This window comes from Allobrachymonas denitrificans DSM 15123, from assembly GCF_900110225.1.
Classification (GTDB): Bacteria; Pseudomonadota; Gammaproteobacteria; order Burkholderiales; family Burkholderiaceae_C; genus Brachymonas; species Brachymonas denitrificans.
This window is the reverse complement of record NZ_FOCW01000010.1, coordinates 1-50303: the sequence shown is the minus strand read 5'-3', so window position 1 is coordinate 50303 and position 50303 is coordinate 1. Positions and strand designations below refer to the sequence as shown.

48 protein-coding genes and 2 pseudogenes are annotated in these 50303 nt (G+C 65.3%); 21 read left to right on the top strand and 29 right to left on the bottom strand.

Going from position 1 to position 50303, the window contains the following annotated elements; all coding sequences use genetic code 11:
- On the bottom strand, positions 1–289 hold a 289-nt coding region (locus BMW28_RS11645; protein WP_143280599.1), incomplete at its 3' end, for a transposase.
- Positions 290–346: 57 nt separating this feature from the next.
- On the opposite strand from BMW28_RS11645, the pseudogene BMW28_RS11640 reads away from it, so the two are divergent.
- The 6 genes and pseudogenes from BMW28_RS11640 to BMW28_RS11615 all read left to right on the top strand — a co-directional run.
- Positions 347–490 (top strand): annotated as a pseudogene (locus BMW28_RS11640) (IS3 family transposase); the annotation flags it as partial.
- Between the two features lie 94 nt (positions 491–584).
- The gene (pncB, locus tag BMW28_RS11635; protein ID WP_091818146.1) at positions 585–1778 is read left to right on the top strand and encodes a nicotinate phosphoribosyltransferase; all 1194 of its coding nucleotides are present in this window, start codon (positions 585–587) and stop codon (positions 1776–1778) included.
- A gap of 63 nt (positions 1779–1841) precedes the next feature.
- Positions 1842–2786 carry a bile acid:sodium symporter family protein gene (locus BMW28_RS11630; protein ID WP_091818145.1) on the top strand — a complete coding sequence of 315 codons (945 nt, stop codon included), beginning with the start codon at positions 1842–1844 and terminating at the stop codon, positions 2784–2786.
- Between the two features lie 179 nt (positions 2787–2965).
- Entirely contained in the window at positions 2966–3511 is a 546-nt protein-coding gene (locus BMW28_RS11625; protein WP_234970134.1) for a hypothetical protein, read from the top strand.
- A gap of 13 nt (positions 3512–3524) precedes the next feature.
- Positions 3525–3794 (top strand): hypothetical protein, encoded by a 270-nt coding sequence (locus BMW28_RS11620; protein ID WP_091818143.1) that lies wholly within the window; start codon positions 3525–3527, stop codon positions 3792–3794.
- A gap of 136 nt (positions 3795–3930) precedes the next feature.
- The gene (locus BMW28_RS11615; RefSeq protein WP_091818141.1) at positions 3931–5820 is read left to right on the top strand and encodes an ABC transporter ATP-binding protein; all 1890 of its coding nucleotides are present in this window, start codon (positions 3931–3933) and stop codon (positions 5818–5820) included.
- A 93-nt stretch (positions 5821–5913) separates the two neighbouring features.
- On the opposite strand, the gene BMW28_RS11610 is transcribed toward BMW28_RS11615, so the two are convergent.
- Positions 5914–6969, bottom strand: a complete 1056-nt coding sequence (locus BMW28_RS11610) for a glycosyltransferase family 4 protein (protein ID WP_091818139.1) — start codon at positions 6967–6969, stop codon at positions 5914–5916.
- A 271-nt stretch (positions 6970–7240) separates the two neighbouring features.
- Between BMW28_RS11610 and BMW28_RS11605 the strand changes: the two genes are divergently transcribed.
- Positions 7241–9214, top strand: a complete 1974-nt coding sequence (locus BMW28_RS11605; RefSeq protein WP_091818137.1) for a pyruvate kinase — start codon at positions 7241–7243, stop codon at positions 9212–9214.
- A 208-nt stretch (positions 9215–9422) separates the two neighbouring features.
- On the opposite strand, the gene BMW28_RS11600 is transcribed toward BMW28_RS11605, so the two are convergent.
- The 4 genes from BMW28_RS11600 to recG all read right to left on the bottom strand — a co-directional run bounded on the left by BMW28_RS11600 (position 9423) and on the right by recG (position 14401).
- Positions 9423–10649, bottom strand: a complete 1227-nt coding sequence (locus BMW28_RS11600) for an MgtC/SapB family protein (RefSeq protein ID WP_091818135.1) — start codon at positions 10647–10649, stop codon at positions 9423–9425.
- 143 nt (positions 10650–10792) lie between these two features.
- Positions 10793–11566: a sulfite exporter TauE/SafE family protein gene (locus BMW28_RS11595; protein WP_091818133.1), complete on the bottom strand. Its 774-nt coding sequence runs from the start codon at positions 11564–11566 to the stop codon at positions 10793–10795.
- Positions 11567–11572: 6 nt separating this feature from the next.
- Positions 11573–12082, bottom strand: a complete 510-nt coding sequence (locus BMW28_RS11590; protein ID WP_091818131.1) for an NUDIX hydrolase — start codon at positions 12080–12082, stop codon at positions 11573–11575.
- A gap of 114 nt (positions 12083–12196) precedes the next feature.
- A complete protein-coding gene (gene recG, locus BMW28_RS11585) occupies positions 12197–14401 on the bottom strand; it encodes an ATP-dependent DNA helicase RecG (RefSeq protein WP_091818129.1) in 2205 nt (734 codons plus the stop codon).
- A gap of 36 nt (positions 14402–14437) precedes the next feature.
- Here recG and queA point away from each other — a divergent pair, with 36 nt between their 5' ends.
- The 4 genes from queA (at position 14438) to BMW28_RS11565 (ending at position 17702) form a co-directional block, all read left to right on the top strand.
- Entirely contained in the window at positions 14438–15499 is a 1062-nt protein-coding gene (gene queA / locus BMW28_RS11580) for a tRNA preQ1(34) S-adenosylmethionine ribosyltransferase-isomerase QueA (protein ID WP_091818127.1), read from the top strand.
- Positions 15500–15698: 199 nt separating this feature from the next.
- Positions 15699–15869 carry a hypothetical protein gene (locus tag BMW28_RS12940; RefSeq protein ID WP_159430756.1) on the top strand — a complete coding sequence of 57 codons (171 nt, stop codon included), beginning with the start codon at positions 15699–15701 and terminating at the stop codon, positions 15867–15869.
- Positions 15870–15972: 103 nt separating this feature from the next.
- Complete coding sequence (gene tgt / locus BMW28_RS11570) at positions 15973–17148, top strand: tRNA guanosine(34) transglycosylase Tgt (protein WP_091818123.1); 1176 nt, start codon at positions 15973–15975, stop codon at positions 17146–17148.
- A gap of 221 nt (positions 17149–17369) precedes the next feature.
- A complete protein-coding gene (locus BMW28_RS11565) occupies positions 17370–17702 on the top strand; it encodes a rhodanese-like domain-containing protein (protein ID WP_234970133.1) in 333 nt (110 codons plus the stop codon).
- 90 nt (positions 17703–17792) lie between these two features.
- On the opposite strand, the gene BMW28_RS11560 is transcribed toward BMW28_RS11565, so the two are convergent.
- From BMW28_RS11560 to cydP, 9 genes are all read right to left on the bottom strand, one after another.
- The gene (locus tag BMW28_RS11560) at positions 17793–18233 is read right to left on the bottom strand and encodes a Fur family transcriptional regulator (protein ID WP_234970132.1); all 441 of its coding nucleotides are present in this window, start codon (positions 18231–18233) and stop codon (positions 17793–17795) included.
- Between the two features lie 72 nt (positions 18234–18305).
- Positions 18306–19226, bottom strand: coding sequence for a cytochrome-c peroxidase (locus tag BMW28_RS11555; protein ID WP_091818149.1), 921 nt, complete (start codon positions 19224–19226; stop codon positions 18306–18308).
- Positions 19227–19553: 327 nt separating this feature from the next.
- On the bottom strand, positions 19554–20687 hold the full coding sequence (locus BMW28_RS11550; RefSeq protein ID WP_091818119.1) for an NAD(P)/FAD-dependent oxidoreductase: 1134 nt from the start codon (positions 20685–20687) through the stop codon (positions 19554–19556).
- A 19-nt stretch (positions 20688–20706) separates the two neighbouring features.
- The gene (locus BMW28_RS11545) at positions 20707–21111 is read right to left on the bottom strand and encodes a DUF302 domain-containing protein (protein WP_091818117.1); all 405 of its coding nucleotides are present in this window, start codon (positions 21109–21111) and stop codon (positions 20707–20709) included.
- Positions 21112–21295: 184 nt separating this feature from the next.
- Positions 21296–21568 (bottom strand): cyd operon YbgE family protein, encoded by a 273-nt coding sequence (locus BMW28_RS11540; protein WP_091818115.1) that lies wholly within the window; start codon positions 21566–21568, stop codon positions 21296–21298.
- Entirely contained in the window at positions 21565–21687 is a 123-nt protein-coding gene (cydX, locus tag BMW28_RS11535) for a cytochrome bd-I oxidase subunit CydX (RefSeq protein WP_091818113.1), read from the bottom strand. Before cydX ends, BMW28_RS11540 begins: the two co-directional genes overlap by 4 nt.
- Positions 21688–21716: 29 nt before the next feature.
- Positions 21717–22859: a cytochrome d ubiquinol oxidase subunit II gene (gene cydB, locus BMW28_RS11530; protein WP_091818111.1), complete on the bottom strand. Its 1143-nt coding sequence runs from the start codon at positions 22857–22859 to the stop codon at positions 21717–21719.
- Between the two features lie 12 nt (positions 22860–22871).
- On the bottom strand, positions 22872–24443 hold the full coding sequence (locus BMW28_RS11525; RefSeq protein WP_091818109.1) for a cytochrome ubiquinol oxidase subunit I: 1572 nt from the start codon (positions 24441–24443) through the stop codon (positions 22872–22874).
- Complete coding sequence (cydP, locus tag BMW28_RS13040; protein ID WP_200785793.1) at positions 24440–24610, bottom strand: cytochrome oxidase putative small subunit CydP; 171 nt, start codon at positions 24608–24610, stop codon at positions 24440–24442. The genes BMW28_RS11525 and cydP overlap by 4 nt, the downstream gene beginning before the upstream one ends.
- Before the next feature lie 151 nt (positions 24611–24761).
- Here cydP and BMW28_RS11515 point away from each other — a divergent pair, with 151 nt between their 5' ends.
- Entirely contained in the window at positions 24762–26135 is a 1374-nt protein-coding gene (locus BMW28_RS11515; RefSeq protein WP_091818105.1) for a sigma-54 interaction domain-containing protein, read from the top strand.
- A gap of 174 nt (positions 26136–26309) precedes the next feature.
- Here BMW28_RS11515 and BMW28_RS11510 read toward each other — a convergent pair whose 3' ends face one another.
- From BMW28_RS11510 to gatC, 8 genes are all read right to left on the bottom strand, one after another.
- A complete protein-coding gene (locus BMW28_RS11510; RefSeq protein WP_091818103.1) occupies positions 26310–26852 on the bottom strand; it encodes a hypothetical protein in 543 nt (180 codons plus the stop codon).
- Between the two features lie 195 nt (positions 26853–27047).
- Positions 27048–27713 (bottom strand): cytochrome b/b6 domain-containing protein, encoded by a 666-nt coding sequence (locus BMW28_RS11505; RefSeq protein ID WP_091818091.1) that lies wholly within the window; start codon positions 27711–27713, stop codon positions 27048–27050.
- Between the two features lie 2 nt (positions 27714–27715).
- Complete coding sequence (locus BMW28_RS11500; protein WP_091818089.1) at positions 27716–29563, bottom strand: tetrathionate reductase family octaheme c-type cytochrome; 1848 nt, start codon at positions 29561–29563, stop codon at positions 27716–27718.
- A gap of 367 nt (positions 29564–29930) precedes the next feature.
- Positions 29931–30905 carry a glutathione synthase gene (gene gshB, locus BMW28_RS11495; protein ID WP_091818086.1) on the bottom strand — a complete coding sequence of 325 codons (975 nt, stop codon included), beginning with the start codon at positions 30903–30905 and terminating at the stop codon, positions 29931–29933.
- Positions 30906–30931: 26 nt separating this feature from the next.
- Positions 30932–32140 (bottom strand): benzoate/H(+) symporter BenE family transporter, encoded by a 1209-nt coding sequence (locus tag BMW28_RS11490; RefSeq protein WP_091818085.1) that lies wholly within the window; start codon positions 32138–32140, stop codon positions 30932–30934.
- Between the two features lie 93 nt (positions 32141–32233).
- Complete coding sequence (gatB, locus tag BMW28_RS11485) at positions 32234–33691, bottom strand: Asp-tRNA(Asn)/Glu-tRNA(Gln) amidotransferase subunit GatB (protein WP_091818084.1); 1458 nt, start codon at positions 33689–33691, stop codon at positions 32234–32236.
- Positions 33692–33695: 4 nt separating this feature from the next.
- Positions 33696–35189, bottom strand: a complete 1494-nt coding sequence (gatA, locus tag BMW28_RS11480) for an Asp-tRNA(Asn)/Glu-tRNA(Gln) amidotransferase subunit GatA (RefSeq protein WP_091818083.1) — start codon at positions 35187–35189, stop codon at positions 33696–33698.
- Between the two features lie 58 nt (positions 35190–35247).
- Positions 35248–35550 carry an Asp-tRNA(Asn)/Glu-tRNA(Gln) amidotransferase subunit GatC gene (gatC, locus tag BMW28_RS11475; RefSeq protein WP_091818148.1) on the bottom strand — a complete coding sequence of 101 codons (303 nt, stop codon included), beginning with the start codon at positions 35548–35550 and terminating at the stop codon, positions 35248–35250.
- Positions 35551–35846: 296 nt separating this feature from the next.
- Here gatC and BMW28_RS11470 point away from each other — a divergent pair, with 296 nt between their 5' ends.
- From BMW28_RS11470 to mrdA, 4 genes are read left to right on the top strand one after another with little or no spacing between them, the layout of a single operon-like run.
- The gene (locus BMW28_RS11470) at positions 35847–36890 is read left to right on the top strand and encodes a rod shape-determining protein (RefSeq protein WP_091818081.1); all 1044 of its coding nucleotides are present in this window, start codon (positions 35847–35849) and stop codon (positions 36888–36890) included.
- Between the two features lie 36 nt (positions 36891–36926).
- Complete coding sequence (gene mreC / locus BMW28_RS11465) at positions 36927–37889, top strand: rod shape-determining protein MreC (RefSeq protein ID WP_091818079.1); 963 nt, start codon at positions 36927–36929, stop codon at positions 37887–37889.
- On the top strand, positions 37886–38404 hold the full coding sequence (gene mreD, locus BMW28_RS11460) for a rod shape-determining protein MreD (protein WP_091818074.1): 519 nt from the start codon (positions 37886–37888) through the stop codon (positions 38402–38404). Before mreC ends, mreD begins: the two co-directional genes overlap by 4 nt.
- A gap of 16 nt (positions 38405–38420) precedes the next feature.
- Positions 38421–40787 (top strand): penicillin-binding protein 2, encoded by a 2367-nt coding sequence (gene mrdA / locus BMW28_RS11455; protein ID WP_091818072.1) that lies wholly within the window; start codon positions 38421–38423, stop codon positions 40785–40787.
- On the opposite strand, the gene BMW28_RS11450 is transcribed toward mrdA, so the two are convergent.
- The 4 genes from BMW28_RS11450 to BMW28_RS11430 form a co-directional block, all read right to left on the bottom strand.
- Positions 40772–41539 (bottom strand): SDR family oxidoreductase, encoded by a 768-nt coding sequence (locus tag BMW28_RS11450; protein WP_091818070.1) that lies wholly within the window; start codon positions 41537–41539, stop codon positions 40772–40774. The two genes, mrdA and BMW28_RS11450, sit on opposite strands and share 16 nt — an antisense overlap.
- 213 nt (positions 41540–41752) lie before the next feature.
- Positions 41753–42454 carry a histidine phosphatase family protein gene (locus BMW28_RS11440; RefSeq protein ID WP_091818067.1) on the bottom strand — a complete coding sequence of 234 codons (702 nt, stop codon included), beginning with the start codon at positions 42452–42454 and terminating at the stop codon, positions 41753–41755.
- Positions 42454–43536 carry a phosphotransferase family protein gene (locus tag BMW28_RS11435; protein WP_091818066.1) on the bottom strand — a complete coding sequence of 361 codons (1083 nt, stop codon included), beginning with the start codon at positions 43534–43536 and terminating at the stop codon, positions 42454–42456. The genes BMW28_RS11440 and BMW28_RS11435 overlap by 1 nt, the downstream gene beginning before the upstream one ends.
- A gap of 34 nt (positions 43537–43570) precedes the next feature.
- Complete coding sequence (locus BMW28_RS11430) at positions 43571–44821, bottom strand: acyl-CoA dehydrogenase family protein (protein ID WP_091818065.1); 1251 nt, start codon at positions 44819–44821, stop codon at positions 43571–43573.
- 100 nt (positions 44822–44921) lie between these two features.
- On the opposite strand from BMW28_RS11430, the gene BMW28_RS11425 reads away from it, so the two are divergent.
- Complete coding sequence (locus BMW28_RS11425; protein ID WP_091818064.1) at positions 44922–45836, top strand: LysR family transcriptional regulator; 915 nt, start codon at positions 44922–44924, stop codon at positions 45834–45836.
- 127 nt (positions 45837–45963) lie between these two features.
- A complete protein-coding gene (locus tag BMW28_RS11420; protein WP_091818061.1) occupies positions 45964–46803 on the top strand; it encodes a transglutaminase-like domain-containing protein in 840 nt (279 codons plus the stop codon).
- A 26-nt stretch (positions 46804–46829) separates the two neighbouring features.
- Here the strand turns inward: BMW28_RS11420 and BMW28_RS11415 are convergent, their stop codons facing one another.
- Positions 46830–47300 carry a MarR family winged helix-turn-helix transcriptional regulator gene (locus BMW28_RS11415; RefSeq protein ID WP_091818059.1) on the bottom strand — a complete coding sequence of 157 codons (471 nt, stop codon included), beginning with the start codon at positions 47298–47300 and terminating at the stop codon, positions 46830–46832.
- 242 nt (positions 47301–47542) lie between these two features.
- Here BMW28_RS11415 and recA point away from each other — a divergent pair, with 242 nt between their 5' ends.
- On the top strand, positions 47543–48595 hold the full coding sequence (recA, locus tag BMW28_RS11410; protein WP_091818057.1) for a recombinase RecA: 1053 nt from the start codon (positions 47543–47545) through the stop codon (positions 48593–48595).
- A gap of 79 nt (positions 48596–48674) precedes the next feature.
- Positions 48675–49265 carry a regulatory protein RecX gene (locus BMW28_RS11405; protein ID WP_091818147.1) on the top strand — a complete coding sequence of 197 codons (591 nt, stop codon included), beginning with the start codon at positions 48675–48677 and terminating at the stop codon, positions 49263–49265.
- A 263-nt stretch (positions 49266–49528) separates the two neighbouring features.
- On the opposite strand, the pseudogene BMW28_RS13180 reads toward BMW28_RS11405, so the two are convergent.
- Positions 49529–49992 (bottom strand): annotated as a pseudogene (locus tag BMW28_RS13180) (GNAT family N-acetyltransferase).
- 26 nt (positions 49993–50018) lie between these two features.
- On the opposite strand from BMW28_RS13180, the gene BMW28_RS11395 reads away from it, so the two are divergent.
- The coding region (locus BMW28_RS11395; RefSeq protein WP_143280598.1) for a transposase at positions 50019–50303 on the top strand (285 nt) is incomplete at its 3' end.

Sequence of the window (50303 nt, the reverse complement as noted above, 5' to 3'; positions counted from 1 at the left end):
CGAAAAACGCACTGGCAGTTTTGAGGATCTCATTGGCACGGCGCAGCTCCTTGACTTCGCGCTCCAGTTCCTTGATGCGTCGCGCATCCGAGGTCGTGGTACCCGCACGCAGGCCAGCGTCGATCTCGGCTCTCTTGACCCAATCGTGCAGGGTTTGCGGCACACAGCCGATCTTCGGCGCAATCGATTCGATAGCTGCCCACAACGAAGGGTACTCGGCTCGATGCTCCTGCACCATGCGCACAGCGCGCTCGCGCACTTCCGGGGAAAACTTGTTGGACTTGTTCATGGCTCCATCTTCTCAAGAGTTGGGGCCTCCTCCAAACCCGGGGCGGTTCAGAACCGTTTTGACAGCGTGCAGGAGTTGGAAGCAGGATTGAAGGAGTACATCACGTACTACAACCACGAGCGTATCCGGCTCAAACTCAAAGGACTGAGCCCTGTGCAATACAGAGTTCAGTCCTTCGGGGGCTTAACCGCCCATTCTTAAACTGTCCAAGTTTTTGGGGTCAGTTCACTGCGGGACGGCTTTTTTGCGTCCGGACGATTCGCGGTATCCTAGAAGTTCAACAGTGAGTGTGCCCATGATCATCCAAAGCCTCCTCGACACCGACCTCTACAAGTTCACCATGATGCAGGCGGTGCTGCACCAGTTTCCTGGCGCGCAGGTCGAGTACAAGTTCAAGTGCCGCACCCCCGGCGTGCAGCTGGTGCCCTACATGGAGGAGATCCGCGAGGAGATCCGCCACCTGTGCTCGCTGCGCTTCACCGGGGATGAACTGGCCTACATGGCCTCGCTGCGCTTCATCAAGAGCGATTTCGTGGATTTTCTCGGGCTGTTCGAGCTGAACGAAAAGGCCGTCACCCTCACGCCGCTGGACAACGGCGAGCTGGACATCCGCATCCGCGGCCCCTGGCTGCACACCATCCTGTTCGAGATCCCGATCCTCTCCATCGTGGCCGAGGTCTACTTCCGCAACACGGCGCCGAATGTGGACTGGGACGAAGGCCGCAAGCGCCTGCACGCCAAGATCGACCTGCTGGACGCTCCCGGCCTCGAAGACATCCGCATTGCCGACTACGGTTCGCGCCGCCGCTTCTCGCGCGACTGGCAGCGCGAGGTGCTGACCATCATGAAGCAGCGCCTCGGCTCAGGCCCCGACAGCCGCATGACCGGCACCAGCAACGTGATGTATGCCAAGGAGCTCGGCCTCAAGCCCATGGGCACCATGGCGCATGAGTATCTGCAGGCCTGCCAGGCGCTCGGCCCGCGTCTGCGCGACACCCAGGTGTTCGCCTTCGAGAAATGGGCGCAGGAATACCGGGGCGACCTCGGCATCGCGCTGTCGGATGTGTACGGCATGAACGCCTTCCTGCGCGATTTCGACATGTATTTCTGCAAGCTGTTCGACGGCGCCCGCCACGACAGCGGCGATCCGTTCAGCTGGGGCGAGCGCATGATCGCGCACTACGCCGCCAACCGCTGCGACCCGCACACCAAGCTGCTGATCTTCAGCGATGGCCTCACCATTCCGCGCTGCATCGAGATCTTCCAGCGCTTCCATGGCCGCATCCAGACCGCCTTTGGCGTCGGCACCAACCTCACCAATGATCTGGGACCTGATCCCCTGTCCATCGTGCTGAAGATGGTCAAGTGCAATGGCCAGCCGGTCGCCAAGATTTCCGACACACCGGGCAAGACCATGGTGGAGGACGAAGGCTATCTGACCTATCTGCGGCAGGTGTTCGAGATTCCTGCGCCGCCCAAGGCCAACTGACGGCGCCTTCTCTCCCTTAAAATTCAGGGAATATTTTCCCTAATTCACAGGCAGGAGAGGTAAGTGGCCGGTTTTCAGAAAGTCAGTCAATTCATCCAGAAGACGTTCGCGCTCTGGGTGTTGCTCGCGGCGGTGGCCGCATTCGTATGGCCGACAGGCTTCAAGTGGATCGGTCCCTGGATCACCTGGCTGCTGGGCATTGTCATGTTCGGCATGGGGATCACGCTGTCCACGGCCGACTTCCGCGAGGTGGCCCGCCATCCCAAGGCCGTGCTGATCGGCGTGGTGGCGCAGTTCGTGGTCATGCCCGGCCTGGCCTATCTGCTGTCCAAGGGACTCAACCTGCCTCCGGAAATCGCCATCGGCGTGATTCTGGTCGGCTGCTGCCCGGGCGGCACGGCCTCCAACGTCATGACCTATCTGGCCCGCGGCAACACAGCGCTGTCGGTCGCCTGCACCACGGCGTCCACCCTGCTGGCTCCGTTGCTCACACCGGCCATCTTCTACCTGCTGGCACGCGAATGGATCGACATCGACGCCGGCAGCATGTTCATCTCGGTGCTGAAAGTGGTGCTGTTCCCGATCGCGCTGGGTCTGGTGGCACAGATGCTGCTGGGTGCACGCGTAAAGGCCGTGGCTGAATTCACGCCGCTGATCTCCGTCTTCGCCATCGTCGCCATCGTCGCTGCGGTGGTGGCAGCCAGCCAGTCCCGCATCGCCGAAACCGGCCTGCTGATCTTCGCCGTCGTCATCCTGCACAACGGCCTCGGCTACCTGATCGGCTACTGGGCGGCCCGCCTGATGGGCCTGAGCCACGCTGACAACAAGGCCATTGCCATCGAGGTCGGCATGCAGAACTCCGGTCTGGGAGCTGCGCTGGCTGCGGTGCACTTCAAGGCCAACCCGGTAGCTGCCGTGCCTAGCGCCATCTTCAGCTTCTGGCACAACATCTCCGGTCCCCTGCTGGCCACCTACTGGGCGCGCAAGGAAAACCGCGCACAGGGCTGATGCCCGGGCGGCGCCTGCCCTGCAGCGCCGCCTATCGGACTGGACCGACACGCCCCGCTGCCTTTGCCCGACAGCCGGCGGGGCGCCTGCGGGGCACACTGACTCCATCGCCCGGGCTCTTTCCCGCCGCGCACATCCGGTGCACCCAGGGAAGCAGCCACAGAACAAGGAGCAGCATCATGCCAGTCCAGGAACCCCTCAAGGAAACCCCCATCGCGCAACCCTCGCAGGATCCCAACCCCCTGCACCAGGAAAGCATGTCTGCGGCTGAATCGCAGAAGGAAGCCGGCAGCGTGGCCATGGGCGGCGGCATGGTCGCCGGTGCCGCCGGCGGTGCCGTGGTTGGCACTGCCATCGGCGGGCCGGTCGGCACCTTTGTCGGTGCCACGGTCGGTGCCGTGCTCGGCGCGCTGGGCGGCTACGCCGCCGTGGAAGCGACCGATCCCGAACACGCCTACTGGAGCGAAAACTACCGCACCCAGCCGGACTACGTGGCCGACTACACCTACGACGACTACGCGCCCGCCTATCGCCTGGGTTACCAGGGCCGCCAGCGCTACGAAGGCCGCGGCTGGGATGACGCGCAGACCGAGCTGGAACGTGACTGGCAGGAGCTCAAGGGCGATTCGCGCCTGACCTGGGAGCAGGCCAAGAGCGCCGGCCGCGCCGCCTGGCATCGCGTGGAACGCGCCCTGCCCGGTGATGCCAACGGCGATGGCCGCTAAGCCGGGAGCTGCCATGCAACGCGAAAACCAATCCGGCGCGCCGGACAGTGTAGACAAGGACGGGCGGGACATCGACCTCTCGCGCGCAGCCCCGGACCAGACCAGGCTCCCGCACGAGCGTGACCAGTCGCCCGATGCCCTGGAGCCCAACAACGATCCGGTTGACCGCGAGAAGGCGGACGACGCCGTGGACGACGCGCGGCAGGGACGCAAGGACACCGGCCTGAAGCCCGTCGTCGATCGCATCACGGAACGCCAGGAACGCGACTCGGACCTGAATTGAGTGCCCACGAACCAAACGCCCTGCCACCATCGCAGGGCGTTTTTGCATGGGCTTGCCGTGTCAACGGACCAACATAGCCGCCCCGCGCAAAGACCCGCGTTCAGCAAACCGGACGCCATTTGGATAGCATTCCTCCATGCCCACTCCTTCCCCATTACGCTGGTTCGAACGCCGCCTTCCCCCCTATCCTCCCGCAGAGCCCGTGCTTCCCCCCACGGGCTTTCTGCCCTTTGTCTGGCGCATGACGGCCGGTGCGCGCGGCTACTTCGTCGGCATGGCCGCGCTGTCTGCGCTCATCGCCTTCTACGAAGTCTTCCTGTTCGCTACGCTGGGCCGCGTGGTGGACCGGCTGGGCGAAATCAGGCCATCCGAACTGATCACCACCCACGGCACCGCCCTCACCTGGCTGGCCGGCATCATGCTGGCCTCCATCGCGCTGGTGGCCCTGCAGACCATCGTCAAGCATCAGGCGCTGGCCATCAATTTCCCGATGCGCATGCGCTGGAACTTCCACCGGCTGATGCTGGGCCAGAGCATGGCCTTCTATGCCGAGGAGTTTGCCGGCCGCATCACCACCAAGATCATGCAGACGGCGCTGGCCGTGCGTGATGCCCTGTTCACCACGACGGACGTGGTGATCGGCATGGGCACCTACATGATCACCATCCTGCTGCTCACCGCCGGCTTCGACGTACGGCTGATGCTGCCCTTCCTGCTCTGGGCGCTCGCCTATGCGCTGGCCTGCTGGTACTTCGTGCCGCGCCTGGGCCAAGTGAGCAAGGCGCAGGCCAATGCCCGCGCCGCCATGACGGGCCGCATCACCGACGCCTACACCAACATCGCCACCGTCAAGCTGTTCTCACACACGCAGCGCGAAGCCGGCTTTGCACGCGCCGCCATGGATGAATTCCGCGCCACCGGCTACGCGCAGATGCGGCTGGTGAGCCAGTTCGAGATTGCCAATCAGGTGCTGATGGTGGCGCTGATCCTCGGCGCTGGCGGCCTGTCGCTGTGGCTGTGGATGCAGGGCCAGGTCGGCATTGGTGCCGTCGCCGCCGTGAGCGCCATGGCGCTGCGCCTGAACGGCATGAGCCACTGGGTGATGTGGGAAATGACCAGCCTGTTCGAGAGCGTGGGCACCATCCAGGATGGCATCAACACCCTGTCGCGTCCCCGCGCCGTAGTGGATGCGCCGGATGCCAGGCGGCTGGAAGTGACGCAGGGCGAGGTGCGCTTCGAGGACGTGCGCTTTGCCTACCGCAGCGATGCCGCGCCGGTGATCGAGCAGCTCAACCTGACCATCCGCCCTGGCGAGAAGGTCGGCCTGATCGGTCGCTCCGGTGCCGGCAAGTCCACATTGGTGAACCTGCTGCTGCGCTTCCAGGACGTGCAGGCCGGCCGCATCCTGATCGATGGCCAGGACGTGCGCAGCGTGACGCAGGACAGCCTGCGCCAGCACATCGGCATGGTCACGCAGGACACCTCGCTGCTGCACCGCGCCATGCGCGACAACATCCTCTACGGCCGCCCGGATGCCAGCGACGCCGAGATGATCGCCGCCGCCGAGCGTGCCGAAGCGCATGACTTCATCCTGCAGCTGAGCGACCGCGAGGGTCGCACCGGCTACGAGGCGCAGGTGGGTGAGCGCGGCGTGAAACTCTCCGGCGGCCAGCGCCAGCGCGTGGCGATTGCCCGCGTCATGCTCAAGGACGCGCCCATCCTGGTGCTGGACGAAGCCACCAGCGCGCTCGACTCCGAAGTGGAAGCCGCCATCCAGCGCAGCCTGCACACGCTGATGGAAGGCAAGACCGTGATCGCCATTGCGCACCGCCTGTCCACCATCGCTGCGCTGGACCGCCTGATCGTGCTCGACAAGGGCCAGATCGTGGAACAGGGCACGCACCAGCAGCTGCTGGCGCGCGGCGGCCTGTATGCCCGCCTGTGGCAGCACCAGAGTGGTGGTTTTCTGGGCGAACAGGACGACGAGATTCCGGAAGAGGAACTGGCGATTCCGGGGACAGCCTGACAGCGCTTCGCCTCTTCGGCAAACCGCTATCGGCCCCCACACGGCGCACAGGCACGGATCAGGTCACGCAGGAGCCTCCCTGTCCCCGGCCCTTCAGGAAGTCGACGCCACCGCCGCAGGCTGCAGCGGCATCGGCGGCGCCACGGCCCGGCGCGGTGCCAGCGCCTGCTCGAACTGGCGCGTCGCCGCCGGCCAGTTGAACTGCTCGGCATGGCGGCGCACGGCATCACGCGGCTTGTCCAGCGCTGCCAGGCAGGCCGCACGCAGGTCGGCGCTCAGCACGCCGCCATCCGATTCCATACCCACCACGTCGATCGGCCCCGGCACCGGATAGGCCGCCACCGGCGTGCCGCAGGCCATGGACTCGACCATCACCAGACCGAAGGTATCCGTCACGCTCGGGAACACCATCACATCCGCGGAACGGTAGATGGTGGCCAGATCCTCGCCACTCAGCACACCGAACCAGCGCGCATCGGGAAAGCGGGCCTTGAGCTTGTCTTCCGCCGGGCCGGTGCCAGCCACCCACTTTTCGCCGGGCAGATCCAGCTCCAGGAACTTGTGCACCTGCTTTTCCACGGCCAGACGGCCCACATACAGGAACACCGGCACACCGGGCTTGCGCGGCAGGCGCTCGCCTTCGGGCTTGAAGGCATCGAGGTTCACCCCGCGCGACCACAGCCGCGCCTGCTTGAAACCGCGCGCCTGCAGGTCTTCCACGATCGCCGGAGTGGGCGCCAGCGTGGCACGGCCGGCGTTGTGGAAGCGGCGCAGCGCCGCGTAGCTGATGCGCGTCGGCAGTTTGAAGCGCGCATGCACGTACTCGGGAAAGCGGCTGTGGTAGGCCGTGGTGAACGGCCAGCCATGGCGCAGCGCCACGCCACGTGCCAGCCAGCCCAGCGGGCCTTCGGTGGCGATGTGCAGGCAATCCGGATCGATGTCCAGAATGCGCTTTTCCACCTTCTGCCGCGTGGTCAGCGCCAGCGAGATTTCCGGGTAGGTCGGGCACGGCATGGAGCGGAAATCCAGCGGAGAGAGGATGGACACTTCATGCCCCATTTCCTGCAGATGGCGCGTGGTCATCTTCAGCGTGCGCACCACGCCGTTCACCTGCGGCTCCCAGGCATCGGTAACGATCAGAATCTTCATGGAGGAGACAGTCCTTTGTTTGCGGCAGACAGCGCCCCTGCGCCGGCATCCATGACGATTCGAATGCATTTGTATGGCTTGCTGATGACGGAATGGTTGCAGGACTGTCATCTGTGGATTTCACGCGCCATCCTGCCGGCGCCTCCATCCCTTGCCTGACCCTGCCACCCGGCATCGAGAAAAGATGACATAAATATGACATACATCTCAGCCAAAATCTGAAGCAAGATGGCCTAATTTCGGCCGATTCACTGCATCAGTCTGGAGCGTCATGTCACCCCCTGTCTCTTCTCCCCGCAACTCCCCCGCACAACGCCGCAAGGACATCGAGACCGCGCGACAGCAGATGCTGGAGCTGCGGGAGGAGCTGGTGTCCATTCCCGATTCGGTGCGGCAGCTGCTCGACGCCGCCCATCCCAACTTCCGTGAAAGTGCGCGCAACCTGGTGCACTACCTGCACATGCGCCAGCAGGACCTGCGCCCGCTGCAGATGCGGCTGTCAGCACTCGGCCTGTCCTCGCTGGGCCGGGCCGAATCGCACGTGCTGGCCACCATCGACGCCGTGCTGGAAGCCCTGCACGAACTCGCCGGCCAGGAGTGGAGCCCCGGCGAGCACCTGCCCACGGTGTACGACTTTGCCCACGGCCAGCATCTGCTCGAGCAGCATGCCAACGATCTGCTCGGCCCGGCCGAACCGGGCCGGCACGTGCGCATCATGGTCACCATGCCGAGCGAAGCCGCCGACGACCCGCGCCTCATCCACGACCTGCTGGCCCAGGGCATGGACTGCATGCGCATCAACTGCGCCCATGACGACGCCATCACCTGGGCACGCATGATCAAGCACCTGCGCCGCGCCGAACGGGCCGTGGGTAGCACCTGCAAGGTGGTGATGGATCTGGGCGGCCCCAAGCTGCGTACCGGCCCGCTGGAGCCCGGCCCCGCCGTGCTGCGCCTGCGCGCCCGCCGCGATCCCCTCGGCCTGCCGAGCCAGCCGGCACGCATCTGGCTGCATGCCGAAGACGCTGCGCCGGCTGCCCCGCCCGAGGAAGCGGATGGCTGCGTGCCGGTGCCGGCCAGCTGGCTCGGCTCGCTACGCGCCGGCGACCGCATCCGTCTGACGGATGCGCGCGGCAAGCGCCGCAGCATGGAAGTGGTGCAAACCGGCAAGACCGGCTGCTGGGCCGAGTCGCAACGCACTCTCTACGTGGCCCCCGGCACCCTGTTGCGCCGCATTCCGGTCACCGGCAGGGACCTGCCGGACGGCCCACCGCACGATGCCGCCGTGGGCGCCCTGCCTGCCACCCCAAGCGCCCTGCTGCTGCGTGCCGGCGACCTGCTGCGCGTCACGCGCGACCAGCAGCCCGGTCAGCCCGCCACCCTCGACGCCGAAGGCAAGGTTGTCGCTCCGGCCAGCATCGGCTGCACCCTGCCCGAAGTGTTCGACGACGTGCGCTCCGGCGAGCCGATCTGGTTCGATGATGGCAAGATCGGCGGCGTGGTCGAGCAGATGGAAGACGATCACGTGCTGGTCCGCATCACCCGGGCCGGACTCGACGGCGAAAAACTGCGCGCCGACAAGGGCATCAACCTGCCCGAGAGCGACCTGCACATCCCTGCCCTCACGGCGCAGGACCTGATCGACCTGGAATTCATTGCCGCAAACGCCGACGTGGTGGAACTCTCGTTTGCCAACAACGCCGATGACGTGGAGCAGCTCGAGGCCGAACTGCGCCGCCTGGGCCGGCCGGATCTGGCCATCGTGCTCAAGATCGAAACCCGCCGCGGCTTCGAGAACCTGCCGCAGATGCTGCTCAGCGCCATGCAGGGCCCCTGCTGCGGCATCATGATCGCGCGCGGCGACCTGGCAGTGGAAAGCGGCTTCGAACGTCTGGCCGAATTGCAGGAAGAAATCCTGTGGATCTGCGAAGCAGCCCACGTACCGGTGATCTGGGCGACGCAGGTGCTGGAAAGCCTGGCCAAGGAAGGCCTGCCCTCACGCGCCGAAGTGACCGACGCCGCCATGGGCCACCGCGCCGAATGCGTGATGCTGAACAAGGGCCCGCACGTGCTGGAAGCCGTGCGCGTGCTGGACGACATCCTGTGCCGCATGCGTTCGCACCAGACCAAGAAGCGCACCCTGCTGCGCGAACTGCGGCTGGCGCATGGCCTCTATGACATCGCACCGTCCGAAGGCAAGCAGGGCAAGCACGGCAAGAAGTCGGGCAAGCACAAGAAGCACTGAGCACTGAGCACTGAGCACTGAGCACTGAGCACCGGGCACCGGGCACCGGACACCGGACACCGGACAGTGTCCGGTGGATACAGAGTGCTTGCGTTGAACCTGGAGGAAGAACCCGGCTGAAGCAGAGCCCCCATGCGCCCTTTTCCCTGTCGGATGCGGGGCCGGCAAAGCCAGCCCCCTGCATTCAGGAGGGCCGCTCAGCCCCGCCTCACCCCGGCACCAGCCACAGCACCAGGGCAGCCACCACCACCATGCCGATCAGCGCAACACTCACGCGCAAGCCATAGCGCGGGCCGCCGCTGACAAAACCCAGCACCGACTTGGCCAGGCCGCTCGAAGCCAGCACGCCAATCACGCCCCATTGCGCATAGGCGGGCGGCATGCTGCCCGAGGTGTTCATCTGCGCAATACTGACGGCCGCGGCCTGCAGCTCGGTCAGCGCGGCCAGCATGGCAGCGGCAATGGCCACAGTGTCGCCAAAGGTGTGACGCAACCAGGCCGCCAGCAAGGAAACACCGCCGATGATGGCCGCAATCAGCACGGCATGCGAGAGCTTGAAAGCCTTGTGCCCGCCTTCGTCTTCCACTTCGGCCTGATCGCTGGCGCTGCGCAGGCCGAAGGCCGCATTCACGCCCAGCACCAGCACGGCAGCCAGCATGGGCCATGCCAGATCAATCAGCAGGCCGGGCGACGCCGCCCAGACCACGATCAGCAGCAGGAACAGGGATGCGAGGTTGGCAAGAATTGCTGCGGAACTGGCCGGCATCAGCAACGCCGGCTCTGCCTTGACGCGGGCACCAAAGCTGGCCGTTGCCGCAGTGGATGAGGCAAAGCCCGAGAAGAAGCCGGCCATCGCCAGCCCCCAGCGCGCCCCCACCATGCGCAGCGCGATATGCCCCAGCATGCCCACACCAAGCACCAGCACCACGATCTTCCAGATGGTGCGCGGCTCGAGCACGCCCCAGGGATCCAGCGCCTCGGCCGGCAGCAGCGGCATCACCACCAGCGCTGCCGCCAGCAACAGCAGGCCGTCCTTCACCTCCTGCTCGGTGATCACGTTGCGGCTCAGATTCTTGAGCTGGCGCTTGGCCTGCAGCAGCACGGCCACAGTCACGCCCAGCGCGGTCGCCAGCACCTGGTTGCTGCTGGCCAGGCCAGCCAGCGCCATGTTCACCAGCAGGGCCACTTCGCCGGTCAGACCCAGGTCGTCAGGATCGTTGCGCATGTAGCCGGCCACCGCCAGGGCGCCAATCATCAGCAGTGCGGCAATATAGGCGCCCATGCCGATATGGATGCTCACGGCACCGACCACCGCCACCAGCGCGTGCGTGCGCAGGCCGGCCATGGGTGCTGCACTGTTACGCTCGCGGATGGCCCCGATCAGCAGGCCAATGCCCAGCGCCGTCATGATGCCCTTGGTACTGTCCCAATCCATCGCGCGCTCCTTCCTTGTTCTTGTGCAAGTCCGAGTGTAGACCCCTGCGCCCTGTTGCAGCCCCCCGGCGCCCTTCGTTCGCCATTCCTGTGCCCTGGTTTCCCAAGCGCAGCCTGCCTGGAGCCCCGCACACGAAGCCCGGTTCAGCGCTCCCGCAGGAAGAACAGCACACTCATCACCACCCCGGTGCCGATCACGATGGCCCGCACCCAGGGCAGCGGCAGGCGGCGCGCCAGGCCGGCGCCGGCAAAACCGCCCACCGTGGCCGCCACCATCATGGGCAAGGCATGCTGCCAGACAATCGCCCCCGCCCAGGCAAACGCCGCCACGGACACCACCGACAGCACCAGCGAATCGAGGTTCTTGAGCGCATTGACCGTGTGCAGCCGCGTCTCACCCACCAGCAGATACATGGCCATCAGCAGGATGCCCAGACCGCCATTGAAATAGCCACCGTAGATGGCCACCAGCAGCAGGGCCGGCAGGCGCCAACGCTGGCCGGCACTGCCATCGGCATGGTGCGTGCCCACCCAGCGGCCGATGCGCGGCCCCGCCGCGAACAGCACGGTGGCAAACAGCAGCAGCCAGGGCACGATGCCGGCAAACACTTTGGCCGGCGTGACCAGCAGCAGCAAGGCCCCGGCCACACCACCGACCGCCGACACCAGCGCGTCGTTGCGCAGGGTACTGCGCGGCAGTTCACCCAGCTCCTGCCGGAATCCCAGCGTGCTGCCCAGATAGCCCGGCGCCACCACGATGGCGCTGGTGGCGTTGGCCGGAATCGGCGGAATGCCGGCCCAGACCAGCGCAGGAAAGGTCAGAAAGCTGCCGCCGCCGGCAATGGCATTAAGCACGCCCGCGCCAAAGGCCGCCAGCAGCAGCACTCCCAGGGTTGTCAGGTCGATACCGCCCAGCATGCCGCGTCAGCGCGTCTCGAACGCAGCGGGGTCGAACACGCTCTCGTGCGCGTAGATCGTATCCAGCGGAAAGCGATGGCCGTCCAGATAGTCTTCCAGCGAACGCAGCACCATGGGGCTGCGGTGGCGCGCGGTGCTGGCACGGATCTCGTCCGGCGTCAGCCACAGCGTGCGCTCGATCGGGGTATCCAGCACCCGTTCCGGATGAAAGTCGCCCAGCGTGCCGCAGAAGGTGAAGCGCAGAAAGGTCAGGTCGCGGTCCCGTCCACGCACCGGATCATGCCCCTGGTAGCGCGACAGGTAGACGCCCACCAGCGAGGTCGGCGTGAAATCGTGGGCCGTTTCTTCCAGCACTTCCCGGATCACGGCCTGCGCCAGCGATTCGCCGCAGTCCAGATGGCCCGCGGCATTGTTCAGCACCAGGCCGCGCGTCTGGCGCTCTTCGACCAGCAGGAATTTGCCATCGCGCTCCAGCACGGCGGCCACAGTAACTCGGGGGGTCCAGCGGGTTTCCATGTTCGGGTCATCAAGATCGGTTGCCGGCAGCAGGCACCCTTGCCCGCTGCTCCGGATTAACCATTCATTATCACTGGGTTTGATGCTGCCGGACCGAAAGGGCCCAGTCCGTGCTCAGGCCTTGAGGAATTCCGCACGTCCGCCCAGCCAGCGCTGCAGGTGCCGCTCGGCCAGACGGGGGTGCTGGCGCAGCATCTGCGGCGCCCAGTGGCGCGCCCAGTCCAGCAGCAAGGCGTCCTGCTCCAGATCGGCAAAGCGCAACAGGGGCGCCCCGCTCTGGCGTGCGCCCAGCAGTTCGCCGGGGCCGCGGATTTCCAGATCGCGCCGCGCAATCTCGAAGCCGTCATTGGTTTCCGCCATGGCACGCAGGCGTTCGCGCGCCGTTTCGCTGACCCGGCCCGATTCGTTGGTGGCATAGAGCAGCACACACACGCTGGCCGCCGCCCCGCGCCCCACGCGCCCGCGCAACTGGTGCAGCTGGCTCAGCCCGAAACGCTCGGCATGTTCGATCACCATCAGGCTGGCGTTGGGCACATCCACCCCCACCTCGATCACGGTGGTGCTGACCAGCACACCGGTTTCGCCGCGCGAAAACGCCTCCATGATGGCCTTCTTCTCCGCCGTGGGCAGGCGCGAATGCAGCAGCCCCACCTGCACATCCGGCAACGCCGCCTGCAGGTCCTCCCAGGTGTGGGTGGCGTTCTGCAGGTCCAGCGCCTCGCTCTCCTCGATCAGCGGGCAGACCCAGTACACCTGACGCCCCTCCGCCAGCTGCTGGCCGATGCGGGCAATCACCTCGTCGCGCCGCTGCTGGCTGATCAGCTTGGTCAGCACCGGCGTGCGGCCCGGCGGCAGCTCGTCGATGGTGCTGACATGCAGATCGGCGTAATAGCTCATTGCCAGCGTGCGCGGGATGGGCGTGGCGCTCATCATCAGCAGGTGCGGTTCGCTGACCTGTCCCGCTTCCACCGCACCCGATGTGCCGGTTTCCGCAACACCCGACAGGTTCTGCCTGCAGATCGTAGCCGTTTCTGCCGCTTCCGGCAGGTCTTGCGCACCGGCATTCCCCTGCATCTTCTGCCGCAAGGCCAGCCGCTGCTGCACGCCAAAGCGGTGCTGCTCGTCGATGATGGCCAGCGCCAGCTTGTGGAACTGCACCTTGTCCTGGATCACCGCGTGCGTGCCCACCACCAGTTGCGCTTCGCCGCTGGCAATGCGCGCCAGCATTTCGCGCCGCTCCTTGGTCTTCTGGCTGCCGGTCAGCCAGGCCACGCCCACATCCAGCGGAGTCAGCCAGTCCAGCAGCTTGCGGAAGTGCTGCTCGGCCAGGATCTCCGTCGGCGCCATCAGCACGCACTGCCAGCCGGCATCGATGCAGATGGCCGCTGCCAGCGCCGCCACCACCGTCTTGCCCGACCCCACATCGCCCTGCAGCAGCCGGTGCATGGGCAGGCCGCGCTGCAGGTCTCGCGCAATTTCCTCGCCCACGCGGCGCTGCGCTTCGGTCAGGCTGAACGGCAAGGCCGCCAGCAGGCGCTCGTGCAAGCCGCCCCGGCGCAGCGGCAAGGCCGGTGCCTGCAAACGTTCCCGCTCCAGATGCGCTTGCGCCTGCGACAGCTGCTGCGCCAGCAGCTCCTCCGCCTTGAGCCGCAACCAGGCGGGATGGCTGCGGTCCTCCAGCGCTGCCACCGACACATCCGGCGTCGGATGATGCAGGTAGCGCAGCGCCTGCGCCAGAGGCCATGGCGGCTGATGCAACTGCCGCTGCAGGTCCTGCAAGGCATCAGCCGGCAGCGTCTCGGCCAGCAGTCCTGCCGCCTGCGCCCGCTCCAGCCCGCCCTGCACGGCGCGGCGCAGATAGGCCTGCGGCAGATTGCCCGAGGACGGATACACCGGCGTCAGCACATCCGGCAACTCGCCTCCCGCAGCCCGGAACGAGGGATGCAGCATGGTGCAGCCCATGAAACCCGGCTTGACCTCGCCACGCAGCAGCACGCGCTGCCCTTCCGACAGGGCCTTCTGCTGGTTCGGATAGAAGTTGAAGAAGCGCGCCGTGCACACATCGGTGCCGTCATCCACCGTGACGATCAACTGCCGCCGCGGCCGGAACGTCACTTCGCACGAAGTCACCACGCCCTCGATCTGCACTACCTCGCCCGGCCGCGCATCGCGCAGCAGCGTGATGCGCGTCTCATCCTCGTAGCGCAGCGGCACATGCAGGGCAAAGTCCATCGGCCCCACCAGGCCCAGCTTGCGCAGGGCTTTTTGCATGGGTGACAGTGGCTTGGCGGCTGATGCAGGCGCGGAGGACTCGGGCATGGGACAATTCTGCCTGTTTTTCCTTGCGTGCCCGCCATGTCCAGCGCCTCCTCCAGCTTCACCCTCAGCGATTTCGATTTCCACCTGCCACCCGAGCTGATCGCCCAGCATCCCGCTGCCGAGCGCACCGGCTCGCGCCTGCTGGACGGCACCGGCAACACCCCGCAAGACCGCCAGTTCCGCGATCTCCCCTCGCTGCTGCGCGCGGGCGACCTGATGGTGTTCAACGACACGCAGGTGGTGAAAGCCCGCCTGTTCGGCCACAAGCCCAGCGGCGGCCGGCTGGAACTGCTGGTGGAACGCGTGCTGCATGAACCCGGCCTGCCGAACACCGTGGCCGCGCACATGAAGGTGAGCAAGAAGCCCCAGCCCGGCACCGTGCTGCAGATGGACGGCGGCTTTACCGCCACCCTGCTCGGCCGCTGGCCCCATGAGGACGGCCCGATCTACCGCCTGCAGTTCAGCGAAGACCCCTACACCCTGATGGCACAGCACGGCCACGTGCCGCTGCCGCCCTACATCACCCACGTCGACAGCGCCGAGGACGAGCGCCGCTACCAGACCGTATTCGCCCGCAGCCCCGGCGCCGTGGCCGCTCCCACCGCCGCCCTGCATTTCGACGAAGCCATGCTGGCCACGCTCGACGCCGCCGGCGTGCAACACGCCAACGTCACCCTGCACGTGGGCGCCGGCACCTTCCAGCCGGTCAAGACCGAGAACATCGCCGAGCACGTGATGCATTTCGAGCGCTACGAGGTACCGCAGGCCACCGCCGACGCCATCGCCGCCTGCCGCGCGCGCGGTGGCCGCGTGCTGGCCGTGGGCACCACCAGCGTGCGCGCACTGGAAAGCTGGGCCACCCGTGGCGAAGCCCGGGGCGACACCGACATCTTCATCACCCCCGGCTACCAGTTCCGCACCGTGGACATGCTGCTCACCAACTTCCACCTGCCCAAGAGCACGCTGATGATGCTGGTCAGCGCCTTTGCCGGCTACGGGCACGTGATGGCGCTCTACCAGCATGCGATTGCCCGGCACTACCGCTTCTTCAGCTACGGCGATGCGATGCTGCTGCAGCGCCAGACCGTGTCGTCCTGAGCGCCTGCGAGCGTCAATCTGACGTAATCCTGACTGATTTACCCAGACAATTGTTGCTCTGCAGCAACTCGGATTCGGGTCATGAAATACGCGCAAGTTGCGGTAATTCATCACAGTTTTACACACTCGCGCGTACATTTCCTACACGGGTGGCAACGCCTTGATGCACAATGGGTGCATTCACAAGAAGGATTCTGCAATGCTCTCTCTGCTTGGCCGCCTCGCCGTGTCGCTGGTATTTCTGATGGGTTTCAGCGTGTTCGCCGCGTGGGCCTGGGACCGTTCCGACAAGGCACAGACCGGCGCTGACGTGCGCACCACGCAGCAGGCCGTCCAGTCGATCGCCAGCGACTCCACGCACCAACAGTAATCCTGCAAGGCTGGCTGTCGCCAGCTCCTTTCTGCCGCCACCCACCCCGGGTGGCGTTGTCGTTTCTGGGCAGCTTCGGGCGCCTGCACCTACAATTCCACGCATGCTGCAATTCGATCTCCTCTCCACCCACGGCCCCGAAGGCAAGGCCCGCCGCGGCCGCATGACACTCAACCACGGCGTGGTCGAGACCCCCATCTTCATGCCCGTCGGCACCTACGGCACGGTCAAGGGCGTCATGCCGCGCAGCCTGCATGACATGGGGGCGCAGATCATCCTGGGCAACACCTTCCACCTGTGGATGCGTCCGGGTCTGGACATCATGGAGAGCTTCGGCGGCCTGCACCAGTTCGAGAACTGGCACAAGCCCATCCTGACCGACAGCGGCGGCTTCCAGGTGTGGAGCCTGGGCGAGATGCGCAAGATCACCGAGGAAGGCGTGAAATTCGCCAGCCCGGTCAACGGCGACAAGCTGTTCCTCACGCCCGAAATCAGCATGCAGATCCAGACCGTGCTCAACTCGGACATCGTGATGCAGCTCGACGAGTGCACGCCCTACGAGACCAAGGGGCACATCACCACCGAGCGTGAAGCCCGCGCCTCCATGGAAATGAGCCTGCGCTGGGCGCAGCGCTGCCGTACCGAATTCCAGCGTCTGGAGAACCCCAACGCCCTGTTCGGCATCGTGCAGGGCGGCATGTACGAGAACCTGCGTCAGGAATCGCTGGAGCAGCTGGTCGAGATGGACTTCCCCGGCTATGCCGTGGGCGGCGTCAGCGTGGGCGAGCCCAAGGAAGACATGCTACGCCTCACGGCCCATACGCCGCACCGCCTGCCCGCGCACAAGCCGCGCTACCTGATGGGCGTGGGCACGCCCGAAGACCTGGTGTACGGCGTGCAGCACGGCGTGGACATGTTCGACTGCGTGATGCCCACGCGCAACGCGCGCAACAGCCACGTTTTCACGCGCTTCGGCGACCTGAAGATCCGCAACGCCCGCCACAAGACCGACCAGCGCCCGCTGGACGAAACCTGCACCTGCTACGCCTGTGCCGGCGCCAGCGGCATTCCCTACGCGGAAGGCGGCCGCGATGGTTTCTCGCGTGCCTACCTGCATCATCTGGACCGCTGCGGCGAGATGCTGGGCCCCATGCTCACCACCATTCACAACCTGCACTACTACCTGAACCTGATGCAGGAAATGCGCGACGCCATGGACGCCAACCGCTTCGATGCGTTTGTGGCGCAGTTCCATGCGGACCGGGCGCGCGGGATTTGACGGACTTGCCCTGGCGCCCGCCGGCTTGCCGGGGATCCGTTGCACTCCCAAGCCAGCACCCGGGAGCCGAACCCTCTGACTGTTGCCATTAGCCTCCTGTTGCAGTTGCGTCGCCACCAGCCGCTTGATTGCTGGACGAATCGCTCTATTTATTTATAAACTATCAGGTTCGCGCGGGCAGCCCGCTTGCGCCTGCCCGACCTTGCAATGAATGGAGTGCCATGAACTGGCTGGAACAACTGCGCGCCGACATGGCGCGCAACAAGATGGCCGATGTGCCCGCTGACAGCGTGATCGTCGATGTGCGCAGCCCCGGTGAATTCCAGATGGGCCATGTGCAGGGCGCCCTGCTGCTGCCGCTGAGCGACCTGATGGGCGGCGCTGCGCTGCCGGTCGAGGACAAGGACACGCCCATCGTCGTCTATTGCGCCAGTGGCGGCCGCTCCAGCATGGCGCAGGCCCTGCTCGCGCAGATGGGCTACAGCCGCGTGACCAATGGCGGCAGTCCGCAGGAAGTGGCGGCGGTGTTCAACAAGCCGCTGGTGGCAGGCTGACGCTGCGCGGCTGCGCGGCTGCGCGGCTGCGCGGCTGCGCGGCTGCGCCTGCAATGGTGATTCGCAGGCTTTGGTGCAGGGACGACACCCTCAGGCCGGTTGCAGGCCTTTTTCCGCCTTGGGGCGCACCCGCACCATGACTTCGACGCCACACACCTCGACATCGTTCAGGGCATCCAGCCCCAGAACCGACAGGCTCATGGAATGCGGCAGGTCGCTGACCTTGCCGCTGTCCTCGTGGAACAGATGATGGTGGGGTTCCGTGTTCGAGTCATACACGGTGGCGGACCCTTCGACCTGCAGCTCCTTGAGCAGGCCATGACGCACGAACAGCTCCAGGGTGTTGTACACGGTGGCACGCGAGATCGGATCGTGTGACTGCCGCATGCGCTCCAGCACGTCCTCGGCCGTCATGTGCACCGGGCGCTCCAGCAGCAGCTGCGCCATCAGGCAACGCTGGCGCGTCGGCTGTATGCCAGCCGACTCAAGCATGTCGCGCCCTGCAGGGCCCATGACGATCCGGTCACTCATCGTGTACTGAACTCCAACAAGATACAGAGGCTGACCTGCCCCGGCGTGCACATCAGCCTCTTCCCGCGATGCTTACTTGGCAAACGGGTCAGGACGCGGCGTGCTGTCGCTCGACACCGGCAGCTGCGGCAGCTCGAACTTCGGCTGGTCGCCAGTCAGGGTCTTCAGGAAGGCGACGATCTGGCCGTTTTCTTCCGGAGTGAACGTCCGTCCCAGCTGCAATTTACCCATTGTATCGACGGCATCGGTCAGCGTCATGGCCGCACCATCGTGGAAGTAGGGATATGTCAGTTCCACGTTGCGCAGCGTAGGCACCTTGAACAGGAAGCGGTCCTGATCGGACTTGGTCACGTCCATGCGGCCCTGTGCCGTGTGTGCGGTCTTGTAGGGTTCGACCACGCCCATCTTCTGGAACGAGGCACCACCCACGTTGGGGCCGTTGTGGCAGGCCACGCAACCGGCGGACTTGAACAGCTCGTAGCCTTTCAGCTCGTCCGTGGTGAGGGCTGCGTCTTCACCCAGCAGCCACTTGTCGAAACGGGAGTTGGGAGTCACCAGCGTTTCCTCGAAGGCCGCCAGGGCGGTCGTCACCTGATCGATATCGATCTTGTCCTTCTTGAAGACCTTGCTGAACTCTGCCTTGTAGCCCGGAATGGTCTCCAGCATGGCCACGGCCAGATCGTGGGTGAACGCCATCTCTGCCGGGTTGGCAATCGGGCCACCTGCCTGCTCCTTCAGGTCCTTGGCACGACCGTCCCAGAACTGGGCGATGTTCAGGCTAGAGTTCAGCACGGTGGGCGAGTTGATGCCGCCCTTCTGCCAGCGGTCGCCTATCGAGGCCGCCAGGTTGTCGCTGCCGCCCATGCTCAGGTTATGGCAGGAGTTGCAGGACATGCCGCCGGAACGGGACAGGCGGGGATCGAAGAACAGTTGCTTGCCCAGCTCCACCATGGCGGGGTCCTTCACCTCGGCCACCGGGATCGGCTTGATCATTTCGTTGCGAACGGCTGCAGCCTGGCTCGCAGGGGCTGCCGGTGCGGCTGCCGAGGCCACGGCGCTGGCCGGCTGCTCGGCGCTCGCAGCAGCGCTGGCAGCCGGCTTCGCGTCATTGCCGCAGCCGGCAAGTCCGAAGACCAGCGATGTCAGTACAACGGCGGAGAGTGCATGTAACTTGTGCCTCATGAAATTCAACTCCTTTTCTGGTGAGAACGCCCGGCCACAGCGGCAGCCGGATGATTCAAATTTAGACTTGGTCTAAATCCAGGGTCATCCTACGTGACAAGGAGGATTGCGGCTTGATCTATGTCAGAAGCAGGCGGATTAGCGATACTGTGCCAGATAGCGCCGCTCGAAGCCGCGCTTGGCCATGTGCATCCAGCGTGACGGTGGCAGCAGCAGGTTGCGGCGCTCGGTGCGGTACACCAGCGTGCCCTTGTCCAGCGCATCGATGATGCACACCAGCTCGACCTTGAAGCCGCGCGTGGCCGGCTTGCCCGCCATTTCGGCCAGCAGGTTGCTGGCGGCGGCTTCAGCCTGCAGGTCGGCCATGTGCGCCTGCTTGGGCATCCAGTCCGGGCCGGGGAAGCTGCCGCTGTCACCCACCACGTAGACCTTGTCGAAGCCGGCCACCTTGCAGTGGGCATCGGCCGCCACCATACCGCCGGGCGAACGCGGCAGCGGGCTCTGGTCCAGCCAGGCCGGACCGGTCAGGCCGGGCATGAACAGAATCATGTCGGCGGCAAACTCGCCGCCCTCGGTCACCACCTTGTCGGCCTCGAAGCGCACCATCTTGTGGCCCAGATGCGTGCCGATGCCGCGGCGGCGCATCTCGTTCAGCAGATGGTCCACCGCCTTGTCGCCCAGCCGGTTGCCCGGGCGCGGCGAGGGGTTGAAGAACACCAGCTGGATGCGGTCGCGCCGGCCTTCACGGCGCAGCTGCTCGTCGATGCCGAACAGGAACTCGAACATCGGGCCACCGCGTACGGCGCTCTGCTCGTTCGGGTTGGCGCCAAAGCCGACCGCAATCGTGCCCTGCTGCATGGTGCGCAGGCGGTCACGGATCTGCTCGGCAGCGGCAATGCCTTCGCACGGCGTGATGGCATGCTCGATACCCGGCAGCTTGCGGATGAAACGCCCGCCCGAGGCCACGATCAGGCCATCGGTCTGCACCATGCCGCTGCTGGTGTGCACGGTACGCGCATCGTCCGACAGGCCCGTTACCTGCGCGGCCACATGCTCCACCTGCATGCGGCGGAAGAAGTTCTCCAGCGGCACGATCAGCTGCTCGCGCGTGCGCAGACCGGCCGGAATCCAGATGGTACCAGGCAGGTAATGCAGTTCGGCACGCGGCGCCACCACGGTGATGCGGCCCTTGAAGCCCCGCTTGCGCAGCACGCGCACGCTGGACAGGGCGCCAAAGCCGGCGCCGAGTACCGTGATATGGGAGTTGGGCATGGGAAAGTGCTCCTGATCGTCAGAAGGTGATCGGCGGGCCCAGCATCAGGCGGTCGACCACCCGGCGCAGGCTGACGTAGAGGGTCTTGCAGGCCTTGTGCACCTCGCGGTTGCGCGTCTGCGCGGCGAGCAGCATGGGATCCTGCAGGGCCACATGGGTGTGATTGGGCGCCACGGCCACCACGTAGGCCCCCAGCGGCAGCAAGGCGCCCAGTTGCGGCTCGGCCTGCATCGCGTCCGCCAGAGGCGGTGCCCACAGCGCCAGCAACTGCTGGGCCGGCGCCTGCGGCATCAGCCCCTCCTGCAGCTCCACCACGTGCAGGATCTGCAGGCCTTCGGCCTCCAGCGCCTGGCGCACATCGGCCAGTGCCGCTGAGAGCGGACGCTGCAGTTCGACAGTCAGGGCATAGCTGGGAAGCGGCATGGAATCGGTCCTGTTCGAACGGCATTCAGCGATGCCGCAGATTCAACAGTTTACACAAATTGAAATTATCAAGACAGACAATACGCGGGTTTGCCTGACGATACGCCCATTGTGCGGCAATCCGCCCGGGCGTGGGCTCACGCATGTGTCTGGCTGTGCCTGACCAGCATCGCATTGCTCCACATCAGGTCAACTTCAGCACCACCGCCCCCACCAGCGCCAGCAGGCAGGCCCAGCCGGACAGCAGCCAGCGCCACAGCCAGAAACGCGGCACATAGCCCACGCCATGCACAATCCCTGCCGCCATGGCCCAGCACAGCAGCGTCGCCATGCCGTGGTCGGCGCTGCCATCGGCATGCGTGATGCCGAGCGGGTAGATCGTGATGCCCAGCATGATGCCGATGCCGGCCAGCAGGCTGGGCCAGCGCAGGCCGGGCCCTTGGCTTGTCTCGCTCATGCGTCGCCCTGGCGCCGCGCCGCTTCGGCGCGGGCCTCCTCGTTCTCGCCCCACAGCGCGTTCATGATGGCCAGCAGCACCGCAAAGCCGACGCCCAGTACCCAGGCAAAATACCACATGCGTTTCTCCTTGTTCCTTGGCGACGGCCTCAGTAGGCCGAATGGTCGTTGGCGCGGATCTGCTCCACGGTGATCTTGCCGCGCATCACGCGATAAGCCCAGCCGGTATAGAAGATGATCAGCGGCATGAAAATCAGCGTGGCCCAGAACATCACGCCCAGCGTCAGGTGGCTGGAGACGCTGTCCCACACGGTCAGGCTCGCATCCGGATGCGAGGACGAAGGCATCAGGAAGGGGAACATGGCCGCGCCCGCCGTGCCGATCACGCCCACGATGGCCAGCGAGGACAGCACGAAGGCGGTCAGCGTGCGCCCTGCCCGGGTCAGCACTGCCGCCAGCAGAGCCCCGGCAATGCCCAGCAGCGGCAGCAGCCACAGCAGCGGCTGCTTCGCGTAGTTGATCCACCAGCCGTCGGCATTGCGCTCCACCGTCTTGCCCAGCGGATTGGGCAGGGCAGCCGGATCCACCACCGAGGTGATGGCGTAACCCAGGATGTTGCCGTAGCGCAGCCACAGGCCGGCACCGACAAAGCCCAGCACCATCAGCACCGCCGACCACAGCGCGGCCGTGCCGGCGCGGCGCTGGATCGCGCCTTCGGTGCGGTGCGCCAGATAGACCGCGCCCTGCAGCGTGATCATGGCGCTGGAGACAATGCCGGCCAGCAGCGCAAACGGGTTGAGCAGTTCCCAGAAGCTGCCGGTATAGCTCACCATCAGCAGTTCATTGAAATGGAAGGGCACGCCCTGCAGCAGGTTGCCGAAGGCCACGCCGAAGATCACCGGAGGCACGAAACCACCGACGAACAGTCCCCAGTCCCAGCTGCGGCGCCATTGCGCATCCTTGAGCAGACTGCGGTACTTGAAGCCGACCGGCCGGAAGAACAGCGCCCACAGCGCGGCCATCATGGCCCAGTAGAAGCCGCTGAAGGCGGTGGCGTAGATCAGCGGCCAGGCCGCAAAGATGGCGCCACCGCCAGTGATGAACCAGACCTGGTTGCCCTCCCAGTGCATGCCCACCGAGTTGATCACGACCCTACGCTCGTCATCGGTCTTGCCGACGAAGGGCAGCAGCGTGCCCACGCCCATGTCATGCCCGTCCATGATGGCAAAGCCGATCAGCAGCACGCCCACCAGCAGCCACCAGATGATTTTCAGGGTTGGATAGTCCAGCATGGTGTGTCCTCCTCAGGCCTGCGTGCGCGGCTGGTGTGCCACTTCGTTGTCATAGCGGCCGGTACCTAGGCTGCCCGGCCCCTGGCGCGTGAACTTGACCATGAGGTACATCTCGATGATCAGCAGCAGCGTGTAGAAACCCACGAAACCTGCCAGCGAGCCATACAGGGTGTTGACGCTGAGGGTGGACACCGACAGATGCGTCGGCAGCACGCCGTAGATGGTCCAGGGCTGGCGGCCATACTCGGCCACGAACCAGCCCAGCTCGGCCGCGATCCAGGGCGCAGGCAGCATCCACAGCGCCCAGTGCAGCAGCCAGCGCTTCTCGCCGAAGCGCCCCTTGAGCGTCTCCCAGAACGCCAGCGTGAACAGCGCCAGCATCAGGAAGCCCAGCCCCACCATGATGCGGAAGCTCCAGAACATGGGCGTCACACGCGGCACCGTGCTATCCACCGCCTTCTGGATCATTTCCGGTGTGGCCTGGCGCACGTCGGTGGTGTATTTCTTCAGCAGCAGGCCGAAACCCAGGTCGTGCTGGTGTTCCTTGAACACGCGCAGCGCTTCGGCGTCATCGCGGTTCTTGCGCAGCGCCTCCAGCGCCACCACGGCAGGAATGCCGCGTTCGATGCGTTCGCGGTTCTTTTCCTTGATCTCGTGGATGCCGGGAATCTGCTTGTCGAGTGAACGCGTGCCGATGATGCCCATCACCCAGGGCACTTCGATCTCCCAGTCATTCTTCTGCTCGGCCTCGTTGATGCCTGCCACCAGTTTGAGCCCGGCTGGCGCCGGTTCGGTTTCCCACATGGCTTCCAGCGCCGCCATCTTGGTCTGCTGCGCCTCGCCCACGGTGTAGCCGGACTCATCGCCCAGCACGATCACCGACAGGATGGAGGCCAGGCCGAAAGCCGCCGCAACGCGGAAGCTGCGCTTGGCAAATTCGATGTTGCGCCCCTTGAGCAGGTACCAGGCCGAGATCGACAGCACGAACATGGAACCCGTCACATAGCCGGCCGACACCGTGTGCACGAACTTGGCTTGCGCATCCGGGTTGAACACGATGGCCATGAAGTCGGTCATCTCCATGCGCATGGTCTCGAAGTTGAACTCCGCCCCCACCGGTGCCTGCATCCAGCCGTTGGCGATCAGGATCCACAACGCCGACAGGTTGGTGCCGATGGCCATCAGCGTGGTCACCAGCAGGTGCTGCGGCTTGCTCAGACGATCCCAGCCGAAGAAGAACAGGCCGATCATGGTCGATTCGAGGAAGAAGGCCATCAGCCCCTCGATCGCCAGTGGCGCACCAAAGATATCGCCCACATAGTGCGAGTAGTAGGCCCAGTTGGTACCGAACTGGAATTCCAGCGTGATGCCGGTGGTCACGCCCAGGGCGAAGTTGATGCCGAACAGCTTGCCCCAGAAGCGCGTCATGTCCTTCCAGATGACCTTGCCGGTCATCACGTAAACGCTTTCCATGATCACCAGCAGCCAGACCATGCCGAGCGTGAGCGGCACGAAAAGGAAGTGGTACATGGCCGTGGCGGCAAACTGCAGCCGCGACAAATCAACCAGTTGTTCGGATATCACTGCGAAGCTCCTGACGAAGAGGGGGAGACGAGAACATGCGCTGCCGTGCTGCCGGCATCGGCCTGCACCCGCTCGCTGCGGAAGAACGACCACCAGATGGCCGTGAGCAGGGCCAGCTTGATCAGCACCACCCAGATCAGGTGGCGCACCAGTGAGGAATCAGACATGGACATGCGCATACCTCCATCCATACAAGAATCGTGCCAGTTTGCAAAAGCTGTATGAAACAAGGGCTTGCAAACCGCCGCAGATGTCGAAACCCTTGATTGACGTCAAAGTGACTGTCATTCTGGCAGCAATCCTGTCAAAATGACAGTCATGTCCTGCGAGCCTGACGCCCCTCTGCCGTACGAGATGCTGTCCTATCTGGACAGCCTGCCCGAGCCGCACATCGTCTGCGACAGCGGCTACCGCATCCGTGCGGCCAATGCTGCCTACCAGCGCATCTACGGCCACAGCGCCGGCATCATCGGCCAGCGCTGCCACCAGGCCTCGCACCGCTCGGACATCCCCTGCGACCAGGCCGGCGAGACCTGCCCGCTGGCCCAGGCGCTGCAATCCGGCCAGCGCGAACGCGTACTGCACCTGCACCATACCCCACAGGGCGAGGAGTACGTGCAGATCGAGCTGGCGCCGATCCACGATGCGCAGGGCGAGCTGCGCTACTTCATCGAGAAGATGGAGCCGCTGCGCATGCACGCACATGACGGCGGCCCGCGCCTGACCGGCACTTCCCCCGCCTTCCGGCGCATGCTGGAGATGGTGTCACGCGTGGCGCCGTCCGATGCGGCCGTGCTGCTGCACGGGGAATCCGGCACCGGCAAGGAACTGGTGGCCCATGCGCTGCACGAAAGCAGCCACCGCCGCAGCCATGCCTTCGTGGTGGTCGAATGCGCGAGCCTGGCCGAAACCCTGTTCGAGTCGGAACTGTTCGGCCACGAGAAAGGCGCCTTCACCGGCGCCACCCACAGCAAGCCCGGGCTGGTCGAAGCGGCCAGCGGCGGCACGCTGTTCCTGGACGAAGTCGGCGACATTCCGCTGGGCATGCAGGTCAAGCTGCTGCGCCTGCTGGAGACCGGCACCTACCGCCGTGTCGGCAGCACCGAATTGCGCCACGTGGATGTGCGCCTGATTTCTGCTTCGCACCGCAGCCTGCCGGACATGGTGGCCGCGGGCAAGTTCCGGCAGGACCTGTACTACCGCCTGTCCACCTTCCCGATCCGGCTGCCGCCGCTGCGCGAACGGCGGGAAGACATTCCGCTGCTGGCAGCCCACCTGCTGCAGCGCGTGGCGCCCGGTCGCGACATGCAACTGACACCCGATGCCCTGCAGCGCCTGCAAGGCTGGCCCTTCCCGGGCAATGTGCGCGAGCTGCGCAACGTGCTGGAGCGCGCCTGCCTGCTGGCGGATGGCGACACCGTGGAGGATGGCGTGCTGGCGCAGGCGCTGCAGCCCGAGGCGGCACCATGGAACCAGCCTGCGCCTGCCTCCTCCATCGCCCTGCCGGGAGCCGTCCCGTCAGCGCCTGGCGCCACCCTGCAGCAACTGGAACGTCAGGCGCTGCTGCAAGCCCTGCAACGCCACGCCGGCAACCGCGCGCAACTGGCGCGCGAACTGGGCATCAGCGAGCGCACCCTGTATCGCCGCTTGCGGCAATTGCAGCAGGATGGCGCTCTGGCGCCAGGGTGCTGATATCCCGACTGGACTGGACTGGACTGGACTGGGCTGGACTGGGCTTGGCTTGGCTTGGCTTGGCTTGGCTTGGCTTGGCTTGGCTTGGCTTGGCTTGGCTTGGCTTGGCTTGGCAGATTCTGTGGATGCTCAGGCGCAAGGGATGAAACGCCGCCCCTCGCAGTTCAGCGCACCTCAGGAGGCAGCAATTCCCAGGCTGCGCAGCAAGGCCGCCTCGGTGGACAGATACCCGATCGCCTGCACCCTCCCCTGCTCCAGCGTGATCAGTGTCACTTCTCCGGGCTTGCGCGGCAGATGCGCCGTGATCTCCGGCTTCTGCACCAGTCCGACGGCAAAGGGCAGCTTGCGCAGCTTGGGCAGTGCAAACATGCGCGTCACCATGGCCGGCATGGCGCTGATGTCCGCCACATAGACAATCCGCCGCTCGCCAAACGCACCCGGATGCGGCGTCATGGCCTTGTTCACGATATCGCTGCCCGCCTTGTCGGCTGCAAAGACGAGAAAGCGCGTATGCGCCTCGACCCGCAGCGGGCGCTCATGCTGATCGACAACGCCCAGTGCCGGCAACTGGCTCCCCACCGTGACGGTTTCGGCCAGCGCCGGAAAGCTGGCACCGCCCAGGGCCGCCGCCACCAGCATCAGGGAAAACTGCCGACGCGCGATCGCGCTCGCAGACATGACATGGAGGGATTCGGCATCGGCGAACGGGATCTTCATGGGAACTGCCCTGGAAAGTTGCACTTCCCGTCAGTTTATTCAGAAATAGACTATGCCGTCGCAGCCGGTGAAATTCCCGCCTGCCGCGACGATGCCCATGGCTTCATGCAGACGAAGAAAAGCCGGAGAGGCTGTTCACCGCTCCGGCTGTCCGGCAGGGCCTCTCGCGCCGCCCCGCCCGTTCATGCGTGATGTTCAAGCCTTGCGCTCACCCGCGCCAGGCATTTCTTCCCAGCCGGTGATCATGGCCTTGAGCTGGGAACCCACGGTATGGCCGGTGGTGATCAGGTACAGGTGCATGATCAGGAAGATCAGGATCATGAAGGCACCGGCGGTGTGGGCCACGGCCACCCAGTACAGGCTGAGCATGTTTTCAAGGCCCAGGGCCGGCCAGTAGGCGCGGAACATGTACAGCAGGCCGCTGATCCACACCAGGGGCAGCACCACCACCAGCAGACCAAGGTAGGTCATGCGCTGCAGCGGATTGTGCTTCTTGGCCGCGGTGATCTCGTAGGGATGCTCTTCACCCCGGAAGATGCCCGAGGCGTAGAACTTCATCATCGCGCCGATCTTGCTCGTGGTGGGCGAATACTGGCGCCATTCGCCGGTCGTCACGTGCCAGAACAGCGTGAACAGCCACAGCACGATCAGGGCCCAGGCCGCCATGGTGTGCAGGCGCACGGCCGGCTCGAAGCCCAGCAGCTTGTAGGTGCCGTGGATCTCGAAGCCGGTGACCAGCATCAGGCTGATCAGGATGGCCTGGATCCAGTGCCACAGGCGCTCATAGCCCTTGAAGATGTAGATGCGGGTCGGTTGCCCGGCCTCGGCCGGGGCCACGGTATGGAGTTTCGGTTCAGCCATGATCACACTCCCGAAGTTTTCTTGTTACGCGACAGCATGCGCAGCGTGGCGTGCAGCAGCACTCCCACAATGGCCAGGCCGGCGGCGATCCATCCGATGCGTTCCAGCCAGGGGAATTGGACCTGACCAGGCACGTACAGTCCGGGCACATCCTTCAGGCGACCGTTGGGGCTGTGGCATTCGATGCAGGCCACGGCTTTTTCCTTGGGCGCAACCATGTGCGTGATGGGCCAGATCATTTCGGTTTTCACGAAGTCGTACTTGCCACTGAAGTTGGTATCGGTGGCCTTGGCACCCACTTCCAGGGCCTTGTTCCAGTCGAAGGTGTTCCAGTAGGCGGCGTCAGCCGGGGCGCCGGTCACGTGGGGCACCAGCAGCACGTTGTTTTCGGTGTCATAGGGCTGGTTGCCGATGAAGCGCTTGACCGGCCAGATGCGTGCGTTCGGGTCGTCCGGGCTGCCCAGGAAGCTGTTGATCTTCACCAGTTCCTTCGGATTGATCTTCTCGCCCTGCAGGGTGTAGCTGACCTTGCCGTTGAACCAGATGTAGTCGGGCACCACGTTTTCGCCGAAGGTGAAGGAACCCTTCTTGCTGTCGTAGACCACGTTGCCTTTCTCGTCCTTCTTCATGAAGGGCTTGCCGTCCTTGAGCTGGCCGGCTTTCTGCCAGTCCCAGGTCATCTTGGTGGCCACACCGCCGCGTGCCATGGCAGGTACGTGACAGGTCTGGCAGGCCAGCGTGTTGCTGTGGTTGTTCAGGCGCTGTGCGTCGAGCAGGCTTTCCTTGTGCGGCTTGTTGCCGTGGCAGGACTGGCAGGTGGCAGCGTTGCGGCCGCTCATGCCGTCACCGCGCATGGCCGCGCCGTGCGGATCGGACGCCGTCATGTTGATGCGGCTGCCGGGGATGGAGTGCGAGTCGGCCTGGTGGCAGGTGGCGCACTGGAAGCCCTGACCGCCCTTGGCCTTGCTGGCCATGTGCACGTCGAGGTTCTTGTCGGCCTTGTTCAGGGAGGTGTCCAGGTCGCCGTGCTTGACGCCGTCACCGCCGCCGCCCAGGAAGTGGCAGCTGCCGCAGGTACGGTTGCTGGTCTTGCCCACATGCTGGGCCACCAGGGCCAGATCCACCGGCTCGATGAACTTGCCGGAGCCGGGCGGGTTTTCGGTGCGCACCACCGGCACTTCACCGCCGGTACCGGGCATCTTCTTGTAGCCGCCCAGGGTGTTGTGGCACACCAGACAGTCGACCTTGCTCTGGTCCTTGAAGTCGAAGTTCTTGTCTTTCCAGCCATAGCCGATGTGGCAGCCCTGGCAGAGCGGCTCGTTGGAGCGGTTGCCGATGCAGAAGCCGTTGAGCATGGTTTTCTTGCCCAGCACCTGACCGGTATCGGGGTTGGTGTAGTCCCAGGTCCAGTGGCGCGTGCCCATCACCTGCGTGGCGGCCTCGGTGTGGCAGCTCAGGCAGACCTTGGTCACTTCGGAGCCGCTGGCGAACGGGCCTTGCAGTTCCTTGAACTTGGTGTGGTCAGCCGTGCCCTTGGTGGGATTCTTGATGTTGGGAGCGGCTTTCCAGACAGCGGAGGCGGCAGAGGCAGGTGCCGCTGCAGCAGAGCCGGCCTGGCTGGCCGGGGCTGCCTTGGCGACCGGGCTGCTGGCTGCAGACGTGCTGGCGGGCTGCGCCTGCAGGGACGGCACCGCCACCAGGGCAAGCAGCAGGCCTAGAACACGCAGGCTGCGCTGCGGACGCTGGAAAAGGGAGACCGGCTGGCCGGACTGCTCCGAAAGGAGTGCCCGGCTGCTGCGCGCTGCCGAAGCGCGCCAGGCCGAGAGTGAGGCAGAAAGTCTGGATGGCATATGGCACCTGTTCCTTTGCTGAACATCGGAAACCGGAACGCCTGCCCATGTACTTTCAATCCGTGATCTGTCGCACACATTACTGCAGGTGTACCGCTTTCACAGGTTCCAGTATGCCAGTGCAACGCAACCTTTTGGGTGCCACAAACGCTCTACCCAAAAATATTTTCACACTTGATAAACCATTTGCTTACAAAGGATATTCCTGACGTTGTTTTCGTGCGCAATCGGGTACAAAATCCCCGATTCACGCCGTTTAACCCACTAAAACAATGCGAAAAGAAACGGCCCCATGGTTGCCGTGTGGCAAACAGGAGGCCGTCATGAGGCTTTCATCACCGCGTCACGGTGATGAAGCATTTTGACTTCAGGGTTTAATCTTCCGTTCCAGCGCGTCGAGGTACAGCGCAGCCACATTGCACTGCATCTGGTCGTTGATTTCCTGGAAGCAGGTCGGGCTGGTCACGTTAATCTCGGTGACCTTGGTGCCGATGATGTCCAGGCCGATCAGCAGCAGGCCGCGCGGAGCCAGCACCTTGCCGATGGCGCGTGCGGTTGCCATGTCGGCCTCGGTCACCGGCTGGGCCACGCCCTTGCCGCCTGCCGCCAGGTTGCCGCGCACTTCCCCGCCCTGCGGAATGCGCGCCAGGCAGAACGGCACCGGCTCGCCATCGATGATCAGCACGCGCTTGTCTCCCGCCGCAATCTCGGGCAGGAACTTCTGCACCATCAGCGTCTGCGTCCCGCCCTGGTTCAGGGTGTCGATGATGCTGCCCAGGTTCAGGCCATCGGCCCCCACGCGGAAGATGCCCATGCCGCCCATGCCATCGAGCGGCTTGAGGATGACGTCCTTGTGTTCGGCATGAAAGGCGCGCACATCGGCCTCGCGCCGAGTCACCAGTGTGGGCGCGATGAACTGCTCGAACTCGAGGATGGCCAGCTTTTCGGAGTGTTCGCGCAGCGCCTGCGGCTTGTTGAACACGCGCGCGCCTTCACGCTCGGCCTGGCTCAGCAGATGCGTGCAGTAGAAGAACTCGCTGTCGAAGGGCGGATCCTTGCGCATCAGCACGGCGTCGAAGTCGCGCAGCGCGGCCTGACGGCGCTCGCTGCCGGCCTGCTCGGCGCGGAACCACTGCGGCTTTTCGCCGGTGAGGGTGATGTCACGCACGGCACCGGTCACCAGACCGGCCGACCTGGCCGAATGGGCGCTCCAGTGCAGGTCCTTCGGCTCGCACACGCTGATGCGGTGTCCGCGTGCCTGCGCCTCGCGCATCATGGCAAAGGTGGTGTCCTTGTAGATGACGAAGGACTCGATGGGGTCAGCAACGAAGAGCAGGTTCATGCCGGAAGTTTACGCGCAGTCGGCCCCTACACGCGGCGGCGAGGCGCGTAATCCTGAATCAGCAGGGCCACCACCCCGGCAACCACACCCCAGAAGGCAGAACCGATGCCCAGCAGCTCCACACCGCTGAGGGTGACCAGAAAGGTGATCACCGCCACCTCGCGGTGCTGCTGCTGGTCCAGCGCCAGCATCAGGCTGGTGCCGATGGTGGACAGCAGCGCCAGCCCCGCAATCGCCTCGACCAGCTGCGGCGGAAAGGCCACCAGCATGCCGGTGACTGCCACGCCGAAGATGCCGATCAGCAGCATGAACAAACCCCAGACCACCGCCGCCATGTAGCGCTTGGACTTGTCGGGATGCGCTTCCGGCCCCATGGCGATGGCCGCCGTGATGGCGCTCAGGTTGAGCGCATAACCGCCCAGCGGAGCCAGAATCAGCGAGGCAAAGCCGGTCATGGTGATCAGCGGCGAGATCGGCATCTCGTAGCCGGCCGCACGGATCGCCGCCACGCCCGGCAGGTTCTGCGAGGCCATGGTGACGATGAACAGCGGTAGCGCCAGGCTGGTCACGGCCTGCAGGCTGAATTGCGGATAGGTGAACACCGGCTGCGCCAGCCCGATGCGCACGGCCGACCAGTCCAGCATGCCGCGCATGGCGGCGTAAATCACGCCGGCCAGCAGCGTCCACACCACGGCATAACGCGGGCTGAAGCGCTTGCCAGCCAGATACACCAGCAGCATGGTCACCACCAGCCCCGGCGCCGTGCCGGCCGCACTGAAGGCCTGCATGGAAAAGCGCGCCAGCACCCCGCCCAGCAGGGCTGCGGCCACCGCCAGCGGAATGCGGTGCATGATGCGTTCGAACCAGCCGCTCACACCTGCCAGCGTGATCAGCACCGAACTGACGATGAAGGCGCCGACCGCATCGGCAATATGGAACTGCCCGCCCGCCGCCGCCGTGGCCAGCACCACCGCGCCGGGGGTGGACCAGGCGATCATCACCGGCTTGCGCATCCACAGCGAAGGCAGCAGACTGGTCAGGCCGCAGCCGATGCACAGCGCCCAGATCCAGGACGATATCTCGCCCTGCGTGGCGCCAAAACCCTGGGCAGCCCTGAAAATAATCGCGATCGAGCTGGTAAAGCCCACCAGCGTCGCGACAAAACCCGCCGTGAAGGCGGTAACGGAAAGATCCCTCCACCACTGGCGTGGCGAGAGTTGATGGGCCCATTGCATAAGGAGTGACTCTGCGTGCCCAGGCGGCAACCTTCCGCCGGGTAAACGTGCATTGTGACAGAACGTAGCCTGCGCGCGAATCCGTCCTTGTGCTTATCCCAGCTTCTGCTTGAGCAGCCGGTTCACCTGGCCCGGATTGGCCTTGCCCTTGCTCGCCTTCATCACCTGGCCGACCAGGGCGTTGAAGGCCTTGTCCTTGCCGGCCTTGTACTGCTCGACGTTGCCGGGGTTGGCGGCGATCACCTCGTCGATGATCTTTTCCAGCGCGCCGGTGTCGTTCATCTGCTTGAGGCCCTTGGCTTCTATGGTGGCGTCCACGTCGGCGGATTCGCCGGTCCACAGTGCCTCGAACACCTGGCGGCCGGCCGCGTTGCTGATGGTGCCATCGGCAATGCGCTGGATCAGCTTCGCCAGCTGTTCGCTGCTGACCGGGCTTTGCGTCACGTCCTTCTCGTCGGCGTTCAGGCGGCGCGACAGCTCGCCCATGACCCAGTTGCTGCTCAGCTTGGGCTGGCCGCTGGCCTTGGCGGTGTCCTCGAAGTAGGCCGCCACCTCGCGGCTCAGCGTGAGCTGGCTGGCGTCGTACTCGGGCAGGCCGTAGTCGGTGACGAAGCGCGTCGCCATGGCGCGCGGCAGCTCGGGCATTTCGCCCTTCACCTGTTCCACCCAGTCGCGCGCGATCAGCAGCGGCGGCAGGTCGGGATCGGGGAAGTAGCGGTAGTCGGCCGCGTCTTCCTTGGTGCGCATGGCGCGCGTCTCGCCGGTGTCGGGATCGAACAGCACGGTGGCCTGCTGGATGGCATGGCCGTCCTCGATCTGCTCGATCTGCCAGCGGATCTCGTAATCGATCGCCTGCTGCATGAACTTGAAGCTGTTCAGGTTCTTGATCTCGCGGCGCGTGCCCAGCGGCTCGCCCGGCTTGCGCACGCTCACGTTGGCGTCGCAGCGGAACGAGCCTTCCTGCATGTTGCCGTCGCAGATGCCGATCCAGGTCACGATCTTGTGCAGTTCCTTGGCATAGGCCACGGCCTCTTCGGTGCTGCGCATGTCGGGCTCGGTCACGATCTCGAGCAGCGGCGTGCCGGCGCGGTTCAGGTCGATGCCGCTCTGGCCGTGGAAGTCCTCGTGCAGCGACTTGCCCGCGTCCTCTTCCAGGTGCGCGCGCACCAGGCGCACCGTACGCGGTTCGTCCCCAACGTAGAAGCTGACTTCGCCCCCCTGCACCACCGGAATCTCGAACTGGCTGATCTGGTAGCCCTTGGGCAGATCGGGGTAGAAGTAGTTCTTGCGCGCGAAGATGCTGCGCGGCGCGATGTGCGAACCCACGGCCAGGCCGAAGCGGATGGCGCGGTCGACGGCGGCGCGGTTCATCACCGGCAGCGTGCCGGGCAGCGCCATGTCCACGGCGCAGGCCTGGGTGTTGGGCTCGGCGCCGAAGGCGGTGCTGGCGCGGCTGAAGATCTTGCTCTGGGTGGACAGCTGGGCGTGTGTCTCGAAGCCGATCACGACTTCGTAGCCCTGCACCAGCAGCGATTTGGTTTGCGTCGTCATGGTGTCAGATTCCCTCGGGCGTGCGGGTGTGCCAGTCGGTGGCTTGCTGAAAGCGGTGGGCGGCGTTGAGCAGGCTGCTTTCCTGCAGGTAGTTGCCGATCAGCTGCAGGCCGACCGGCATGCCGCCGTTGCCGAAACCGACCGGATGGCTCATGCCCGGCAGACCGGCGAGCGAAGCCGGCAGCGTGAAGATGTCGGCCAGATAGTCGTCCAGCGGATCCTTGTCGGCGCCGATCTTCCAGGCCACGCTGGGCGCGGCCGGGCCGGCAATCAGGTCGCAATTCTGGAAGGCCTGCTGGAATTCGTTGGCAATCAGGCGGCGGATCTGCTGCGCCTTCAGGTAGTAGGCGTCGTAGTAGCCGTGGCTGAGCACGTAGGTGCCGGTCAGGATGCGGCGCTTCACTTCATCGCCGAAGCCTTCCTCGCGCGTGTTCTCGTACATGCTGGCAAGGTCGGTGAAATCCCTGGCGCGGTGACCGAACTTGACGCCGTCGAAGCGGCTCAGGTTGCTGCTGGCCTCGGCCGGGGCAATGATGTAGTAGACGGGGATGGAGACAGGCGCCGTGGGCAGGCTGATCTCGCACAGCTTGGCACCCAGCTGCTCGTACTGCTTGAGCGCTGCCTCGATGGCCACGCGCACGTCATCGTCCAGGCCTTCGCCAAAGAACTCCTTGGGCACGCCGATGCGCAGGCCCTCGATGCTCTCGTTCAGCTTCAGGCTGAAGTCTTCCTTCGGCACATCCAGCGAGGTGGAATCGCGGTCGGCGTCCACGCCGCACATGGCGCTCAGCAGCAGGGCACAGTCCTCGGCGGTCTGGGCCATGGGGCCGGCCTGGTCCAGGCTGGAGGCATAGGCCACCATGCCGTAGCGGCTGGCACGGCCATAGGTGGGCTTGATGCCGGTAACGCCGCAGAAGGCGGCCGGCTGGCGGATCGAGCCGCCGGTGTCGGTGCCGGTGGCGGCGGGAGCCAGACGCGCAGCGATGGCGGCCGAGCTGCCGCCCGAAGAGCCGCCGGGCACGCGCGACACATCCCAGGGGTTGTGCGCCTTGGCGTAGGCCGAGTTCTCGTTGCCGGAACCCATGGCAAATTCGTCGCAGTTGAGCTTGCCCAGCGTGACCATGCCGGCGCCATCGTCCTGGCCGCCCTGGTCGCGGTTGCCGAAGCCCATGCGCGCCACCACGGTGGCGTCGAACGGGCTGCGGTAGTTCTCGAGCATCTTGCTGCCCGCGGTGGTGGGCCACTCGCGCGTGACGAAGATGTCCTTGTGCGCAATCGGCACACCGGTGAGCGGCGTGGCCTGGCCATTGGCACGGCGCTCGTCGGCCAGCTTCGCCTGAGCCAGCGTGGCTGCTTCGTCGATGCTGAGGTAGGCGCCCAGATCGGGGCGGGCCTGGCTGCGTGCCAGGAAGTGCTGCGCCAGTTCGGTGGCGCTGGCCTGCTTGTCGGCCAGCAACCGGCTCAGGCCGGTTACGGTATGCGTGTGAAAATCGCTCATGCTGTGTGCTTTGTGTGGGGGACTCGACGCTCGGTGGGAGACTCGAACCCGTAAACCATTATTCGATGACCTTGGGCACCAGGAACAGGCCGTTCTCCACAGCCGGGGCGCTGCGCTGGTTCAGCTCGCGGTTGTCGGGCTCGCTGGCCACGTCCTCGCGCAGACGCAGCGCCACTTCCTGCAGCACCTCGGTCGGGTGCGCCATGGGCAGCAGGCCGGTGGTGTCCACCTCCTGCATGGGGGCCACCACGGTGTCGAAGAACTGGTTCAGGTGATTGACCATGCCGGTGGTTTCTTCCGGGGTCAGGGCCAGGCGCGAAAGCCTGGAAATAAAGGCAATATTCTCGGGGGTCAGCGACATGCGATCCATCCATTTCGTGTCTGCCATCGGGGCCTGATGCCACCTGCCTTGCAGGGCATGTTGCATCGCAGCAAACACCCCGCGGCAAGCGCGACAAAATGTCTGAAACACCCTGTCGGCCCAAACGGTATTGCGGTATTATCCTAGGTTTCAAAGGGCACGGTTCTGGCCGCTGCCCTCATTGTGCGTTGCTGTGCCGCTTGCGGGCGTGATGCGCTTTTCCACTCCCGAATTTCTCCATACGCTGCGGCAGGTACCGCGACCTGCTCCTGCCGGGCTGGCAAAGGATTTTTCACATGTTCGCTGGTTTCCGCCGGTATTTCTCCACCGACCTGGCCATTGACCTGGGCACCGCCAACACCCTCATCTGCACCCGCGACAAGGGCATCGTACTGGATGAGCCCTCCGTGGTCGCCATCCGCCACGAAGGCGGCCCCAACGGCCGCAAGGTAATCCAGGCCGTCGGCCGCGAAGCCAAGGCCATGCTGGGCAAGGTGCCCGGCAACATCGACGCCATCCGCCCCATGAAGGACGGCGTCATTGCCGATTTCGTGGTCACCGAGCAGATGATCAAGCAGTTCATCAAGATGGTGCATCCGCGCTCGCTGCTCAAGCCCAGCCCGCGCATCATCGTCTGCGTGCCCTGCGGCTCCACCCAGGTCGAAAAGCGCGCCATCCGTGACGCAGCCCTGGGCGCCGGCGCCAGCGACGTGTTCCTGATCGAGGAGCCCATGGCCGCCGCCATCGGTGCCGGCCTGCCGGTGTCCGAAGCCAGCGGCTCCATGGTGGTCGACATCGGCGGCGGCACCACCGAAGTGGGCGTGATCAGCCTGGGCGGCATGGTCTACAAGGGCAGCGTGCGTGTGGGCGGCGACAAGTTCGACGAGTCCATCATCAACTACATCCGCCGCAACTACGGCATGCTGATCGGCGAACAGACCGCCGAAGCGATCAAGAAGGAAATCGGCTCCGCCTTCCCCGGCTCCGAAGTGAAGGAAATGGAAGTCAAGGGCCGCAACCTGAGCGAAGGCGTGCCGCGCAGCTTCACCATCAGCAGCAACGAGATCCTCGAGGCGCTGAACGACCCGCTCAACCAGATCGTCAGCGCCGTCAAGAACGCGCTGGAGCAGACGCCGCCCGAACTGGGCGCCGACATTGCCGACCGCGGCATGATGCTGACCGGTGGCGGCGCCCTGCTGCGCGACCTCGACCGCCTGCTGGCCGAGGAAACCGGCCTGCCGGTGCTGGTGGCCGAAGAGCCGCTGTCCTGCGTGGTGCGCGGTTGCGGCATTGCCCTGGAACGCATGGACCGTCTGGGCAGCATCTTCACCAACGACTGAAGGCGGCCTTGGCTGCCGTAACGCGTCCGTCCTGATATGCCGCTGGATACGTTCGAACGCAGCACGCCCCGCCTGTTTAACCGCGGCCCCACGCCGCTGGTGCGCCTGCTGCTGGCGACTGCACTGGGCATCTTCCTGATGGTGGCCGACAACCGCTTCCGTATCGGCGATACGGCGCGCTCGGTCACGGCCACCGTGCTGGCGCCGCTGCAATGGCTGGGCGCACAGCCGGTCAAGACCGTCAACCTGCTGGGCACCTACGTCACCACGGTGGAAACCGCCAAGCAGACGCAGGAGCAGGCCGCCACGCTGATGGCGCAGCAGGCCCTGAAGGCCCAGCGCGCCGACCTGCTGATGCGCGAGAACCAGTCCCTGCGCGAGCTGCTCAGCCTGGAGCAGGCGCTGCCGATCCAGGCGCGCGCGGCCGAAGTGGTCTACATCGCGCCCGATCCCTTCACACGCCGCGTGGTGATCAACAAGGGCAGCAATGCCGGCATCGTCGAAGGCGCGCCGGTGATCGACGCCTCCGGCCTGCTCGGCCAGGTGCTGCGCGTCTATCCGTTCAGCAGCGAAGTCACGCTGATCGACAACCCAGAACACGCCACGCCCATCCTCAACAGCCGCACCGGCGAGCGGGGCCTGGCCTATGGCGACAGCCAGTCGCCGCAGGCCAGCGCGCTGGAAGTGCGCTTCATGGCCAGCAATGCCGACTTCAAGGTGGGTGACGTGCTCACCACCAGCGGGCTGGGCGGCGTCTATCCGGCCGGGCTGCCGGTGGGCACGGTGTCGCTGGTGGATCGCCGCAGCAATACCTCGTTCACGCGCGTGCAGGCCACTCCGGCCGCCAAGCCGCTGGCGCTGGGCTATGTGCTGGTGCTGGAGCCGCAGGAGCAGGTCAAGAGCGAGGCCGCCGCCTCGGCTGCCAGCGCTGCGGCTGCCGCCAAGGCCGACCGCAAGGCCGGCGCCGCGGGCAGGAACCGCCCGGGAGTGAAACAATGATGCTGGAAAAGGGACAACGCCTGCTGCTGCCGGTCAACCCCTGGTTCATCTGGGGCAGCCTGCTGGTGGCCCTGCTGATCAACCTGATGCCCTTCGGCCGCACGCCCTGGGTGCCGGATGTGCTGCTGCTGACGGTGCTGTTCTGGTGCCTGCACCAGCCGGCGCACCTGGGCGTGGGCCTGGCCTTCGTGTTCGGCCTGATCATGGACGTGCACCACACCAATCTGCTGGGCATGCATGCCATGGGCTACGCGCTGGCCGCCTACCTGATCTCGCTGGCGCAGCGCCGCATGCTGTGGTTCTCGCCCTGGCTGCAGACGCCGCAGGTGTTCGGCATCATGCTGCTGGCGCATGCCCTGATCTGGCTGCTGCGCCTGGCCGGCAGCGGGCAGTTTCCCGGCTGGTCGCTGCTGGGCGCACCGCTGCTAGAAACCGCCCTCTGGCCGCTGCTGAGCCTGCTGCTGCTGGCACCGCAGCGCCGTGCCCCCGACCGCGACCTGACGCGCCCGCTCTGAGGGAGCCTTCGCGCGCATGAGCTACAGTCTTCCCGCCGTCAACGAGCTGCGCAACGCGGAATCGCAGCAGCAGCAGTTCAACTATCGCCTGATCGCGATGGGGCTGCTGGTGCTGATCTGCTTCGGCCTGCTGGTGTACCGCTGGAGCGTGCTGCAGATCGTGCGCCATGCCGACTACATCGCCCAGGCCGAGAGCAACCGCACCGCGCTGGTGCCGGTCGTGCCCAGCCGCGGCGAGATCCGCGACCGCAACGGCATCGTGCTGGCCTCCAACTATTCGGCCTATACGCTGGAACTCACGCCGAGCAAGATCGAGGATCTCGAGGCCACCATCAATGCGCTCGCCGAGCTGATCCCCATCAGCGAGGGCGACCGCCGGCGCTTCAACCGCCTGCGCGCCGACAGCCGCAGCTACGAGGCCATTCCGCTACGCAGCCGCCTGAGCGACGAGGAGATCGCCCGCTTTGCCACCCAGCGCTACCGCTTTCCGGGCGTGGAGGTGAACGCGCGCCTGTACCGCTACTACCCCTATGGCGAGCTGGGCAGCCACGTGATCGGCTACATCGGCCGCATCAACCAGCGCGAGAAGGAGGCGCTGGAAGAAAGCGAAGACGCCGAGAACTACAAGGGCACCGACCACATCGGCAAGCTGGGCGTGGAGCAGGCCTACGAGACGGAGCTGCACGGCATCTCCGGGCGCGAGCAGATGGAGACCACGGCTGGCGGCTTCATCGTGCGCCGGCTGGCCAGCAGCCCGGCCACGCCGGGCAAGAACGTGGTGCTGTCCATCGACATCAAGCTGCAGAAGATGGTGGAGGACCTGTTCGGCAAGCGGCGTGGCGCGCTGGTGGCGATCGATCCGCGCAACGGGGAGGTGCTGGCCTTCGTCAGCAAGCCCACTTTTGACCCCAACCTGTTCGTGGAAGGCATCGACCACGAAAACTGGGCCGCCCTGAACGAGTCGCTGGACAAGCCGCTGCTGAACCGCGCACTGCGCGGCACCTATCCGCCCGGCTCGACCTACAAGCCCTTCATGGCGCTGGCGGCGCTGGAGACGGGTACCCGCACTGCAGCCACTACCATCCATGACCCTGGCTACTGGATGTTCGGCAATCACCGCTTCCGCAGCGGCCACGCGCTGGGGTCGGTCAACCTGCACCGCAGCATCGTCAAGTCGAGCAACGTCTACTACTACTCGCTGGCGCACGAGATGGGCGTGCAGGCGATCCACGATTTCATGGCGCCGCTCGGCTTCGGCCAACTGACCGGCATCGACCTGAAGGGCGAAGTGCGCGGCATCCTGCCCAGCCCCGAGTGGAAGCGCAAGGCCTACAAGCGCGCGGCGCAGCAGAAGTGGCTGTCGGGCGAGACGATCTCGCTGGGCATCGGCCAGGGCTACAACAACTTCACCATGCTGCAGCTCTCGCATGCGCTGGCCACGCTGGTCAATGGCGGCACCAGCCAGCAGCCGCATGTGGTGCGCGGCCTGCAGGAGCCCGGATCGCAGCAGCTGGTGGAAACCGTGCGCGAACCCGATCGCCCGCTGGGCTACAAGCCCGAGCACATCAAGCTGATCAAGAGCGGCATGGTCGGGGTGACGCTGGAAGGCACCGGCAAGGGCGTGTTTGCGGGCGCCCCCTACGTCAGTGGCGGCAAGACCGGTACGGCACAGGCGGTGACCATCGCCCAGAACCAGCGCTACAACGCGGCAGCGCTGTCCGAGCGCAAGCGCGACCACTCGCTGTACGTGGCCTTCGCCCCGGTGGAAACGCCCCGCATCGCGGTGGCAGTCATTGTGGAAAACGCCGGCTTCGGCGCCACGGCGGCAGCGCCGATTGCACGCCGGGTGCTGGATTACTGGCTGCTGCAGCAATACCCCAATGCGGGCGACATTGCCGCGACCCAGGTGGGACGCAGCAGCCGTCCGATCGGTGCACCGCGCAATGTGGCGACCATGCCCTGGCCGCCGGAAGACGTGAAGATGCTGGCTCCCATGCCCGATGGCACCGGCATGGCGGCGCTGCAGGGGGCTTCGGCCGCGGCGGTAGCATCGGGTGCGGCATCGGCCGGGCTTGGCGGGGATGCTGTTGTTGCTGTAGCGCCAGACGCTACAGCCACGGCCTCGGGCGTGGCGGCGAGCAGCGGCTTGCCGGCTGCGGGTGCCGCGGTGTTGCCGGCAGCTGCTTCGGCGACTGACCCTGCTGCGCCTGCCGCAGCAGGGGCCCGCGGCGCAGCCAGTGCACCCAGCTACACGCTGCCGCCTGCGGCGCAGGCCTTGCAGCGCCTGTTTCCGGCCTCTGCTCCGCTCGGCGGCGCCTCGGTGCCGGCACCGCCGGCCAGCAGTCCGCCCTCGGGACAGCGCCGGACTCAGCCGACCAGATAGCCCCCGTCCACATTCAACGCCACGCCCGTGGTGTAGCTGGCAGCCGGCGACACCAGATAGAGCACAGCGCCCGCCATTTCGTGCGGCTCGGCGCCGCGGCGCATGGGCGTGTGGTTCATGAACAGGTCACGCATGGCCGGTGTCTCGAACAGCGCGGCGGCAAATTTGGTCTTGGTGGCGCCCGGCAGCAGCGCGTTGACGCGGATGCCGTCCTGCGCGCATTCCTTGGCAAAGGCCTGGGTCATGGAAATGACAGCCGCCTTGGTGATGGAATAGATGCCCTGCAGTTCGCCGGGAATCACGCCATTGACCGAGGCCACGTTGACGATGGCACCGCTGCCCTGCCCCTGCATCAGCTTGACCGCCGCCGAGGACATCAGGAAATAGCCGCGGATATTGACGTCGATGGTCTTCTGCATCGCATCCACCGGCGTATCGGCAATGGGGCCGAAATAGGGGTTGGTGGCGGCGTTGTTGACCAGAATGTCCAGCTTGCCGAACTGCTGCGCGATGGCGGCAAACAGGGCATCGATCTGTTCAGGCTCGCCGATATGGCAGGCCAGCGCCGTGGCCTGGCCGCCGGCGGCGCGGATCCTTTCGGCTACTGCCTCGCAACCGGCCAGCTTGCGGCTGGACACGATCACGTGCGCGCCCTGCTCGGCCAGCAGCAGGGCAATCGCCTCGCCGATGCCGCGGCTGGCGCCGGTGACGAGGGCGATCTTGCCTTGCAGGTTGAAGAGGGTCTGGTTCATGGGGTGTCTCCTTGGGTGCAGGTTGTTTTGGGGCGGGTGGCTATTGGCTATTGGCTATTGGCTATTGGCTATTGGCTATTGGCTATTGGCTTATGGCGGATGGCGGATGGCGGATGGCGGATGGCGGATGGCGGATGGCGGATGGCGGATGGTCGTGATGCCCAGGCTGCATGCCCTGGCCCTCCGACCCGCTTCTCACGTCTTCACACGGACTCAACGCCAGGTCAGCAGACCCGGCTTTTCCTCCAGATGCGCAAAACCGTTGACGGTCTGAATGCTCGCTCGCTCCGGTGCGCTTGCCGGCCAGAGGATGCGCGTGATGCTGGCATTGGCCAGCGTCCAACTCAGGCCCAGCGTACGTGCATTGTCCATGCCCAGCAGGTGCTGGCAGATGGCAGCGATCGGACCGCCTGACGTAAAGGCCCAGACCTGCCCGCAGCCGCTGCTGTCACGCAGCATCTGCTGCAGGGCCTGCACGCTGCGCGCCTGAAACCGGGGCCAGCTTTCTCGATAGCGGGCATCGTCCGGCGCGGCGGCGAGCCAGGCGCCCATGGCGGCTTCAAAGACCTGCTGGAAGGCACGGCGCGGCTGCTCCTGCGTGCGCAGCCACTGCCGTAATACAGCCATTTCGGCGAATTCGGGCTTCCACGCCGCGATGATGTTCTGGTGATCGAGTTCGTCCAGTTCGGGGAGGGTGACGACGGGCAAGTCCAGTCCGGCCGCCTGCAGCGCGGCGCGTGCGCTGTCCTGCTGGCGGCACAGGGTGCCGGCATAGACGCGCTGCGGCACCAGGCCGCGTTGCGCCAGCCAGGCACCGGTCAGCGCTGCCTGCTCCTTCCCGATCGGGCTGAGCTCGTCATAGTCTTCGCCGGAAAAGTTGGCCTGCCCGTGGCGGATCAGGTGCAGCGTCGCCATCAGGCAGCCGTCCGCCGGATCAGCTTGCGGCAGCGCTGCAGCAGAAAGGCCGCGACCTGGCCAAACTGGGCAAACTTCGGATTCTGCGTGTGTCCGGAACGGTAGCGGTGCCAGATCTGCTGCACGATCACGGCCAGACGGAACACGCCAAACACCTCGTAGAAGGCAAAGTTGGACACATCCAGCCCCATGCGTTCGCCATAGGCACGCACCACTTCGGCGCGCGTCAGCATGCCGGGCAAATGCGTGGGCTGCTGGCGCATGGAAAGGAACACCGGATCGTCATCGGCCTGCGCCCAGTAGGCCAGCGCATTGCCCAGGTCCATCAGCGGATCGCCGAGCGTGGCCATTTCCCAGTCGAGCACGCCGATGATGCGTTCGGGCTGCTGCGGATCGAGCACCAGGTTGTCGAAACGCCAGTCGTTGTGGATCAGCGTGGTGGCGGCGTCCTGCGCCGGGGCATGCTGCTGCAGCCACTGGATCACGTCCTCGCAGCCGGGCACGTCATCGGTCTGCGCGGCGGCAAAGCGCTGGCTCCAGCCAGCCAGCTGGCGTGCCACGTAACCTGCTCCCTTGCCGAGCTGTTCCAGTCCGGCAGCCTGCCAGTCCACCTGGTGCAGGTCGACCAGGCGATCCAGCATGGCGTGGCACAGCGCGGTGGCCGCCTCCGGAGCCAGTTCCATGCCGGCGGGCAGATCGCGTCGCAGGATGATGCCGTCCAGCCGCTCCATCACGTAGAACGGGCAGCCCAGCACCGCTTCATCCTCGCAGATGGCGATGATGCGCGGCACATACGGATAGACGGGGCGCAGTGCCTGCATCACGCGCGCCTCGCGCACCATGTCGTGCGCGGTGCCGGCGCGCTGGCCGAAGGGCGGGCGGCGCAGGATCAGGTCGCGGTCGGCGAAGCGCAGCAAATAGGTCAGGTTGGAGGCGCCGCCGGCAAATTGAGCGATTTCGGGCTCGCCCGGCAGTTCCACCCCCTGCCGGCGCAGGAAATCCGCCACGCGGGCGGCGTCGAGTTCTTCACCGGGGCGGACCTTGCCGGCGCGGTCATTCAGGTTCTGGGCGGTTTCGGACATCGCTTGTCTCCGTCATTCTTGTATGCAAAGAGAGTCAGGCCGCATGATCGGCAGCGGCAGCCGTCTGCGCCTCCAGCCGCTTCATCTGGCGCTTCACCTCCAGCTTGGCGATCAGCATGCGGTGCACCTCATCCGGCCCGTCGGCCAGGCGCAGGGCGCGGGCATAGCCATACAGCTCGGCGAGGATGAAATCCTCGCTCAGGCCGCCTCCGCCATGGATCTGCATGGCGGCGTCCACCACCTGCTGCGCCACATTCGGCGCCACCACCTTGATCATGGAAATCTCGCTCATCGCGCCCTTGGCGCCTACCGTGTCCATCATCCAGGCGGCTTTCAGCGTGAGCAGGCGCGCCTGCTCGATGGCCATGCGTGCGTTGGCGATCACGTCGCCATTGCCGCCCAGCAGGGCCAGCGGCTTGCCGAAGGCGGTGCGGCTCATGGCACGCTGCACTAGCAGCTCCAGCGCCCGCTCGGAGGCGCCGATGGCGCGCATGCAATGGTGGATACGACCCGGGCCGAGTCGGCCCTGCGCAATCTCGAAGCCGCGCCCCAGACCGAGGATCACGTTCTCCTTGGGCATGCGCACATTGGTGAAGCTGACTTCGCCATGACCGTAGGGCTCGTCCAGCTTGCCGAACACGGTCAGCATGCGCTCAATCTTCACGCCGGGCGCATCGATGGGCACCAGCACCATGCTGTGGCGCGCATGCTTGGGCGCATCGGGCAGGCTCAGGCCCATGAAAACCAGCACCTGGCAGTCCGGATGGCCAATGCCGGTGCTCCACCACTTGCGGCCGTTCAGCACCACCTCGTTGCCATCTTCCACCGCCGTGGCCTGCATATTAGTGGCATCGCTGCTAGCCACGCCCGGTTCGGTCATGCAGAAGGCAGAGCGGATGCGGCCTTGCAGCAGCGGCTTGAGCCAACGCTCCTGCTGCTCGGGTGTGCCGTATTTCACCAGCACTTCCATGTTGCCGGTGTCCGGCGCGTTACAGTTGAAAATCTCCGGCGCAATCAGTGAGCGGCCCATCACTTCGGCCAGCGGCGCGTATTCGGCATTGCTCAGGCCGGCGCCCCATTCCTCTTCCGGCAGGAACAGGTTCCACAGCCCGGCAGCGCGCGCCTTGGCCTTGAGTTCTTCCATCACCGGAGGCACGTTCCACGGCAGCTCGCCGCGCTTGAGCTGGGCATAGTAGGTCGCTTCCGCCGGGTAGACATGCTCGTCCATGAACGCCGTCAGGCGCTGCAGATAGTCTGTTCCGCGAGCCGTGTTGCCGAATTGCATGCAAATCTCCCTGGCGCATCCGCCGCGCCTGTGCCCTGCAGTGTAGGGAACGCACCCTCATCAATCAAATGCATTGTTTTGATGGCAAACTATTCACGAAATGAATCTGGATCGTCTCGACCTGAACCTGTTTCTGGTGTTCCGCACCATCTACAGCGAAGGTAACCTTACGCGGGCCGCGCGGCGCCTGCACCTCTCGCAACCGGCACTCAGCCATGCGCTGGCGCGCCTGCGCGAGCACCTCGATGACCCCCTGTTCGTGCGGCTGGGCCACAGCATGGTGCCCACGCCGCTGGCACGCAGCCTGATCGAGCCGGTGCGCCAGGCCCTGCAACTGCTGGAGCAGGGCCTGCAGCAAGGCAGCCAGTTCGATCCCGCCCATGCGCAGCGCAACTTTCGCGTGGCGCTGCGCCCCGTGCTCGAATCGACCGTGCTGCCGCGCGTGATGCAGCGGCTGTCCTGCCTGGCTCCGCAGGTCAGCCTGCAGGCGCTGGCGCCGGCACGGCAGGAACTGGCGGCCGAACTGGCTGCCGGCCGCATTGATCTGGCACTGGACGTCGACCTGCCGCTGCCCGAGGACATCCTGCGCCAGCGCGTGGGCACGGACACACTGGTGGTGGTCGCTGCCGGCGGCTGCCTGCCCGCACCACCCGGCCTGCAGCAGTACCTGCAGGCGCAGCATGTGGCCGTATCCTCACGCCAGAGCGGCCCCACGGTGGAAGACATGGCCCTGCAGCGCCGCAACCTGCAGCGCCGCATCGCCCTGCGCTGCCAGCACTACTTTGCCGCCTGCGAGGTGGTGGCCGCCAGCAACCTGCTGCTGACCATGCCGCACAGCTATGCCCAGGTCGTGGCGCGGACGCTGGCGCTGGACATCCAGCCGCTGCCGCTGGAACTGCCCCCGCTCGCGCTCTACCTGTACTGGCACCGACACCTGGACGCGGATCCGGCCAACCGCTGGCTGCGGGAGCTGATGCTGTCGCAATGGAAGGATGGTGCGGCTGATCCGGGCTGAAATCTCTCGGCGGCGCCCCAGTCCTACAGGCCCTGACGCCCTCGACCGGCCACGGCCGCCACGCACTCCCTCTACAGTGAATCGCATAGCGTGCACCCCGCAACGCCCGTTTCCCTTGCCAGAACTTATGCTGATTCAGACCGGATTCGACATCATCCTGACCGTAGCCGCCCCGACACAAGTGCTGTCGCTGCTGCAGATCCACCCCAGCCGCGCTGGCGACATCCAGCCCGGAAGCGAACATTTCTCGGTGGATCCCGCTCTGGACGTGCAGCACTATCAGGATGGCTTCGGCAACCGCTGCAGCCGCATCTCCGTGCCCGAAGGACTCACCGAGATCCGTCTGCACGGCGCAGCACTGGTGCACGACAGCGGCCTGCCGGACCCTCAACATCCCGAGGCGCGCCAGCTCCCCCTGCACGAGTTGCCGAACGAGGTGCTGCAGTTTCTGCTACCCAGCCGCTACTGCGACTTTGAAGGTGACCTGATGCAGTTTGCCTGGGAACAGTTCGGCCATACCCCCACCGGCTGGGCACGCGTGCAGGCGATTTGCGACTATGTGCACCAGCACCTGAAATTCGACTACCAGGCGGCCTGCGCCACGCGCACCGCCACCCAGGGCTGGCAGGAAGGCACCGGCGTCTGCCGCGACTTTGCCCAAATGGCGGTGGCACTGTGCCGCTGCATGAACATTCCGGCACGTTACGCCACCGGCTATCTCGGCGACATCGGCGTGCCGGCTGCCCCCTACCCCATGGATTTCAGCGCCTGGTTCGAGGTGTTTCTGGAAGGCGGGTGGCACACCTTTGACGCGCGCCACAACATTCCGCGCATTGGCCGCATCGTGCTGGGCTACGGCCGCGACGCCGCCGATGTACCGATCACCATGGGCTTTGGCCCGAGCGAGCTGAAGCGCTTCGATGTGGTGACAGACGAGGTGACAGCGCCGGAAGCCGTTTCCGCCTGACACATTCTGCACGGGATCGCCGCCGCTCACGGCATCGCATACACCTCCAGCCCCAGACGCACTACAGCCGCCACCGGCGCTCCCACCGCTTCGTCAAATTCTGCCTCGGCCCGCGCCACCGCGCGCTCGAATCCATGCAGCCAGCCCAGACCCGCCTCGGTGAACACGATGCGGCGGGCGCGTCCGTCGCGCGGATCCTCTTCCCGCCGCACGATGCCCCAAGCCTCGCACTGATCCACCAGTGCCGCCATGGCCTGCTTGCGCATGCCGGCGGCCTCGGCCAGCTCGGTCAGGCGGCTGCCCTGCAGCGCCAGATGCCGCGTGATGTGGATGTGGGCCGCACTCACCTGCTGGCGCGCAGCCAGGTTGGACAGTGCCAGCGGCACCTCCGGATCATGCGCCATGAGCTCCAGCACGCGGGCATCGAAGCGGCGCATGGCTTCACCCAGCAGCCGCCCCAAATGTGCGCCGCGCCAGTCATCGCGTGCTGTTGCCATTGCCGCTCCTTCCTGCGTTGTCCGCCAGGCACCTTTCCTGCGGCGTCTCCGGAACCCTGTCCTACTCCCGTGTACAAGGCACTTGCCCTGCCCCTGAAGCAGTCCCTGTATGAAGGCTTTCATTTTAGTCATGCAAACTGACTTTATTTTGCTTAAATTCGAATTTACTCTAGCCTATACTCCTGCTCAAGCATACAGGCTGTATGCAACATCATTAAATCATAAGTTCTTAGGAGAAACGCATGAGCACGATTGATCAGGCAGAAAAGGCGAAAGCCCTGCAAGCTGCGCTGGCGCAGATCGAAAAGCAGTTCGGCAAGGGCACCATCATGCGCTTGGGCGAAGGCGAGGCGATCGAAGACATTCAGACCGTCAGCACCGGCTCGCTCGGCCTGGACATTGCCCTGGGTGTCGGCGGCCTGCCGCGCGGCCGTGTGGTCGAGATCTACGGCCCTGAATCTTCCGGCAAGACCACGCTCACGCTGCAGGTCATTGCCGAAATGCAGAAAACCGGTGGCACCTGCGCCTTCGTCGATGCGGAACATGCGCTGGATGTGCAATACGCGCAAAAGCTCGGCATCAACCTGCCCGAGCTGCTGATCAGCCAGCCCGACACTGGCGAACAGGCCCTGGAGATCGTCGACAGTCTGGTGCGCAGCGGCGCGGTCGACCTGATCGTGGTCGACTCCGTGGCCGCGCTCACGCCCAAGGCCGAGATCGAGGGCGACATGGGCGACCAGTTGCCCGGTCTGCAGGCCCGCCTGATGAGCCAGGCCCTGCGTAAGCTCACCGCCACCATCAAGAAGACCAACTGCATGGTCATCTTCATCAACCAGATCCGCATGAAGATCGGCGTGATGTTCGGCTCGCCCGAAACCACCACCGGCGGCAACGCGCTCAAGTTCTACTCCTCCGTGCGCCTGGACATCCGCCGCGTCGGCACCATCAAGAAGGGCGACGAAGTGATTGGCAGCGAAACCAAGGTCAAGGTCGTCAAGAACAAGGTGGCGCCCCCGTTCAAGGAAGCCTACTTCGACATCCTGTACGGCACTGGCATCTCGCGCGAGGGCGAAATCATCGACATGGGCGTGAACGCCAAGATCGTCGACAAGGCCGGCGCCTGGTACTCCTACCAGGGCGAGAAAATCGGCCAGGGCCGCGACAACACGCGTGAATTCCTGAAGGAAAACGCGGATCTGGCCCGCGAGATTGAGAACAAGGTGCGTGCGCAACTGGGGATTGCGGTCATGCCGACGGCGACCGCAGCGGCTGCGCCGGCAGAGAGCGAAGCCTGATTCCAGGACGGGCCGGCCAACCGATTCAACCCGGTTGTGCCGGCCTTCCTGACTTCCGTTGTTCACCAAGAGGTTCGGCATGCCCCGCATCCCCGCCCCCGTTTCACTGAAAGGCAAGGCCTTGCAACTGCTGGCCGCGCGCGACTATACGCGTACCGAAATGGAACGCAAGCTGGGCCAGTGGCTGCGCGAACGTGACGCGCGGGAAGCGGAAGAGGCAGCCAATGCACAGACACTGGCATCAGCGGCGCGTACTGATGAAGGCGAACCGCCCAGTGTTACCCACCTGCGTGACGGCAGCATCGACCCTGAAACCCGCCAAGCCGAACATGCCGCCGCCATTGCCGAAGCGCTGGACGCCATGGAAGCCAAAGGCTTTCTCGACGATAGTCGCGCCGCCGAAGCCCTGGTACACCGCCGCGCCGGCAAGCTGGGCAACAGCCGCATCCAGCAGGAACTGCGGCAAAAAGGTCTGGACGCCACCGCCATCGAACAGGCCATGGAGGCCCTGCCCGGCAGCGAACTGGAGCGCGCCCGCGAAATCTGGCGCCGCAAGTTTGGCTCCGTGGCCGGAACGCCGAATGAGCGGCTCAAGCAGATGCGCTTTCTGGCCAGCCGGGGGTTTTCATCGGGGGTTGTGCATCAGGTTGTGCGGGGCGACAACGACTAGGAAGGTCGGTCATTCTTGTTTTCAATGGCGAGATGACATGCGGCGGGAAAAGCCAACGCTCGGCCTGGTGCCCAGGCAGTACAGCTCGGGCGGCAAGCAGCGCCTGAACAGATTAATTTTCATGTTGTGTCGAGTCCTTAGTCGGCTGCGTGCTTTGCGGCATAACGCCCAAGTTAAGCCGCGTGGCGCAGTGGCAAGCGGCGTGCGACGCTTAGCGTAGCACGCAAGCGACGCCACGAAGCAACGTCGGCTTGAACGAACTGTTAGACCTTGGCTGAGAATGCGTCATGGTATGAGACCTTGCCGGATGGCGGAGAGCCGTTGAACACAATGGCTAGGAAATACTCTTCCGGCACGCCGGGCAGCAGGAGTGTTGGTTCCGCTTTGAAGCCAAAACGTGAGTAGTAGCTAGGATCACCCAGTACAACGCACCCGGAAGCCCCTAGCCTGCGCAACTCTGCCAGTGCGCGATCCATGAGTCGAGTTCCGACGAAATGCTCACCGGCGACACTGCGACGTGACCAATGATTGCGCCACCTTGCTCCGCAACGAGGGAGATGGAGAGTTGGTCTGATTTGCGCAGCGCATTGACAATAAATTGTTCGGCATGCTCGGTATGAGCGGCGTCTTGAAATGCCGCGATAGTCACGGCCTCAATCGCTGCCGCATCCCCCGGGACTTCCTTCCGAATTCTCACAATGGAGTTGACCCGCTTCCGTGGACACATCATGCTTTGTGTCCAAGGAGTCGAAGATGTCCAAAGTACGACCGCCATACCCGGCGGAATTCCGGCAGCAGATGGTCGAGCTCGTTCGAGCTGGCCGCTCGCCCGCCGAGCTCTCGCGTGAGTTCGGCGTCACTGCGCAATCCATCACCAACTGGGTGGGCCAGGCGGCCATCGACAGTGGCAAGCCTTTACCCGGCAAGGAGGGGTTGACGACGGCGGAGCGTGAAGAGTTGGTGCGATTGCGCAGACAGTTGTGCCAGGTTCAGATGGAACGAGACATCTTGGCAAAGGCTACAGCCTGGTTTGCGGGT

Coding starts and splice junctions, on each gene's coding strand:
- pncB (WP_091818146.1), top strand. CDS start 585: ATGATCATCCAAAGCCTCCTCGACACCGACCTCTACAAGTTCACCATG.
- BMW28_RS11625 (WP_234970134.1), top strand. CDS start 2,966: ATGCCAGTCCAGGAACCCCTCAAGGAAACCCCCATCGCGCAACCCTCG.
- BMW28_RS11620 (WP_091818143.1), top strand. CDS start 3,525: ATGCAACGCGAAAACCAATCCGGCGCGCCGGACAGTGTAGACAAGGAC.
- BMW28_RS11615 (WP_091818141.1), top strand. CDS start 3,931: ATGCCCACTCCTTCCCCATTACGCTGGTTCGAACGCCGCCTTCCCCCC.
- BMW28_RS11610 (WP_091818139.1), bottom strand. CDS start 6,969: ATGAAGATTCTGATCGTTACCGATGCCTGGGAGCCGCAGGTGAACGGC.
- BMW28_RS11605 (WP_091818137.1), top strand. CDS start 7,241: ATGTCACCCCCTGTCTCTTCTCCCCGCAACTCCCCCGCACAACGCCGC.
- BMW28_RS11600 (WP_091818135.1), bottom strand. CDS start 10,649: ATGGATTGGGACAGTACCAAGGGCATCATGACGGCGCTGGGCATTGGC.
- BMW28_RS11595 (WP_091818133.1), bottom strand. CDS start 11,566: ATGCTGGGCGGTATCGACCTGACAACCCTGGGAGTGCTGCTGCTGGCG.
- BMW28_RS11590 (WP_091818131.1), bottom strand. CDS start 12,082: ATGGAAACCCGCTGGACCCCCCGAGTTACTGTGGCCGCCGTGCTGGAG.
- recG (WP_091818129.1), bottom strand. CDS start 14,401: ATGCCCGAGTCCTCCGCGCCTGCATCAGCCGCCAAGCCACTGTCACCC.
- queA (WP_091818127.1), top strand. CDS start 14,438: ATGTCCAGCGCCTCCTCCAGCTTCACCCTCAGCGATTTCGATTTCCAC.
- BMW28_RS12940 (WP_159430756.1), top strand. CDS start 15,699: ATGCTCTCTCTGCTTGGCCGCCTCGCCGTGTCGCTGGTATTTCTGATG.
- tgt (WP_091818123.1), top strand. CDS start 15,973: ATGCTGCAATTCGATCTCCTCTCCACCCACGGCCCCGAAGGCAAGGCC.
- BMW28_RS11565 (WP_234970133.1), top strand. CDS start 17,370: ATGAACTGGCTGGAACAACTGCGCGCCGACATGGCGCGCAACAAGATG.
- BMW28_RS11560 (WP_234970132.1), bottom strand. CDS start 18,233: ATGAGTGACCGGATCGTCATGGGCCCTGCAGGGCGCGACATGCTTGAG.
- BMW28_RS11555 (WP_091818149.1), bottom strand. CDS start 19,226: ATGATCAAGCCGATCCCGGTGGCCGAGGTGAAGGACCCCGCCATGGTG.
- BMW28_RS11550 (WP_091818119.1), bottom strand. CDS start 20,687: ATGCCCAACTCCCATATCACGGTACTCGGCGCCGGCTTTGGCGCCCTG.
- BMW28_RS11545 (WP_091818117.1), bottom strand. CDS start 21,111: ATGCCGCTTCCCAGCTATGCCCTGACTGTCGAACTGCAGCGTCCGCTC.
- BMW28_RS11540 (WP_091818115.1), bottom strand. CDS start 21,568: ATGAGCGAGACAAGCCAAGGGCCCGGCCTGCGCTGGCCCAGCCTGCTG.
- cydX (WP_091818113.1), bottom strand. CDS start 21,687: ATGTGGTATTTTGCCTGGGTACTGGGCGTCGGCTTTGCGGTGCTGCTG.
- cydB (WP_091818111.1), bottom strand. CDS start 22,859: ATGCTGGACTATCCAACCCTGAAAATCATCTGGTGGCTGCTGGTGGGC.
- cydP (WP_200785793.1), bottom strand. CDS start 24,610: ATGTCTGATTCCTCACTGGTGCGCCACCTGATCTGGGTGGTGCTGATC.
- BMW28_RS11515 (WP_091818105.1), top strand. CDS start 24,762: ATGTCCTGCGAGCCTGACGCCCCTCTGCCGTACGAGATGCTGTCCTAT.
- BMW28_RS11510 (WP_091818103.1), bottom strand. CDS start 26,852: ATGAAGATCCCGTTCGCCGATGCCGAATCCCTCCATGTCATGTCTGCG.
- BMW28_RS11505 (WP_091818091.1), bottom strand. CDS start 27,713: ATGGCTGAACCGAAACTCCATACCGTGGCCCCGGCCGAGGCCGGGCAA.
- BMW28_RS11500 (WP_091818089.1), bottom strand. CDS start 29,563: ATGCCATCCAGACTTTCTGCCTCACTCTCGGCCTGGCGCGCTTCGGCA.
- gshB (WP_091818086.1), bottom strand. CDS start 30,905: ATGAACCTGCTCTTCGTTGCTGACCCCATCGAGTCCTTCGTCATCTAC.
- BMW28_RS11490 (WP_091818085.1), bottom strand. CDS start 32,140: ATGCAATGGGCCCATCAACTCTCGCCACGCCAGTGGTGGAGGGATCTT.
- gatB (WP_091818084.1), bottom strand. CDS start 33,691: ATGACGACGCAAACCAAATCGCTGCTGGTGCAGGGCTACGAAGTCGTG.
- gatA (WP_091818083.1), bottom strand. CDS start 35,189: ATGAGCGATTTTCACACGCATACCGTAACCGGCCTGAGCCGGTTGCTG.
- gatC (WP_091818148.1), bottom strand. CDS start 35,550: ATGTCGCTGACCCCCGAGAATATTGCCTTTATTTCCAGGCTTTCGCGC.
- BMW28_RS11470 (WP_091818081.1), top strand. CDS start 35,847: ATGTTCGCTGGTTTCCGCCGGTATTTCTCCACCGACCTGGCCATTGAC.
- mreC (WP_091818079.1), top strand. CDS start 36,927: ATGCCGCTGGATACGTTCGAACGCAGCACGCCCCGCCTGTTTAACCGC.
- mreD (WP_091818074.1), top strand. CDS start 37,886: ATGATGCTGGAAAAGGGACAACGCCTGCTGCTGCCGGTCAACCCCTGG.
- mrdA (WP_091818072.1), top strand. CDS start 38,421: ATGAGCTACAGTCTTCCCGCCGTCAACGAGCTGCGCAACGCGGAATCG.
- BMW28_RS11450 (WP_091818070.1), bottom strand. CDS start 41,539: ATGAACCAGACCCTCTTCAACCTGCAAGGCAAGATCGCCCTCGTCACC.
- BMW28_RS11440 (WP_091818067.1), bottom strand. CDS start 42,454: ATGGCGACGCTGCACCTGATCCGCCACGGGCAGGCCAACTTTTCCGGC.
- BMW28_RS11435 (WP_091818066.1), bottom strand. CDS start 43,536: ATGTCCGAAACCGCCCAGAACCTGAATGACCGCGCCGGCAAGGTCCGC.
- BMW28_RS11430 (WP_091818065.1), bottom strand. CDS start 44,821: ATGCAATTCGGCAACACGGCTCGCGGAACAGACTATCTGCAGCGCCTG.
- BMW28_RS11425 (WP_091818064.1), top strand. CDS start 44,922: ATGAATCTGGATCGTCTCGACCTGAACCTGTTTCTGGTGTTCCGCACC.
- BMW28_RS11420 (WP_091818061.1), top strand. CDS start 45,964: ATGCTGATTCAGACCGGATTCGACATCATCCTGACCGTAGCCGCCCCG.
- BMW28_RS11415 (WP_091818059.1), bottom strand. CDS start 47,300: ATGGCAACAGCACGCGATGACTGGCGCGGCGCACATTTGGGGCGGCTG.
- recA (WP_091818057.1), top strand. CDS start 47,543: ATGAGCACGATTGATCAGGCAGAAAAGGCGAAAGCCCTGCAAGCTGCG.
- BMW28_RS11405 (WP_091818147.1), top strand. CDS start 48,675: ATGCCCCGCATCCCCGCCCCCGTTTCACTGAAAGGCAAGGCCTTGCAA.